The organism is Thermus neutrinimicus, assembly GCF_022760955.1.
GTDB lineage: Bacteria > Deinococcota > Deinococci > Deinococcales > Thermaceae > Thermus > Thermus neutrinimicus.
Genome location: NZ_JAKTNU010000002.1, coordinates 110,086 through 165,172, shown reverse-complemented (window position 1 = coordinate 165,172; position 55,087 = coordinate 110,086). Strand labels below are relative to the sequence as shown.

Annotated in this window: 53 protein-coding genes and 1 tRNA gene (2 of these 54 running past the window's edge); 31 read left to right on the top strand and 23 right to left on the bottom strand. The window is 66.6% G+C overall.

Features of this window, described 5'->3' with window-relative positions:
* Positions 1-2,109 carry the 5' portion of an AMP-binding protein gene (locus tag L0C59_RS02775; RefSeq protein WP_243089690.1) on the bottom strand. 423 nt of this gene lie to the left of the window's left edge, so 2,109 of the gene's 2,532 nt are visible here — the first part of the coding sequence; the start codon lies at positions 2,107-2,109; its stop codon lies off the left edge, out of view.
* 129 nt (positions 2,110-2,238) lie between these two features.
* Here L0C59_RS02775 and acs point away from each other — a divergent pair, with 129 nt between their 5' ends.
* Positions 2,239-4,185, top strand: coding sequence for an acetate--CoA ligase (gene acs, locus L0C59_RS02770; protein ID WP_243089689.1), 1,947 nt, complete (start codon positions 2,239-2,241; stop codon positions 4,183-4,185).
* A 43-nt stretch (positions 4,186-4,228) separates the two neighbouring features.
* Here the strand turns inward: acs and L0C59_RS02765 are convergent, their stop codons facing one another.
* Genes L0C59_RS02765 through L0C59_RS02755 form a run of 3 tightly spaced genes read right to left on the bottom strand, consistent with a single transcriptional unit; the run spans position 4,229 to position 6,311 of the window.
* Entirely contained in the window at positions 4,229-4,615 is a 387-nt protein-coding gene (locus tag L0C59_RS02765; RefSeq protein WP_243089688.1) for a nuclear transport factor 2 family protein, read from the bottom strand.
* A 4-nt stretch (positions 4,616-4,619) separates the two neighbouring features.
* Positions 4,620-6,164: an acyl-CoA mutase large subunit family protein gene (locus L0C59_RS02760; protein ID WP_243089687.1), complete on the bottom strand. Its 1,545-nt coding sequence runs from the start codon at positions 6,162-6,164 to the stop codon at positions 4,620-4,622.
* A gap of 9 nt (positions 6,165-6,173) precedes the next feature.
* On the bottom strand, positions 6,174-6,311 hold the full coding sequence (locus L0C59_RS02755) for a hypothetical protein (protein WP_243089686.1): 138 nt from the start codon (positions 6,309-6,311) through the stop codon (positions 6,174-6,176).
* Positions 6,312-6,418: 107 nt separating this feature from the next.
* Here L0C59_RS02755 and L0C59_RS02750 point away from each other — a divergent pair, with 107 nt between their 5' ends.
* Genes L0C59_RS02750 through L0C59_RS02705 form a run of 9 tightly spaced genes read left to right on the top strand, consistent with a single transcriptional unit; the run spans position 6,419 to position 13,081 of the window.
* The gene (locus L0C59_RS02750; protein WP_243089685.1) at positions 6,419-6,727 is read left to right on the top strand and encodes a winged helix-turn-helix transcriptional regulator; all 309 of its coding nucleotides are present in this window, start codon (positions 6,419-6,421) and stop codon (positions 6,725-6,727) included.
* The gene (minD, locus tag L0C59_RS02745; protein ID WP_243089684.1) at positions 6,724-7,527 is read left to right on the top strand and encodes a septum site-determining protein MinD; all 804 of its coding nucleotides are present in this window, start codon (positions 6,724-6,726) and stop codon (positions 7,525-7,527) included. Before L0C59_RS02750 ends, minD begins: the two co-directional genes overlap by 4 nt.
* Positions 7,527-7,748, top strand: coding sequence for a cell division topological specificity factor MinE (minE, locus tag L0C59_RS02740; RefSeq protein WP_243089683.1), 222 nt, complete (start codon positions 7,527-7,529; stop codon positions 7,746-7,748). Before minD ends, minE begins: the two co-directional genes overlap by 1 nt.
* Before the next feature lie 6 nt (positions 7,749-7,754).
* Positions 7,755-8,834, top strand: a complete 1,080-nt coding sequence (gene rodA / locus L0C59_RS02735) for a rod shape-determining protein RodA (RefSeq protein WP_243089682.1) — start codon at positions 7,755-7,757, stop codon at positions 8,832-8,834.
* 40 nt (positions 8,835-8,874) lie between these two features.
* Positions 8,875-9,945 (top strand): ABC transporter ATP-binding protein, encoded by a 1,071-nt coding sequence (locus L0C59_RS11240; RefSeq protein WP_423247917.1) that lies wholly within the window; start codon positions 8,875-8,877, stop codon positions 9,943-9,945.
* Positions 9,938-10,822, top strand: coding sequence for an ABC transporter permease (locus L0C59_RS02720; protein WP_243089681.1), 885 nt, complete (start codon positions 9,938-9,940; stop codon positions 10,820-10,822). Before L0C59_RS11240 ends, L0C59_RS02720 begins: the two co-directional genes overlap by 8 nt.
* The gene (locus L0C59_RS02715) at positions 10,819-11,598 is read left to right on the top strand and encodes an ABC transporter permease (protein ID WP_243089680.1); all 780 of its coding nucleotides are present in this window, start codon (positions 10,819-10,821) and stop codon (positions 11,596-11,598) included. The genes L0C59_RS02720 and L0C59_RS02715 overlap by 4 nt, the downstream gene beginning before the upstream one ends.
* The gene (locus L0C59_RS02710) at positions 11,595-12,653 is read left to right on the top strand and encodes a polyamine ABC transporter substrate-binding protein (protein ID WP_243089679.1); all 1,059 of its coding nucleotides are present in this window, start codon (positions 11,595-11,597) and stop codon (positions 12,651-12,653) included. Before L0C59_RS02715 ends, L0C59_RS02710 begins: the two co-directional genes overlap by 4 nt.
* Before the next feature lie 35 nt (positions 12,654-12,688).
* Entirely contained in the window at positions 12,689-13,081 is a 393-nt protein-coding gene (locus L0C59_RS02705; protein WP_243089678.1) for a c-type cytochrome, read from the top strand.
* On the opposite strand, the gene ilvD is transcribed toward L0C59_RS02705, so the two are convergent.
* Genes ilvD through leuC form a run of 6 tightly spaced genes read right to left on the bottom strand, consistent with a single transcriptional unit; the run spans position 13,078 to position 19,076 of the window.
* Entirely contained in the window at positions 13,078-14,748 is a 1,671-nt protein-coding gene (ilvD, locus tag L0C59_RS02700) for a dihydroxy-acid dehydratase (RefSeq protein WP_243089677.1), read from the bottom strand. The genes L0C59_RS02705 and ilvD overlap by 4 nt on opposite strands.
* The gene (locus L0C59_RS02695) at positions 14,745-15,479 is read right to left on the bottom strand and encodes an SDR family NAD(P)-dependent oxidoreductase (RefSeq protein WP_243089676.1); all 735 of its coding nucleotides are present in this window, start codon (positions 15,477-15,479) and stop codon (positions 14,745-14,747) included. Before L0C59_RS02695 ends, ilvD begins: the two co-directional genes overlap by 4 nt.
* A complete protein-coding gene (locus tag L0C59_RS02690; RefSeq protein ID WP_243089675.1) occupies positions 15,476-16,015 on the bottom strand; it encodes a Uma2 family endonuclease in 540 nt (179 codons plus the stop codon). Before L0C59_RS02690 ends, L0C59_RS02695 begins: the two co-directional genes overlap by 4 nt.
* A gap of 5 nt (positions 16,016-16,020) precedes the next feature.
* The gene (gene leuB, locus L0C59_RS02685) at positions 16,021-17,058 is read right to left on the bottom strand and encodes a 3-isopropylmalate dehydrogenase (RefSeq protein WP_243089674.1); all 1,038 of its coding nucleotides are present in this window, start codon (positions 17,056-17,058) and stop codon (positions 16,021-16,023) included.
* Entirely contained in the window at positions 17,055-17,660 is a 606-nt protein-coding gene (leuD, locus tag L0C59_RS02680; RefSeq protein WP_243089673.1) for a 3-isopropylmalate dehydratase small subunit, read from the bottom strand. Before leuD ends, leuB begins: the two co-directional genes overlap by 4 nt.
* 3 nt (positions 17,661-17,663) lie before the next feature.
* Positions 17,664-19,076 carry a 3-isopropylmalate dehydratase large subunit gene (leuC, locus tag L0C59_RS02675; RefSeq protein ID WP_243089672.1) on the bottom strand — a complete coding sequence of 471 codons (1,413 nt, stop codon included), beginning with the start codon at positions 19,074-19,076 and terminating at the stop codon, positions 17,664-17,666.
* A gap of 168 nt (positions 19,077-19,244) precedes the next feature.
* Between leuC and L0C59_RS02670 the strand changes: the two genes are divergently transcribed.
* The 5 genes from L0C59_RS02670 to L0C59_RS02650 all read left to right on the top strand — a co-directional run bounded on the left by L0C59_RS02670 (position 19,245) and on the right by L0C59_RS02650 (position 21,985).
* On the top strand, positions 19,245-19,649 hold the full coding sequence (locus tag L0C59_RS02670; protein WP_243089671.1) for an apolipoprotein A1/A4/E family protein: 405 nt from the start codon (positions 19,245-19,247) through the stop codon (positions 19,647-19,649).
* Between the two features lie 45 nt (positions 19,650-19,694).
* Positions 19,695-19,781 (top strand) — tRNA-Leu (locus tag L0C59_RS02665).
* A gap of 41 nt (positions 19,782-19,822) precedes the next feature.
* The gene (gene trpS / locus L0C59_RS02660) at positions 19,823-20,836 is read left to right on the top strand and encodes a tryptophan--tRNA ligase (protein WP_243089670.1); all 1,014 of its coding nucleotides are present in this window, start codon (positions 19,823-19,825) and stop codon (positions 20,834-20,836) included.
* On the top strand, positions 20,833-21,531 hold the full coding sequence (locus L0C59_RS02655; RefSeq protein ID WP_243089669.1) for a chromosome segregation protein ScpA: 699 nt from the start codon (positions 20,833-20,835) through the stop codon (positions 21,529-21,531). Before trpS ends, L0C59_RS02655 begins: the two co-directional genes overlap by 4 nt.
* A gap of 286 nt (positions 21,532-21,817) precedes the next feature.
* Positions 21,818-21,985, top strand: a complete 168-nt coding sequence (locus tag L0C59_RS02650) for a nucleotidyltransferase family protein (protein WP_243089668.1) — start codon at positions 21,818-21,820, stop codon at positions 21,983-21,985.
* 339 nt (positions 21,986-22,324) lie between these two features.
* Here L0C59_RS02650 and L0C59_RS11235 read toward each other — a convergent pair whose 3' ends face one another.
* From L0C59_RS11235 to L0C59_RS02620, 6 genes are all read right to left on the bottom strand, one after another.
* The gene (locus L0C59_RS11235; protein ID WP_279232454.1) at positions 22,325-22,687 is read right to left on the bottom strand and encodes a type II secretion system protein; all 363 of its coding nucleotides are present in this window, start codon (positions 22,685-22,687) and stop codon (positions 22,325-22,327) included.
* A 212-nt stretch (positions 22,688-22,899) separates the two neighbouring features.
* On the bottom strand, positions 22,900-24,564 hold the full coding sequence (locus L0C59_RS02640; RefSeq protein ID WP_243089667.1) for a pilus assembly PilX N-terminal domain-containing protein: 1,665 nt from the start codon (positions 24,562-24,564) through the stop codon (positions 22,900-22,902).
* Positions 24,565-24,576: 12 nt separating this feature from the next.
* The gene (locus L0C59_RS02635; protein WP_243089666.1) at positions 24,577-25,281 is read right to left on the bottom strand and encodes a PilW family protein; all 705 of its coding nucleotides are present in this window, start codon (positions 25,279-25,281) and stop codon (positions 24,577-24,579) included.
* Complete coding sequence (locus L0C59_RS02630; RefSeq protein ID WP_243089665.1) at positions 25,278-25,838, bottom strand: type IV pilus modification PilV family protein; 561 nt, start codon at positions 25,836-25,838, stop codon at positions 25,278-25,280. The genes L0C59_RS02635 and L0C59_RS02630 overlap by 4 nt, the downstream gene beginning before the upstream one ends.
* The gene (locus L0C59_RS02625) at positions 25,835-26,305 is read right to left on the bottom strand and encodes a GspH/FimT family pseudopilin (RefSeq protein WP_243089664.1); all 471 of its coding nucleotides are present in this window, start codon (positions 26,303-26,305) and stop codon (positions 25,835-25,837) included. Before L0C59_RS02625 ends, L0C59_RS02630 begins: the two co-directional genes overlap by 4 nt.
* 51 nt (positions 26,306-26,356) lie before the next feature.
* Positions 26,357-26,827, bottom strand: a complete 471-nt coding sequence (locus L0C59_RS02620) for a GspH/FimT family protein (RefSeq protein WP_243089663.1) — start codon at positions 26,825-26,827, stop codon at positions 26,357-26,359.
* A 70-nt stretch (positions 26,828-26,897) separates the two neighbouring features.
* On the opposite strand from L0C59_RS02620, the gene L0C59_RS02615 reads away from it, so the two are divergent.
* Positions 26,898-28,088, top strand: a complete 1,191-nt coding sequence (locus L0C59_RS02615; protein ID WP_243089662.1) for a thiolase family protein — start codon at positions 26,898-26,900, stop codon at positions 28,086-28,088.
* 37 nt (positions 28,089-28,125) lie between these two features.
* On the opposite strand, the gene L0C59_RS02610 is transcribed toward L0C59_RS02615, so the two are convergent.
* The 4 genes from L0C59_RS02610 to L0C59_RS02600 all read right to left on the bottom strand — a co-directional run bounded on the left by L0C59_RS02610 (position 28,126) and on the right by L0C59_RS02600 (position 31,530).
* Positions 28,126-28,434 (bottom strand): DUF503 domain-containing protein, encoded by a 309-nt coding sequence (locus L0C59_RS02610; RefSeq protein WP_243089661.1) that lies wholly within the window; start codon positions 28,432-28,434, stop codon positions 28,126-28,128.
* 150 nt (positions 28,435-28,584) lie between these two features.
* Positions 28,585-28,692 (bottom strand): HepT-like ribonuclease domain-containing protein, encoded by a 108-nt coding sequence (locus L0C59_RS11230; protein ID WP_423247918.1) that lies wholly within the window; start codon positions 28,690-28,692, stop codon positions 28,585-28,587.
* A 23-nt stretch (positions 28,693-28,715) separates the two neighbouring features.
* Positions 28,716-29,027, bottom strand: a complete 312-nt coding sequence (locus L0C59_RS02605) for a nucleotidyltransferase family protein (protein ID WP_243089660.1) — start codon at positions 29,025-29,027, stop codon at positions 28,716-28,718.
* Positions 29,028-29,064: 37 nt separating this feature from the next.
* Positions 29,065-31,530 (bottom strand): BamA/OMP85 family outer membrane protein, encoded by a 2,466-nt coding sequence (locus L0C59_RS02600; RefSeq protein ID WP_243089659.1) that lies wholly within the window; start codon positions 31,528-31,530, stop codon positions 29,065-29,067.
* Positions 31,531-31,575: 45 nt separating this feature from the next.
* Between L0C59_RS02600 and L0C59_RS02595 the strand changes: the two genes are divergently transcribed.
* The 3 genes from L0C59_RS02595 to L0C59_RS02585 are packed head-to-tail and all read left to right on the top strand — an operon-like array spanning position 31,576 to position 33,502.
* On the top strand, positions 31,576-32,403 hold the full coding sequence (locus tag L0C59_RS02595) for a purine-nucleoside phosphorylase (RefSeq protein ID WP_243089658.1): 828 nt from the start codon (positions 31,576-31,578) through the stop codon (positions 32,401-32,403).
* Positions 32,404-32,406: 3 nt separating this feature from the next.
* A complete protein-coding gene (locus L0C59_RS02590) occupies positions 32,407-33,042 on the top strand; it encodes a YggS family pyridoxal phosphate-dependent enzyme (protein WP_243089657.1) in 636 nt (211 codons plus the stop codon).
* 7 nt (positions 33,043-33,049) lie between these two features.
* A complete protein-coding gene (locus L0C59_RS02585; RefSeq protein ID WP_243089656.1) occupies positions 33,050-33,502 on the top strand; it encodes a DivIVA domain-containing protein in 453 nt (150 codons plus the stop codon).
* Here L0C59_RS02585 and L0C59_RS02580 read toward each other — a convergent pair.
* A complete protein-coding gene (locus L0C59_RS02580) occupies positions 33,444-33,980 on the bottom strand; it encodes a YdcF family protein (RefSeq protein ID WP_243089775.1) in 537 nt (178 codons plus the stop codon). The genes L0C59_RS02585 and L0C59_RS02580 overlap by 59 nt on opposite strands.
* Positions 33,981-34,068: 88 nt before the next feature.
* Here L0C59_RS02580 and hflX point away from each other — a divergent pair, with 88 nt between their 5' ends.
* Positions 34,069-35,727 carry a GTPase HflX gene (gene hflX, locus L0C59_RS02575; protein WP_243089655.1) on the top strand — a complete coding sequence of 553 codons (1,659 nt, stop codon included), beginning with the start codon at positions 34,069-34,071 and terminating at the stop codon, positions 35,725-35,727.
* Here hflX and L0C59_RS02570 read toward each other — a convergent pair.
* Positions 35,715-35,981, bottom strand: coding sequence for an acylphosphatase (locus L0C59_RS02570; protein WP_243089654.1), 267 nt, complete (start codon positions 35,979-35,981; stop codon positions 35,715-35,717). The genes hflX and L0C59_RS02570 overlap by 13 nt on opposite strands.
* 88 nt (positions 35,982-36,069) lie before the next feature.
* Here L0C59_RS02570 and L0C59_RS02565 point away from each other — a divergent pair, with 88 nt between their 5' ends.
* From L0C59_RS02565 to L0C59_RS02540, 6 genes are all read left to right on the top strand, one after another.
* Entirely contained in the window at positions 36,070-44,151 is an 8,082-nt protein-coding gene (locus L0C59_RS02565) for a translocation/assembly module TamB domain-containing protein (protein WP_243089653.1), read from the top strand.
* A 12-nt stretch (positions 44,152-44,163) separates the two neighbouring features.
* Positions 44,164-45,195, top strand: a complete 1,032-nt coding sequence (gene tdh / locus L0C59_RS02560; protein WP_243089652.1) for an L-threonine 3-dehydrogenase — start codon at positions 44,164-44,166, stop codon at positions 45,193-45,195.
* 73 nt (positions 45,196-45,268) lie between these two features.
* On the top strand, positions 45,269-46,330 hold the full coding sequence (locus L0C59_RS02555) for a PQQ-dependent sugar dehydrogenase (RefSeq protein ID WP_243089651.1): 1,062 nt from the start codon (positions 45,269-45,271) through the stop codon (positions 46,328-46,330).
* A 9-nt stretch (positions 46,331-46,339) separates the two neighbouring features.
* A complete protein-coding gene (gene mtnA, locus L0C59_RS02550; RefSeq protein ID WP_243089650.1) occupies positions 46,340-47,332 on the top strand; it encodes an S-methyl-5-thioribose-1-phosphate isomerase in 993 nt (330 codons plus the stop codon).
* A complete protein-coding gene (locus L0C59_RS02545) occupies positions 47,313-47,927 on the top strand; it encodes a ComF family protein (protein WP_243089649.1) in 615 nt (204 codons plus the stop codon). Before mtnA ends, L0C59_RS02545 begins: the two co-directional genes overlap by 20 nt.
* Before the next feature lie 56 nt (positions 47,928-47,983).
* The gene (locus L0C59_RS02540; protein ID WP_243089648.1) at positions 47,984-48,382 is read left to right on the top strand and encodes a DUF4258 domain-containing protein; all 399 of its coding nucleotides are present in this window, start codon (positions 47,984-47,986) and stop codon (positions 48,380-48,382) included.
* Here the strand turns inward: L0C59_RS02540 and L0C59_RS02535 are convergent.
* Positions 48,379-48,747 (bottom strand): zinc uptake transcriptional regulator, encoded by a 369-nt coding sequence (locus tag L0C59_RS02535; protein WP_219759893.1) that lies wholly within the window; start codon positions 48,745-48,747, stop codon positions 48,379-48,381. The genes L0C59_RS02540 and L0C59_RS02535 overlap by 4 nt on opposite strands.
* A gap of 57 nt (positions 48,748-48,804) precedes the next feature.
* Between L0C59_RS02535 and L0C59_RS02530 the strand changes: the two genes are divergently transcribed.
* The 5 genes from L0C59_RS02530 to L0C59_RS02510 all read left to right on the top strand — a co-directional run.
* On the top strand, positions 48,805-49,821 hold the full coding sequence (locus tag L0C59_RS02530) for a YibE/F family protein (protein ID WP_243089647.1): 1,017 nt from the start codon (positions 48,805-48,807) through the stop codon (positions 49,819-49,821).
* Positions 49,822-49,854: 33 nt separating this feature from the next.
* The gene (locus tag L0C59_RS02525; protein WP_243089646.1) at positions 49,855-50,979 is read left to right on the top strand and encodes a metallophosphoesterase family protein; all 1,125 of its coding nucleotides are present in this window, start codon (positions 49,855-49,857) and stop codon (positions 50,977-50,979) included.
* Positions 50,954-53,887 carry an AAA family ATPase gene (locus tag L0C59_RS02520; protein WP_243089645.1) on the top strand — a complete coding sequence of 978 codons (2,934 nt, stop codon included), beginning with the start codon at positions 50,954-50,956 and terminating at the stop codon, positions 53,885-53,887. Before L0C59_RS02525 ends, L0C59_RS02520 begins: the two co-directional genes overlap by 26 nt.
* A gap of 130 nt (positions 53,888-54,017) precedes the next feature.
* Entirely contained in the window at positions 54,018-54,395 is a 378-nt protein-coding gene (locus L0C59_RS02515) for a CBS domain-containing protein (RefSeq protein WP_243089644.1), read from the top strand.
* A 95-nt stretch (positions 54,396-54,490) separates the two neighbouring features.
* On the top strand, positions 54,491-55,087 hold the 5' portion of the coding sequence (locus tag L0C59_RS02510; protein WP_243089643.1) for a pectinacetylesterase family protein. Its footprint extends 393 nt past the window's final position; the window shows 597 of its 990 coding nt (coding positions 1-597); it begins with the start codon at positions 54,491-54,493; its stop codon lies off the right edge, out of view.

The window sequence follows — 55,087 nt, the reverse complement described above, 5'->3', positions numbered from 1 at the left end:
GTCCCCCGTCCAGTACAAGCCACACCGCCAGGGGCTTTCCCCCCCCAGGAGGTCCACCATGTGGGCTGGCCCTGCCCTCAGGAGGACCAGGTGGCCCTTGGCCCCTGGGGGTAGGACCTGCCCTTCCCCGTCCACCACCCGGGCCTCCACCCCCGGCAAGGGAATGCCCACGAAGCCCGGCTTGGCAGGGAGGGTGAGGGGGGTGGCCAGGGCCGGGGCTCCCAGCTCGGTCTGCCACCAGTTGTCCAGGGGCCAGGCTAGGTTCTCCCGGGTCCAACGCCACACCTCGGGGGCCAGGGCCTCCCCCACGCTCCCCACCAGGCGCAAGGAGGTGGGCCGGGCCTCCCCGTGGCGGCGCAGGGTGCGGAGCACCGTGGGGGAGGTGAGGAGCACGTCCACGCCAAACCGCTTCAGCCGCTCGTAGAAGGCGGCGGGGTTGGGATGGTCCGGCCGGTCCTCCACCATAAGGCTGGTGCCCCCCAGGAAGAGCGGGGCGTAAAGGCCGAAGGAGTGGCCCACCACCCAGAAGAGGTCGGCGGTGGTGTGGAAGACCTCTCCGGGTTTGAGGTCGAAGAGGTACCGGAGGGCCCAGCTGACCCCCACCATGTACCCCCCATGGCCGTGGACCACGCCCTTGGGCCTGCCCGTGGAGCCCGAGGTGTGGAGGATGAAAAGGGGGTGCTCGGCGGGGACGGGGACGGCCTCCGCGGGCTTTCCCTCCGAGGCCCTTTCCAGGAACTCCGTGGTGCCCCGGGTGTGCCAGAGCACGGGGAGATCCAGGCCCGAGAGGGCGGCTTCCACCACCGGCCTTAAGGGAATGAGCTGTCCCCGGCGGAAGTAGGCGTCGGCGGCGATCAGGAGGCGGGCTTGGCTCTGGAGAAGCCGCTCCCTTAAGGCTTCCGGGCCTAGGCCCACGGGCAGGGCCACATGGGCCACCCCGATCCGCGCCAGGGCCAGGAGGCTCAAGGCGGCCTCCAGCCCCGTGGGCAGGTAGAGGGCCACCCGGTCTCCCTGCTTCACCCCCAGGGCCTGGAAGATTCCGGCAAGGCGGCGGGAGAGGTCCAGGAGTTCCCGGTAGGTCCACTTCTCCAAGTGCCCATCCCCGTCCAGGGTGATGAGGGCCACCTGTTGGGCCTTCTCGGGCAGGTGGCGGTCCAAGGCGTTTATGGCGGCATTGGTGCGCCCTCCGCCGAACCAGGTGTGGGTGGCGGGATCGTGGACCCTTTCCCAAGGGGTTTCCCAGTGGAACTCCCGGGCGAAGCTGCCGAAAAAGCCTTCGGGATCCTCGAGGCTTGCCCGATAGGCCTCCGCGTACTCCCTGAGGTTGGCCTTTTCCCGCAAGGGGGGAGGGGGTGTTACCGCTTCCACGTGGAGGTTTGCCTCCAGGGGCGGGGGCAGGGACGGGGGGTCTGGAGGCTTGAGGTAAGGGGAAACCTGGGCCACCTCGGAAAGGGAGCGGGCCAGGCGGCTGAAGGCAAAGGGGAAGCGCCTGGCGGGAACCACCACCCCTAAGGCCCCCAAAAGCTTACCCTCGGGGCCGAAAAGGGGAGCCGCCAGGGCGGATAGGCCCAGGGCGTACTCTTCCATCTCCACCGCCAGCCCGGATTCCCGGACCCGGGTGAGCTCCGCCTCGAGGGCCAGGGGATCTGTCAGGGTGTAGGGGGTTCTGGGGACCAGGGCGGGCAAGGGCAAGGCCCCGTAGGCCAGGAGGACCTTGCCCAGGGCCAGGGCGTAGACCTCCTCCGGCAGGGTGTCCCCCAGGGGATGGGGCTGGCCCTGCCGGCCCCGGGTCTTGAGCCGGATCCCCTCGGGGGTCAAGAGGGCCAGGTAGCACCGTTCCCGGGTGCGGAGGTAGAGTTCCTCCAGGGCCTCCTCGAGGGGCGTGGTCTCCAACCGGAGGGGCTTGGCCTGGCCCAGGCGGTACCCCCGTTCGGTTTTCACCGCGAAGCCTTCCTCTGCCAGGCTGTTCAAAAGGGCGTAGGCGGTGGATAGACTCTTCCCCAAAAGGCGGGCCACCTCCTTCACCCCCACCCCTTCCGGGTGCTCGGCCAGGTAGGCCAGGATGCGCAAGGCCGCCTGGACCGTGGAAAGGCTCCTCTTCCTGGCCATTTGCGTCCATACTCCGCAGGCTAGGCCCCACCTGTCAAGAAAAGGGGGGTTTGGCAAATGGTGAAAAACCCCCTCTTTCTTGACCCCAATCCCTGGGCCAGCCTATCCTGAAAGGCCAAGGGAGGGTATATGGACCGGATCGAAGGCGTTCTCAAGGAGGAGCGGGTCTTTTACCCCAGCGAGGCCTTCCGGCAACGGGCCCACATCGGGAGCGAGGAGGAGTACCAGCGCCTCTATGAGGAAAGCTTAAAGGACCCCGAGGGCTTCTGGGGCCGGGTGGCCTCGGAGCTCCACTGGTTTGAACCCTGGCAAAAGGTCCTGGAAGGGGAGCTGCCCCACGCCAAGTGGTTCGTGGGGGGCAAGACCAACCTGTCCTACAACGCCCTGGACCGCCATGTGCACACCTGGCGGCGCAACAAGGCGGCCCTCATCTGGGAGGGGGAGCCGGGGGAGGAAAGGGTCTTAACCTACCACGACCTCTGGCGGGAGGTGCAGAAGTTTGCCAACGTCCTCAAGCGCCTGGGGGTGAGGAAGGGGGACCGGGTCACCATCTACCTGCCCATGGTTCCCGAGGCGGCCATCGCCATGCTGGCCTGTGCCCGCATCGGGGCCATCCACTCCGTGGTCTTCGGGGGCTTCTCCAGCGGGGCCTTGGCCGAGCGCATCCGGGACGCCGAGGCCAAGGTGCTCATCACCGCCGACGGGGGCTACCGCCGGGGCCAGATCGTGCCCCTGAAGCAGAACGCGGACGAGGCGCTAAAAGAGGTCTCCACCGTGGAGCACGTGGTGGTGGTGCGGCGCACCGGCGAGGAGATACCCTGGACCCCGGGCCGGGACCACTGGTGGCACGAGCTCATGGAAGCGGCCTCTGACCGGGCCGAGGCGGAGCCCATGGAGGCGGAGGAGCCCCTTTTCATCCTCTACACCTCGGGTTCCACGGGGAAGCCCAAGGGGGTCTTGCACACCCTGGGCGGGTACATGACCTACGTGTACCTCACCACCAAGCTGGTCTTTGACCTTAAGGACGAGGATGTCTACTGGTGCACCGCCGATGTGGGTTGGATCACCGGCCACTCCTACGTGGTTTACGGACCCCTTCTGAACGGGGCCACCACGGTGATGTACGAGGGGGCCCCCAACTGGCCCGAGCCCGACCGCTTCTGGCAGATCGTGGACAAGTACGGGGTAAACATCCTCTATACCGCCCCCACCGCCATCCGGGCCTTCATGAAGTGGGGGGAGGGCTGGCCCCTTAGGCACCGGCTGGATTCCCTGCGCCTTTTGGGCACCGTGGGGGAGCCCATCAATCCCGAGGCCTGGCTCTGGTACTACCAGGTGATCGGGAAGGGGCGTTGCCCCATCGTGGACACCTGGTGGCAGACGGAAACCGGGGGCATCATGATCACCACCCTCCCCGGGGCGCATCCCATGAAGCCCGGGCATGCGGGCAAACCCTTCTTCGGGGTGAAGCCGGAGATCCTGGACTCCCAGCACAAGCCGGTGGAGAGTCCCGACGAGGGTGGACACCTGTGCATTACCCGCCCCTGGCCCAGCATGCTCCGCACCGTCTGGGGGGATCCCGACCGCTTCCTGCAGCAGTACTTCAGCCAACACCCCGGCAACTACTTCACCGGGGATGGGGCTAGGCGGGATAAGGATGGGTATTACCTCATCCTGGGCCGGGTGGACGATGTCCTGAACGTGGCCGGGCACCGGCTCGGCACCATGGAGATCGAGTCCGCCCTGGTTTCCCACCCCGCGGTGGCCGAGGCGGCGGTGGTGGGCCGTCCCGACCCCTTGAAGGGCGAGGCCATCGTGGCCTTCGTGACCCTGAAGGAAGGGCATGCCCCTTCTGAGGCCTTGCGGGATGAGCTCAAGGCCCATGTGGCCAAGGTGATCGGGCCCATCGCCCGCCCGGACGAGGTACGCTTCACCGATGCCCTGCCCAAGACCCGCTCCGGCAAGATCATGCGCCGCCTCTTGAGGCAGATCGCCGCAGGGGAGCAGGAGATCAAGGGGGATACCTCCACCCTCGAGGACCGCTCGGTGGTGGAGCGCCTCAGGCAAGGGGGCTAAGGGAGGGGCCGGGGAAACCCGGCCCTTTTTTAGGGCGGGGATGCTACTGGGCCGGGCTCTTGTGCACGTGCACCACCTTCCAGCCCTGGGGAAAGCGCACCGCCACCCGGCTTTCGTTCACCGCCCGGTGCCTTAGCCCCCCCTCCTCCGCCACGGTGAGGAGCAGGGTATAGGTGAAGATGGCCACGTCCCCGTAGCGTTGCAGGCGCCTTTCCAAAAGGTCCAGGCGGTGGGGTCTTCCTGAGGTGGCCCAGTTGTGCTCGATCATGAAGCGGTGGAAGGCAAGGCCGTCCAGGCGGTGGGGGGCCACGAACCACTCGTAAAGGGAAAGGTCGGGGTGGGTGGTGGCCTCGTAGGTGGCCCAGTCCCCTTGGTAGATGCTGGCCAGGTGCCTTTCCAAGAACTCCCAAAGCTGGGCCTCATTTTCCATCGCCTCACCTCCCGGGCTGGTACTCCCCCCACTCCTCCCTTAGCACCCCGCAGACCTCCCCCAGGGTGGCCCGGCGGCGGAAGGCCTCCAGCACGTAGGGGAAAAGGTTCTCGTTACCCCTAGCGGCCCGGCGCAGATTTTCCAGGCCCAGCCGGACGCTTTCCCCATCCCTTCGGGCCTTGAAGGCGGCCAGTTCCCGCTTGCGCTTCTCGTGCAACTCGGGGTCTATGCGCTGCACGGGGGTGGGCTCGTTCAGGGGGCTGTGGGGATCCGCGAAGCGGTTCACCCCTACGATGATCCGCTTGCCCTCCTCCACCTCCTTCTGGAACTGCCAGGCAGACTCCTCTATGGCCCGGCTGAAATACCCCGCCTCCACCGCGGCCACCGCACCTCCCAGGGCGTCGATCTCGCGGATGAGCCTTTCCGCTTCCGCCTCCAGCTGGTCCGTGAGGTGCTCCACGTAGAAGCTTCCCCCCAGGGGGTCTATGGCCCGGGTGACCCCGCTCTCAAAGGCCAGGATCTGCTGGGTGCGCAGGGCGAGAAGGGCGCTTTTCTCCGTGGGCAGGCCCAGGGCCTCGTCGTAGGCGTTGGTGTGAAGGCTCTGGGTGCCGCCCAGCACCGCCGCCAGGGCCTGGTAAGCGGTGCGCACCACGTTGTTCAAGGGCTCCTTTGCGGTGAGGGTGGAGCCCCCCGTTTGGGTGTGGAAGCGCAGCATCCAGCTCCTCGGGTCCTTGGCTCCGAACTCCTCCCGCATGATGCGGGCCCAAAGCCTCCTGGCGGCCCGGAACTTGGCGGCTTCCTCAAAGATATCCCCATGGGCGGCGAAGAAGAAGGAAAGCCTGGGGGCGAACTCGTCCACCTTAAGGCCCCGTTCCAGGGCGGCCTTCACGTAGGCCTTGCCGTCCGCCAGGGTGAAGGCGATCTCCTGGGCGGCGGTGGAGCCCGCCTCCCGGATGTGGTAGCCCGAGATGGAGATGGTGTTGAAGCGGGGGACGTGCCGGGCGCAGAACTCAAAGATGTCGGTCACCAGGCGCATGGAAGGGCCCGGAGGGTAGATGTAGGTGCCCCGGGCGAAGTATTCCTTGAGGATGTCGTTCTGGACGGTTCCGGAAACCTTGTCCCAGGAAACCCCCTGCTCCTCCGCCACCAGGAGGTAGAGGGCCAGGAGCATCATGGCGGGGGCGTTGATGGTCATGCTGGTGGAAACCCGGTCCAGGGGGATGCCGTCAAAGAGCTTTTGCATGTCCTCGAGGGTGGCGATGGACACCCCCACCCGGCCCACCTCCCCCACGCTCATGGGGTGGTCGGGATCCAGGCCCAGCTGGGTGGGGAGGTCAAAGGCCACGCTTAGGCCCGTCTGGCCTTGGGAAAGGAGGTATCGGTAGCGGGCGTTGGACTCCTCCGCGGTGGAGAAGCCCGCATACTGGCGCATGGTCCAGAGCCTGTCCAGGTACATCCGGGGGTAGATGCCCCGGGTGAAGGGGTACTCCCCCGGGCGACCAAGCCGTTCCCGGTAGCCTTCGGGTAGGGACTCAAAGAGGCCTTCCATGCCTTAGTTTTACAGGAAAACCCTGACCAGGAGGAGGAAGAGGAATAGCGCCCCGAGCACCAGGAAAAGGGGCGGAAGCAGGAGGCCATAGGCCGCCAGCACCAGGGCCAAAAAGTCCTTCCAGTCGGGTTTGATCTCCCCCTTCATCTCCCCCCTTAGCCTACACCCTTCCGCGCCAAGGGCGCAGGGATTGGGGTGAGGGGCCAAGGCTTTACCTGTGGATAGCTGCTGGCCCGATTTGCTAGGATTGGGCCATGGCCCTCTCCAAGAACACCCGCAAGGTGCTCAAGGTGTTGGCGCGGCGCGGGGCGCCGGAGGTGCTCCTCGCTTTGAGCCGGGGAACCTCCCGCTTCTCCGACCTGGAGTCCTTCCTGGGCCTTTCCCCCCGCACCTTGGCGGAGCGGCTTCGCGAGCTCCACCTCTTGGGCTTCGTACAGCGGCAGGCCTACCCCGAGGTGCCCCCTCGGGTAGAATACCTCCTGACCCCGCGGGGCAAGCGGGTTTTGGAATTCTTAAGCGAATTGGATGGGATATTGGACATGGTGCAGGAGGGAAAGCGGTGAGAGCAAGAGCCATCGTGGTGACATCGGGTAAGGGCGGCGTGGGGAAGACCACCACCACCGCCAACCTGGGGGCGGCTTTGGCCAAACTGGGGGAGAAGGTGGCGGTGGTGGACGTGGACGTGGGCCTCAGGAACCTGGATGTGGTCATGGGCCTCGAGGGGAGGGTGGTCTTTGACCTGATCGACGTGTTGGAGGGACGGGCCAAGGTGCGCCAGGCCTTGATCCGGGATAAGCGCATCGAGAACCTCTTCTTGCTCCCCGCCTCCCAGACCAAGGACAAGGAGGCCCTGGACCCCGCAAGGTTCCGGGAACTGGTCCAGCACCTTCTCACGGAGGAGGGGTTTGACCGGGTGCTCATAGACTCCCCCGCCGGCATCGAAAAGGGTTTCCAGACCGCCGCCACCCCGGCGGAAGGGGCCTTGGTGGTGGTGAACCCGGAGGTGAGCAGCGTGCGGGATGCCGACCGCATCATCGGCCTCCTCGAGGCCCGGGAGGTCCGGGAAAACTTCCTCATCATCAACCGCCTGCGGCCCAAGATGGTGGCCCGGGGGGATATGCTCTCCGTGGAGGACGTGGTGGAGATCCTGGGGCTTAAGCCCATCGGGATCATCCCCGAGGACGAGCAGGTGCTCATCTCCACCAACCAGGGCGAGCCTTTAGTGCTAAAGGGTACAAGCCCCGCCGCCCTCGCCTACATGGACACCGCCCGGCGCCTTAGGGGCGAGGAGGTGCCCTTCCGCAACCTGGAGGATAGCCAGGGCTTTCTGGCGGTGATCCGTAGGCTCTTTGGAGGTCGCTGATGTGGTGGCGTAGGAAGAGCAAGGAGAAGGCCAAGGAAAGGCTCAAGCTGGTCCTGGCCTACGACCGGGCCAAGCTTTCCCCGGGCCTGGTGGAGAACCTGAAGCGGGACCTCCTGGAGGTGCTTCGCCGCTACTTCCCCGCCCAGGAGGAGGGCCTCAGCGTGGCCCTCGAGGAGCGGGGGGAGAAGATGGTCCTGGTCGCCGACATCCCCTTGCGGTAGGCTTCCATGGTCCTACGGCGCCCGAACCTTCTTGCCTATGACTGGGGTCTAATCCTCCTGGCCTTGGCCATATCCGTTCTGGGTTTGTTCAACCTCCGAAGCGCTGCCCCCGACCCAGGCCTCCTCAACCGCCAGCTAGTGGCCTTCCTCCTGGGCCTCCTCCTGGCGGTGGGGGTGCAGTTCCTCTCCCGCCGCACCGTCTTCGCCCTGGCCTACCCCCTTTACGCCCTTTCCCTGCTCCTATTGGTGGCCGTCTTGGCCTTCGGCCGGGAGATCAACGGGGCCAAGGCCTGGTTCGTCCTGGGCCCCTTGCAGTTCCAGCCCCTGGAGCTGGCCAAGCTGGGCCTGATCCTGGCCTTGGCCCGGCTTTTGGAGGCGCGGGAGGTGCGCCGGGTTTGGGATTACCTTCTTCCCGGGTTCCTCACGGCCCCTGTGGTCCTTCTCCTCCTCCTGCAGCCGGATCTGGGGGGGGGCCTGGTGGTGCTCTTTGGCGTCTTTAGCGTCTTGTTCGTGCGGGGCCTGCCCTGGAAGCACCTTGTGGTGGGCTTTCTGGCCCTAGCCCTCCTGGTGCCCACTGTGGTCTGGCCCAACCTCAAGCCCTACCAGCGGGAGCGGGTCCTCATCGTCTTGGATCCCTACCGGGACCCCCTGGGCCAGGGTTTCCAGGTGATCCAGTCCACCATCGCCATCGGCTCGGGAGGGCTTTTCGGCAAGGGGTATGGCCAGGGCACCCAGACCCAGCTGGGCTTCGTCCCCTTCCGCCACACGGACTTCGTCTTCGCCGTCTTTGCGGAGGAGTGGGGATTTGTGGGCGCCGTGGCCCTCATTGGGCTTTACGCCCTCCTTCTGGCGCGCCTTTTGGGCATGGCTTTGGAATGCCCCCGCCCCTCCGACCGCCTCTTCCTGGCCGGGGTGGGGGGGATGCTGGGCTTCCAGGTGCTGGTGAACCTGGGGGTGGCCCTGGGGGTGATGCCGGTGACCGGCTTGACCCTTCCCCTTTTTTCCTATGGGGGTTCCAGCCTCATGGCCACCCTGTTCTCCTTGGGCCTTGCCCTTTTGGTGCACCGGGACCGGGCGGCTCCCTGAGGGCTTGAGCCAAGGGGCCACTCCCCCTAAACTGGGCCCCGTGGCCGGGGAAGTGCTGGTTCGCCTCTTGGGGGTGCGCAAGGATTACGGCGGGGTGGTGGCCCTGGATGGCGTGGACCTCGAGGTCAGGCGGGGGGAGTTCTTCAGCCTTTTGGGGCCCTCGGGATGCGGCAAGACCACCCTCCTTAGGCTTCTTGCGGGGTTTGACACCCCGGATGCGGGGCGGATCGAGATCGCCGGGAGGGATATGACCGGGGTTCCCCCCTATGCCCGCCCCGTGAACACCGTTTTTCAGAACTACGCCCTCTTTCCCCACATGACCGTGGAGGGGAACGTGGCCTTTGGCCTGCGCATGAAGGGGTTGCCCGCGGGGGAGATCCGCAGGAAGGTGGCCTGGGCCTTGGAGCTGGTGGATCTCCTGGGCCTGGAAAGACGCTATCCCCGGGAGCTTTCCGGAGGGCAGAGGCAACGGGTGGCCCTGGCCCGGGCCCTGGTGTTGGAGCCCGAGGTGCTCCTCCTGGACGAGCCCCTTTCCGCCTTGGACCTGAAGCTTCGTCAGGAACTAAGGGTGGAGCTCATGCAGCTTCAGCGGAGGCTTGGCACCACCTTCATCTTCGTCACCCACGACCAGGAGGAGGCCTTGGTCATGTCCGACAGGATCGCGGTGATGCGCTCGGGGAGGATTGAGCAGGTGGGCCTTCCCGACGAGGTCTACGAGCGGCCCAAAAACCGCTTTGTGGCGGATTTCCTGGGCCGCTCCAACTTTCTGCCCGCCAGGCCCCACCCCCTGGGGGCGGAAACCCCCCTTGGCCCTCTGCGCCTAAGGGAGCCCCTTTCGCGGGAGGCCCATCTGGTGATCCGGCCGGAGAAGATCCGCCTTTACCCTGCGGGCAACGGGGTGCCCGCCCGGGAGAACCTGGTGCGGGCCAGGGTGGAGGAGATCGTCTACACGGGGGCGGAGAACCAGTACTACCTGCGCTCGGGGGAGGTGCGGCTTTTGGCCTATACCCTGAACCAGGACCTGCAGGAACCTGGGGCCGAGGAGTTTGCTTACGGGGAGGAGGTTTTCTGCTACCTTCCCCCAGAGAACCTGGTGGTGGTCCATGAATGAGGCGGCCACCCCTTGGCGGCGCGCCTTCCGGGTCCTGGTCACGGTGGGCCCCGGGGGCCTTTGGCTTTTGCTCTTCGTCCTTCTCCCCACCCTTTTGGTCCTCGTGGCCTCCTTCCTCACCCGGGGGCCTTACGGGGAGCTTACGGGCCCCCTGGGGCTTCACAACTACGCCAGGCTCCTCCATCCTGTCTACCTCGAGGCCTTCGCCCAAAGCCTCCTCGTGGGGGTCCTGGCCACCCTGCTCTCCGCCTTGCTGGGTTATCCCTTGGCCTTCTACATCGCCCGCCACCCCCGGCGGGACCTCCTCCTCTTCCTCCTCCTCCTCCCCTTTCTCACCAACTTCCTGATCCGGGTCTACGCCTGGCTGGTGCTGTTGCAACGGGAGGGTCTGGTGAACGCCCTTCTTGGGGCCTTAGGCCTGGGGCCCTTGGCCCTCTATCCCTCCTTCTTCGCCGTGCTCTTGGCCACGGTGTACACCTTCCTGCCCTTTTTCGTCCTGCCGGTGTACGCCAGCGTGGAGCGGTTGGACTGGCAACTATTGGAGGCGGCCTACGACCTGGGGGCCAGGCCCCTTCGGGCCTTCTTGCATGCGGTCTTGCCCCAGACCTACCCCGGGCTGTTTGCGGGAAGCGTCCTGGTCTTCATCCCCGCCATGGGCACCTTTGTGGTGGCGGACCTCTTGGGGGCGGGGCGGGTGGTTTTGATCGGCAACCTCATCCAGCAGCAGTTCGGCATCACCCGGGACTGGGCCTTTGGCGCTGCCCTAAGCGTCTTTCTCATGGGCTTTGTCCTCCTATCCCTCTACCTCTACGCCCGCCTGCAGGGGGAAAGGGGCCTGGGACACGGGCGGAGCCCCTATCCCGAGGACCTGTTATGAGAAGGCTTCTTGCCCTCCACGCCCTTTTGGTCTACTTCTTCCTCTACCTGCCGATCCTGGTCATCGTGGCCCTCTCCTTCAACCAAGGCCGCCGGGGGGTGCGGTTCACCGGCTTCACCCTGGACTGGTACCGGGCCCTTTTCCAAGACCCCAGGGTGCTGGAGTACTTCCTGAACACCCTGGTGGTGGCCTTCCTTTCCACCCTGGTGGCCACGGCCCTGGGAACCCTGTTGGCGGTGGGCCTGGTCCGCTACCGCTTTCCCGGCAAGGGCTTTTTGCGCTACCTCCTCTACATCCCCGTGGTGGTGCCCGACGTGGTCATGGGGGTGTCCCTGCTCCTCCTCTTCGCCTTGGCAAGGGAGGTCTTGGGTTTTCCCCGCCTTTCCCTCTTCACGGTGATCCTGGGGCACATCACCTTCCAGGTGGCCTTTGTGACCCTGGTGGTGCGCTCGAGGCTCCTCCTTCTGGACCCGGCCTTGGAGGAGGCGGCCCGGGACCTGGGGGCCCGGGGCTGGCAGACCTTCTGGCACGTGACCCTGCCCCTGGCCTGGCCGGGGGTGGCAGCGGGGGCGCTGCTTGCCCTCACCCTTTCCCTGGACGACTTCGTGGTCACCTTCTTCACCGCCGGCCCCGGGGCCACCACCCTGCCCCTTTACATCTATTCCAGTGTGAAGCTGGGGGTAAGCCCCAAGGTGCACGCCCTTTCCACCCTGATCATCGCCCTTAGCGCCTTTTTCCTGGCCTTGGGGTATGCTTTGAGCCGGAGGAGGGTATGAGGCGTTTGGGCATTCTGGTTTTGCTTCTGGCCCTGGTGGCCTTGGGGATCTTCCTTTTGCGGCCCCGGCCGGCTTCCCAGGCGGGGGGGACCCTTTACTTCCTGAACTGGGCGGATTACATCCCGGAGGACCTCCTCAGGAAGTTTGAGAGGGAGACCGGGGCCAAGGTGGTCTTGGACACCTTTGAATCCCCCGAGGCCATGCTGGCCAAGCTGAAGGCGGGGGCGGACCGGGAGTTCTCCCTGGTGGTGGCCCCCGACTACTACGTGCTCCAGATGGCCCGGGAGGGGCTCATCGCTCCCCTGGAAAAGGGCAGGCTGAAGGGCCTGGCCAACCTGGACCCCTTCTTCCTGGACCCCCCCTATGATCCGGGCCTGCAGTACTCCATCCCCTACCTCTGGGGCACCACGGGCCTGGCCTACCGGGAGGATCTGGTGCAGGGCCCCGTGGACTCCTTCGCCGTTCTCTTTGACCCTGCCAGGCAGGTGGGGCCCTTCCTTCTCCTGGACGAGATGCGGGAGACCATCGGGGCGGCCTTGAAGTACCTGGGCTACTCGGTGAACACCACGGACCCCGAGGCCCTGGAGAGGGCCAAGGGGGTTCTCCTCGAGGCCAAGGGACGCTCCGTGGGCTTCTCCGGGGGAGTGGAGGCCTTGAACCGCATCCTGGCGGGGGATGCCGCCCTCACCCTGGCCTATTCCGGGGATGTGCTCCAGGCCAAGCAGGAGGATGAGAGGCTCCGCTACGTCCTGCCCAAGGAAGGCGGCACCCTCTGGACCGATGCCGTGGTGATCCTGAAGCGGGGTCCCAGCCAGGACCTGGCCTACCGCTTCATGGACTTTTTGCTGGAACCGGAAAACGCCGCCGCCTTGGCGGAATACACCCGCTACGCCACCCCCGTGGCCAAGGCGCTTCCCCTTCTTCCCGAGGAGATGCGCCAGGACCCCACGGTCTTCCCCCCGGAGGAGGTGCGGCAGAAGCTTGAGTACCTCAAGGACCTGGGGCCGGATATCGCCCTTTACGACCGGGTCTGGACCGAGGTGAAGGCTCGCTAAAGGCCCTAGCCTCGAGGACCCCCTATACTGGTCCCATGAAGCGGCTTTGGCCCCTCCTCTTCCTTCTGGGCCTGGGGGCAGCCCTGGCCCAGGGGGCGGGGGGGCTTTGGACCCGGACCTGTGCCGTCTGCCACGGGGAGAAGGGCCAGGGGGTGCGGCCTTATCCGGGCCTTCAGGCCTCGGCTCCCCTGTTCGCCACCCCGGAGGGAAGGCGGTACCTGGTCCTGGTGGTCCTCTACGGGAAAAAGGGGGAGGCCGGGCTCATGCCTGGCTTCGCCCAGCTCAAGGACGAGGAGCTGGCCGCCCTTTTAAACCACCTTAGGGTCCTTCTCCAGGCCAAGGGGGATCCCTTCGCCCCGGAGGAGATAGCCAAGGGGCGAGGCTTAAACCTCGCCCCCGATGCGGTCAAGCGGCCGGAGAAGCCCTAGGCTTCAGGGTCCTTCAGCACCGCCCCCTGGTCTGCCTGCTCCACCAGGGCGGCGTAGCGGGCGAAGAGGCCGTGGCGGAAGGCGGGGGGCCTGGGTTGCCAGCGCGCCTGGCGCCTCCTTAGCTCCTCCTCGGGGAGGAGCACCTCCAAAAGGCGCCTCTCCACGTCAATCCGTACCCGGTCCCCCTCCTCCAAAAGGGCGATGGGCCCTCCCACGAAGGCCTCGGGGGCGATGTGGCCGATCATGAGGCCACGGGTGCCCCCAGAAAAACGGCCGTCGGTGAGGAGGGCCACCTCGGGGCCCAGGCCTTCGCCCACGATGGCGCTGGTGACGGAAAGCATCTCCGGCATCCCGGGGGCGCCCTTGGGGCCCACGTAGCGGATCACCACCACGTCCCCGGGACGGATCTCCCCCGCCAGGACCTTTTCCATGGCGGCCTCCTCGGAGTCGAAGACCCGGGCCGGGCCTTCGAAGTGGGTGCGCTCGGTGCCCGCCAGCTTCAAGACCGCTCCCCTTGGGGCCAGGTTGCCCCTAAGGACCACCAGGCCCCCTTGAGGCTTCAAGGCCTTCTCCACCGGGAAGACCACCTTCTGCCCCTCCGCCTCCCGGTAGGCCCGCTCCACCTCCTCGGCCAGGGTGTTACCGGTGAGGGTCCTTTCTTCCCCGAAAAGGAGCCCCGCCTCCAGGAGCTTTTGGAAGACCAAGGCGGTGCCCCCGGCCTCGTAAAGCTCCCAAGCGGTGTAGGTGCCCCAGGGAAGGAGGTCGGCGATCACCGGGGTTTTCCGGGAAACCTGGTCAAAGTCGTCCAGGCTCAGCTCCACCCCCACCTCCCGGGCGATGGCCAGGAGGTGCAAAACGGCGTTGGTGCTTCCCCCGGTGGCGGCCACGGCGGCGATGGCGTTTAGGAAGCTTCGGCGGGTGAGGAAATCCCGGGGTTTCCAGTTCTGCTCTATGGCCCGGGCTAGGATGCGGCCCGCCTCCCGGGTGGCCTTGGGCTTTTCCGGGTGCACGGCGGGGATGGCGTTGTAGCCCACAGGGGAGAGGCCCAGGGCCTCGAGGGCCATGGCCATGGTGTTGGCCGTGTACTGGCCACCGCAGGCCCCGGGGCCGGGAATGGCCCGGCGCTCGATCTCCAAAAGTTCCTCCTCGGTGATCCGGCCCGCAGCCCTCTGCCCCACGGCCTCAAACACGGAGACGATGGTGAGCTTCCTCCCCCGCCATTCCCCGGGGGCGATGGTTCCCCCGTAGAGGACCATCCCCGGAACCCCGCTGCGGATCACCCCCATGGCCCCGCCGGGGATGGTCTTGTCGCAGGCGGAGAGGACCACCATCCCGTCGTAAAGGTAGCCTTGGGCCACCAGCTCCACGCTGTCGGCGATCACCTCCCGGCTCACGAGGCTCGCCCGCATCCCAGGGGTACCCATGCTGATGCCGTCGGAGATGGCAGGGGCCCCGAACTCAAAGGGGAAGACCCCCGCCTCCTTAAGCCCGGCCTTGACGTCCAGGGCCAGCTGGCGGAGGTGGTAGTTGCAGGGCATCCCGTCCGTGAAGGTGTTCACTACCCCCACGAAGGGCCGGGAGAAGTCCTCATCCCCCACGCCCACCGCCCGGAGCATGGAGCGGGCGGGGGCCTGTTGCAATCCCTTTTTGATGCGGTCGGATCTCATGCGTCCCTCCAGGTTGCGATCTTTCCATGAAACTGGCGCGCCCTGGGGAGAAGGCGCACCAGGGCATAGGCGGCCTCCTTGGGGCTTAGGAGGCGGCCTTCCTCCTTGTACCCGCGGAAAACCTGATGCAATACCAGGGCGGCGCTTCCCTGGGCCTCGCGGGCCTGGCGTTGCATCTCGGTTTCCACCACCCCAGGCCGGTAGATGAAGCAGGTGACCTCGGGCACCTCGGCGGCCAGCTGCCGGGCCAGGTGCTCCTCCGCCGCCTTGGCCACCGCATAGGCCCCGATGCCGGGAAGGTTGGACTCGGCCGCCCCGGAGCCCACATAGACCACCACCCCTTCCCCCTTTTTCCGGAGGAGGGGATAGGCGAAGCGGGCCAGCTGGTAGCCGGCGATGAGGTTGGCCTCGAGGACCTCCAGGAATAGGGGCTTGGCAAGCTCATAGACCAAAGGCCCTGGGTGGAGGACCCCGGCGTTGTGGATGTAGCCGTAAAACCCCCCTAGGCCCTCGGCCTTTCTCACCAGCCTCTCGGCCACCTGGGCCTCCCCGGCGCTTCCCGCCACCGTTTCCACCCTGGCCCCCAGGGCCCGCACCTCCTCGGCCACCTCCCCCAAGGGCCCTTCTGAGCGGGCGTTCAGCACCAGGTCGTAGCCCGCCCGGGCCAGCTCCAGGGCCAGGGCCCGGCCGATCCCCCGGCTCGCCCCGGTGAGGATTAGGGTCTTCCTCATAGAATCTCCTCCACGGGGATCTCCACGCCCATATGGACCAGGGTGTCCCCGGGGTGAAGGGTACGCACCTCCCGGTAAGTCTCCCCCTGGGGCTCCCTGTGCACCAGAACCCGCCTGCCTTCCAGGTCCACCACCCAGACCTCGGGGATGCCCGCCTTGGCGTAGAGGGGGGTTTTTACGTTTAGGTCGTAGTCCAAGGAGGTCTCCGCCACCTCCACCACCAAGAAGGCATCCTGGGCCTCCGGGATCCGGTCCCGGTAGAAGTCCTCCCGGTAGGCGAGGAGGACCAGGTCGGGCTGGGGTTCGCTTTCCGGGGAGAGCCTTAGGGGGTCTTGGATTTGCAGGAGGGCTTTCCTTGCCTGTTGCAGGGGAAAGAGAAGGTGCATGAGGCGCTTCACGGCCGCCATGTGGCGTTTGCCTACCGGGCTCATGGTGACGATCTCCCCCTTCACCAGCTCCACCCGGGCGTCCTCGGGAAGGATGCCGGCCTCGGCCAGGCGGTGGAACTCCTCGGCGGTGAAGCGGTAGCGGAGCATATTCCCTATTTTAGCCGGCGGAGCACCTCCTGGGTGAAGGCCTCCGTCCCCGCCTGGCCCCCCAGGTCCGGCGGGGGCGCCTCGAGGAGGGCCTTGGCCACGGCCTCCTCCACCCTCCTGGCCAGCTCCACCAGGCCGAAGGCGTGCTCCAGCATCATGGCGGCGGAGAGGATGGCGGCGGTGGGGTTGGCGATCCCCTTGCCCGCGATGTCGGGGGCGGAGCCGTGCACCGGCTCGAAGACTGGGGTACCCCTTCCCAAGGAGGCGGAGGGCAGAAGCCCCAGGGAGCCGGGAAGCACCGAGGCCAGGTCGGAGAGGATGTCCCCGAAGATGTTTCCCGTCACCACCACGTCAAAGCGGGCGGGGTTTTTCACCAGGTGCATGGCCATGGCGTCCACGTACTGGTGCTCCAAGGAGACGTCGGGGAAGGCTTTTTGCACCTCCTCCACCGTCTTCCGCCAGAACTCCCCCACCTCCAGCACGTTGGCCTTGTCCACGCTGGTGAGGTGCTTCCTGCGCTTCCTGGCCGCCTCAAAGGCCACCCGGGCCACCCGCTCCACCTCGGGCTTGCTGTAGCGCTCCGTGTTCCAGGCCTCCGCCTCCGACATCCCCCGGGGCTCCCCGAAGTAGATCCCCCCGGTGAGCTCCCGCACGATGAGGACATCCACCCCCCGGGCCACCTCCTCCTTCAGGGGGGAAAGCCTTTCCAGCCCGGGGAAGACCTTGGCGGGGCGCAGGTTGGCGAAGAGGTCCTGGCTTTTCCTGAGGGCCAGAAGCCCCGTTTCCGGGCGGACCCTGCGGGGAAGGTTATCCCACTTGGGCCCCCCCACGCTTCCCAGGAGCACCGCCTGGGCCCCTTCCACTCCCCGGCGGGTTTCCTCGGGGAAGGGCTCGCCGAACCGGTCTATGGCCGCCCCGCCAAAGGGATAGGTTTCGTAGCTCAGCCCCAGGCCGTGGGCCTCGTCCAGGGCCTTTAGGACCTTCAGGGCGGCCTCGGTCACCTCGGGACCGATCCCATCCCCCGGTAGGACCGCCACCCTCATTCCGACCTCCTGGGGTAGGGAAGGCGGCGGTCGAACTCGTCCAGGAGCTCCCCGGCCTGCAAGAGCTCCCCAATGGGGTCCCAAAGCCCTTCCACCAGGGCCTCCCGGGCCTCCTCGGGGATGAAGAGGGGAGCGGTACGGCCGCCGAAGCGCACCTCCTTGTTCACCAGGTCCACCTCCACCTCGAGGTCCGGGTTCCCCTCCACCGCCTGGAAGAGGACCGCCAGGTCCTCCGGGGCCAGGGTCACGCAGGGAAGGCCGATGGCGGTGGCGTTCCCAAAGAAGATCTCGGCGAAGCTTTCCCCAACGATGGCCCGAAACCCCGCCCGCTTGATGGCCTGGGGGGCGTGTTCCCGGCTGCTACCGGAGCCAAAGCCCGCCTCCACCAGGAGGATGCTGGCCCCTTGGTACCTGGGGTCGTTCAAGGGGTGGGGCTTGGGCTCCCCCTTCTCGTCAAAGCGCTCGTCGTAGAAGAGGTACTTCCCCAGGCCCTCAAAGGTGAGCACCTTCATGAAACGGGCAGGGATGATGCGGTCCGTGTCGATGTCCTCGCCCCTTAAGGGCACCGCCCTGCCGCGGATGGTGGTGAACTTCTCCAGCATGGCTTACCTCCCGATCCCAAACACTTCCCGGGCGTCGGCGATCTCCCCCGCCACCGCCGCCGCCGCCACCATGAGGGGGCTCATGAGCACCGTGCGTCCCTTGGGGCTTCCCATCCTTCCCTTGTAGTTGCGGTTGGAGGAGCTGGCCGCCAGCTCGTCTCCCTGCAGGCGGTCGGGGTTCATGGCCAGGCACATGGAGCACCCCGGGTTCCGCCACTCAAACCCCGCCTCCCGGAAGACCTCGGCGATGCCCTCCTCTTCCGCCTTCTTGGCCACCCACTCCGACCCCGGCACCACCAGGGCCCGCACCCCCTTCTTCACCTGGTGGCCCTTGAGGTAGCGGGCCACCTCCCGCAGGTCGGAAAGCCGGGCGTTGGTGCAGCTGCCGATGAAGGCCACCTGGATGGGTACTCCCTTGATGGGCTGGCCGGGCTTAAGGCCCATGTAGGCCAAGGCCTCCTCGGCCACCGGGCGCTCCTCTGGGGGAAGCTCCTCCAAAAGGGGAATCCTCCCGTCTATGGGCACCGCCTGCCCGGGGTTGATGCCCCAGGTGACCGTGGGGGGGATCTCCTCCGCCCGGAAGGTGACCACGTCGTGGTAGGTGGCGTCGGGGTCAGAGGCGAAGCTTTTCCAGCGCCGCTTGGCCTCCTCCCACTCCGCTCCCTTGGGGCTATAGGGCCGGCCTTCCAGGTAGGCAAAGGTGGTCTCGTCGGGGTTAACGTAGCCGATGCGGGCCCCGCCCTCAATGGACATGTTGCACAGGGTCATGCGGCTTTCCATATCCATGGCCTCCACCGCGCTTCCCCCGTACTCGTAGGCGTACCCCAACCCTCCCTTCACCCCCAGGTGGCGGATGATGTGCAGGATCACGTCCTTGGCGTAGACCCCGGGGGAAAGCTTCCCCTCGATGTTGATGCGCCGCACCTTAAGCTTCTGGGCCGCCAGGGTCTGGGTGGCGAGGACGTCCCGCACCTGGCTGGTGCCGATGCCGAAGGCCACGGCCCCGAAGGCCCCGTGGGTGGAGGTGTGGGAGTCCCCGCAGGCGATGGTCATCCCGGGCTGGGTCAGGCCCAGCTGGGGGCCGATCACGTGCACGATGCCTTGGTTCCCGCTTCCCAGGTCGAAGAAGGTGATGCCGTGCTCCCTGGTGTTCTGGCGCAGGGCCTCCAGCATGCTCTGGGCCAAGGGGTCCTGGAAGGGCTCGGTGCGGTCGTGGGTGGGGACGATGTGGTCCACGGTAGCGAAGGTGCGGTGGGGGTAGCGTACCCTAAGGCCGAGGTCCTTAAGCATCCCGAAGGCCTGGGGGCTCGTCACCTCGTGCAGGAGGTGCAGGTCGATGAAAAGCTGGCTTTGCCCGCTTCGGAGCTTCCTTACCTCGTGCGCCTCCCATACCTTCTCGTAAAGCGTTTTTCCCATGCTCCCTCCCTTGGAAAAATCCCCCGGGTTTTGGGCCCGGGGGAAGGCAACAGGGCTTCCCTATGCCGGGCCTGCCCGGCCTAGGTCTAGCAGGAAGCCCCGCCGCATTGCCCTATAGCCTACGCTTCCTTTGCCCCGGGGTCAAGGGCTATGCTAGCCTTAAGTCAGATGACCACGGAGGAGCGGCTTTACAAGCTGGAAGGGATCGTGGAAGGGGTGATGGCCACCCTTCCGGAGCGCATAACTTCCCTGGAAAACCGCATGGACCTCCTGCGCCAAGAGCTTAAGGGCGACATAGCGGGCCTGCGCCAGGAGTTTAAGGGCGAGATGGCCTCCCTGCGCCAGGAGCTCAAGGCGGAGATGGGGGCTTTGGAGGGCCGGCTTGGGGAGCAGATGGCCTCCTTGCGGCAGGAGCTGAAGGGGGATATGGCCTCCCTGCGCCAGGAGCTAAAGGGAGATATGGCTTCCTTGCGTCAGGAGCTCAAGGGGGACATCAACACCGCCCTAAACCGGCTCATGCTCTACTTCAGCGCCCTGGCGGTAATCCTCGCCCTCCTCACCCTTTGGCGCTAGGACTTGACGGGATAAGGGCCCTTCCGTACAATAACCCTTGCGTCTGCCGGGGTGGCGGAATTGGTAGACGCGCACGATTCAGGGTCGTGTGTCCTTGCGGACGTGCGGGTTCAAGTCCCGCCCCCGGCACCAAAAGGCCCCGCTTATGCGGGGTTTTTGCTATTCTTAAGGGCATGACGCGGGTTCTTTCCGGCATCCAGCCCTCGGGGGAGATCCACATCGGCAACTACCTGGGGGCCATCAAACAGTGGGTGGAGCTGGGGGAGCGCCTGGGGCGGGAGGCCTTTTTCTGCATCGTGGACTACCACGCCCTCACCAACCCCCTGGCCTACGACCCCTCGACCTTGGCCCGGCGCACCTTTGAGGCCGCCTTGGTGAACATGGCGGCGGGCCTCAACCCGGAAAATGTCACCCTCTTCGTCCAGTCCCATGTGCCCGAGCACACGGAGCTTTCCTGGGTTTTCACCACCATAACCCCCTTGGGGGACCTCACCCGCATGACCCAGTTCAAGGACAAGGCCGCCAAGCAGGAGGCGGTGTGGAGCGGGCTCCTCATGTACCCGGTCCTGCAGGCGGCGGATATCCTCATCTACAAGGCGGATACCGTCCCCGTGGGGGAGGACCAGGTGCAGCACATCGAGCTCACCCGGGAGATCGCCCGCCGCTTCAACGCCCTTTTCGGGGAAACCTTCCCCGAGCCCGAAGCCCTTCTCAACCCCGAGGCCCCCAGGGTGCCGGGCATAGACGGCAAGGCCAAGATGAGCAAGTCCCTGGGCAACACCATCGGCCTCCTGGAGGAGGAGGGGAGCATCTGGGAGAAGATCCGCCACCTTCCCGACGACCCCCAGCGCATCCGCCTCTCCGACCCCGGGGACCCGGGGCGGACCGTGGTGTTCACCTACCTTTCCTACTTCGCCCCCAAGGAGCTGGTGGAGGTCCTGAAGGAGGAGTACCGCAAGGCGGGGATCGGGACCTTGGTGGTGAAGCGGGTCCTCTTTGAGGAGATGATGAAGGTCCTCCGCCCCATCCGGGAGCGGGCGGAGGAGCTTAGGAAGGACCCGGACTACGTGATGGATGCCCTCCTCGAGGGGGCCAGGCGGGCCCGGGCCGTGGCCCAGGCCACCATGGAGGAGGTGCGGGAGAAGGTGGGGCTTCTTCTCCCCAGCAAGCGCCCCGTGTACCGGTGATCCGCCTCGAGGTCCCCGGGTTTTCCGGCACCCCCCAGGAGTTGCGGGAGGCCTTGAGGCGGGGGCGTATCTCCCCCAGGGCTTTACCCGTGCTCGCCATCGTGGAGCAGGCCCTTTCCCAGGTCCCCGAGGACCTAAAGGAGAGAAGCGAGCTCCTCCCCATCCTGGCGGAGTTGCTGGTCCTGAGGCTTTCCCCGGAAAGGGCCCTTGCCCCCAGGGAGGAAGGGGAGGAGGCCTCCCTGGTGCGGGCGCTTTTGGACCTTTCGGAGACCGTGGCCTTTTTGGAGGAGCGGCTTAGGAGGCGCTCCCGCCTGATCCCCGTCCCCCCTCCTCCCCTTCCCAAGCCCGCCCTCCGCCTTCCACCCCGGGCCCTGGCCGAGGCGGCAAGGCCCTTTAGGAAAGCGGTCTTGGCCCTGGGCCGGGAGCGGTTTGGCCTCATGGAGGCCTGGGCTCGGATCAAGGCCTTCCTGAAGGGGCGTCTGGCCTTTCACCAGCTCCCCTTGAGGACCTGGGAGGAGAAGGCCGTGGGCTTCGCCGCCCTCTTGGAGGCCCACCGCCTGGGGAGGGTGGCGCTGGAGCAGGCGGAGAACTTTGGCCCCCTCTGGCTGGTGGCCAGGGAGAGGGAAGAGGAGGCGCCCTTTCCCCCCTCTCCCGCCCAGCTGGGCAGGGAAGGGGGCTTCCTTGGGGGCGGATAGAAGGGGTGGGAAGGGTGAGGCCGCCAAGCCCCTTCTGCGGTTAACCGCCGGGGAGTACCCGGCCCGGGAGGGGCCTAGCCCGAGCGGCACGGAGTTGCTGGAGGGGGTGTCCCACGCCACACCCGCGCGTGGGGGTGACGCCTGTGTACCGGGGCCTTCAGGCTGAGGGTGGGGAAGAAGGCTTTTGCCGTCCTGGCCTCATGCTGGCCTCTTCCGGCCCTCCCTCCTCACGCACCCTACGGGGAGGGCCAGGTGGTACCGTGGAGGTGCCCTGGGGCCCCAGGAGGTGAGGACCAGGATAGGGCCTTACCGGGAGGAGTTGAGGGAACGGTTTGGGGTGGAGGCCTTTTACCATTTTGGCTCCTCGGCTCGAGGGGAGGCGGGGGAGGAAAGCGATGTGGACTTTTTGGTCCGTTTTTCCGCCCGCCCGGTTTCCTGGGCTATATGGGCTTGAAGCTCTTTCTGCAGGAGCTTCTAGGGAGGCCCGTGGACCTGGTCATGGAGCACACCTTGCGGCCCGAACTGCGGCCCCTTATGGAGCGGGAGGCGTTAAAGGTTGCGTGATTGGCGGATATACCTGGCCGACATGCGGGGTTCGCCTCTAGGGCCCTCCGCTACCGGCAGGGCTTGGGGCGGCAGGCGGTGTTCACCGATTCCATGCGCCTGGGCGCCATCTTGCACAACCGGGAGCTCTTGGGAGAGGCGGCCAAAAAGGTTCGCTAGATTGGTCATTGATTGCTAAAAGCAAACACTGGGTAGGCGTTTCGCCCACCCAGTGTTTCCTGAAGGAAAACTACTGGCCTATAGTTTCGTTGGGATTGGTAGCGCCGCCGTATGTCACTGTAACTACCTGAGTGGTGGGGTCGTAGGTAACGTCACAGGTGGTCAGAGTTTGGGGCGCCGTGCCAGCACTGTAGGCGCCTACGCTATAGGAATTCAGACAAGTTTTTTGGACCTCGTTCTGGGCAATGTTGGGGTTCTCAGCGATCGCGGCATTAGCAACCTTGTAGACGTTCTGTGCGTAAGCCTGTTCCGCGCGGATCTGGGCTGTGCGCCGGGCCTGGAGCAGGTTGGGTACCAGGACCGCTGCCAGGATACCGATGATGGCGATGACGATCAGAAGCTCAATCAGGGTGAAGCCTTTTGCGTTACGCATACCTCTTTACCTCCTTAGGGATTCCCGCGCCTTCATGTATTGCGCGGCCATGACTGCCTGTTGCCGACTTGCCTATCCTATGGGCTTACCCTTTTTAACCCCGCTCTCACCTCCCTTCACCCCACATTCTCTTGGGTCTTTCCCCTCCTTGTCAACCCCCCTTTGGGGGTACAGCCTTAGGTTGGGGCAGGGGTGTGAAAGGGGTGTGAAAGCTAACGCCGCTCATAGGAAAGGACCTTAAAGGTTGGCACGCCACCTTTCAGGCTAGGCATAAGCACGGGACGGTTTTGTTGTGGGATGCGTATGTAAACCACCTCAGCCTTTTGGCCAGCGTTACAGTTGGTTTGGTTACCGGCGCTGGTGGTGCAGAACTGGTTGCTGATTACTGTGCCAAAGAGAACGTTGTCTTTTACCACCCGGAAAGTTCCTCCAGCATATACCGGGGCCATCACATATTGTCCTCTCTGGTAGACATCCTTTTCAGCGACAATGCCCAACACATGATTGGGGAACTTTCCGTGGGAAGCATCGGGGAGGAGGTTGCCATTTATATCCAAATTACCTCCTTGTCCGTCCTTGGCCAGCACAGCAAAAGTAGCCTTCTTCTCATCGCCGGAAAGAGCCCTGTAGGCTATTGGCCGCTCAAAGACCACATTCAGCCCCTCTAGCGTTATGTCTCCGTATACCTCCAGAACCCCTTGCCCGCTGGAATACGAGTACCTAAAGCCACCCCTGGTACCGTCCAGGCGGGTAAAGGTGCAGTCTATGTTCCCCTGATCCAGGGTGAGGGTTCCAGAAAGCATGGAGCTAAGGCATGAGGGCTGGAGGGTAACCTGAGTAGGCTGGAGTAAGTTTAGGGTGTTACCTATCCGCTCAATCCGCAAAGCCGCCTTATCCTGCAAGCACGCGCGCCACGTGGAGTAACTACTACAAGTGTCCGAGTCTAGTTTTGCGTCCAAAGTGGGAAAGGGTGGGGGATTGGAGAGGTCAAAGGGCCCCATGGCCTCGGTGCACACCCCCTTGTTGTTTTGGCACACGTTTACGTTCTGCCCGGTAATGTCCTGGGTGCCCCTTCCCACAAAAACCCCTTTGACCTTGTTGTTGGGCTCTCCAATCTGTGTGCTTCCTCCTACGGAGATTTTTCCATATTGAACGCGCACACTAGCGCACAGATCGCTCACCCGCTGGTAGGAGCTTTCCACCAGATTGGCGATGCCAGGGTAGGTGGTGAGGTCATAGCGGTTGTACAAGGTAAAGTTGCCGTTGCTCTCTATGACATATTGGTCGGGATTGCTGGGGTTGCCAACGATGTAAATACCCCCCCTTATGGTGGCCCCGCCGTTCAGCCAGCGGTTGGCCTGGCCTGTTCCAGCAAAAATTGCTTGCTCTAGATAACCGCTGTTGCTGAGACGGAAAGTGGCTTGTACGGTCGCTTTGGCTCCACTAGAGGTGCCCCGGGAAACAAGGGTAAAAAGCTCACCGTCCTGGGCATCTCGGATCAGGGTAACCGTATACTGGCCAACAGGGTTTCCGTTGGCATCCAACACGTTTTCGTTTTGGGCCAGGACGATTCGGTTGTCGGTAAAGGTAAGGAGGGTTCCGTTGCGATGAAGGTCTACACCCGTGACTAAGGAGGAGTAGCACCCAGCTCCCCCTCCGGTATTTATCTGCTGCTCGCGCCAAACGTATTGTTGGAAAAGCACGGCCTTGTACTTCTGAAGGCCGGCTTCGGCGGCATAGAAGGCTTGAACGGAGGTAGTATCGTTTCGGGTAACCCAAAGCTCAATCTGGGTCCGAAAGAAGGTGCCAAAGACCAGAAGGGTGATGAGGGCCATTAAGGCTAAGGTGGCTACTAGGGCAATGCCTTGCGTGCGCATACTTTCTCCTCCTTACTCAGGCAAGGGTTTCAGGTTGGGCAATAGCACTTCCTGCCTAAGGGCATAACAGCCGCGTCCTGCAGGACAGGCAAAACTTGCACCCGAAACCGTGGTAATCGTTTGGGGCCCGGCAACCTTCATGGGGCTTAGGGAATACCCCACCACCTCTACGATGGCGGAGCGGGGGTAGGCATCGGAGCCGCAATCGGAGGTGTTCCCGCTTTGTCCGTTGCTACACAGATAGCGGATGTCTAAAGCGGCTATGCCGTCCGCTAAAGGTTGAAAAGAAGGGTCTGGTGCCAAACAGTCCCTTCCGCTGGTGGGGGTAGCATTAACGTCGCTCCGTAGCAGGGTATCGCCCTGGAAGGCGTATTCCACGCTACGGCAAGCTTGGCTGGAATCTCGCAGGCTGGTGACGTAGGAAATCTTAATAGAATCCTTGGGCCCGCCGTCTATTCCTTCCAAGACGTGCCCGCTAGGTAGCGTGAAACCTCTATTCTCAGCACCTTGGTTCCAATAGGTTGCCCCGGCCATCTGGAGGTCTCCACTGACCACCTGCATTACCATGCGCACCCGGTCTTGAAGTTCGCTTCGGGCCTGGGTCTCCCGGGCCAGCTCCGCATTTTCGGTGAAATATCGCGTGGCTAGGCCAAGGATCACCACCAAAATGGCCAAGGCTACCAGGACTTCCACCAAGGTGAAACCCCTACGCCTCATGGCCTACCTCCTCCGGGAGGGGGGCAGGGGGCGGGCTTGTCGTTGGTGGGGGAGGGATAGACGTCATAGCAAGTTACCCGCCTTCCCATGGTCACTGTGGGCCCACGGTCATGTGTGGCCGTAACCACGATGGTCACCACTCCTTCGCCCAAGATGCCACTCTCGCCGGAGATACGCCAGTCCACCTTGACGTTCCCCTGCTGTTCTTCCCCTTCGCAGGCTACGTTCCGAAGATTGTTGGTGCTGTTTCCTCTGAGCTCAGGGGGAGGGTTTACTGAGGTGGGGCAACGATAGTAGTAATCCACAAAGTAGAAGCTCCGCCCGGTCTGGGGATCGTCTATTTTCGGGTCAGGTGAGGGAAGGATTTCGCTTTTTAGCACCTCGGCGGACTTCTGCTCCAACACCCTCACCGCTGCCGCTTTGGCATCGGTGGCGTAACGGCTTTGGGCCGAAACCCGTAGATTGGATAGCTGGCTCATGAGTAGCGCCCCAAAGGCAATGCCTAAAACAGCCAAAGCGATAAGGGTTTCCAGCAGGGTTAGCCCTTGTCTTCTCATTGGATAGCCGCCCTCCCTTGCGGCGAGATCTGCACGGTTTTGCTATAGGTTCCTTGTCGGTTGCTAAGGATTGTCTCAATCTGGATGAAGCCGGTGGGAATGCCCCGGGTATCAAAAACTAAGGAAGTCCCACCTGAAACTTGGGCGAGCTTTACCCGCCCCCAGTCCCCTTGGCCAAACGTGATGGTTTGGATCGCTTCGTTAGTATCGTAGGTTCTGTTGCCATTCCTATCTACAAAAACCAAGTACCCTCCGTTTCCAGTGGTAAAGAAGACCAAACCAGCGAAAGCGTTTTGCCGTATAGCCTCGAGCCGGGCCCGGGTTACCTGGGCGGCCAAGGACTGGGCTGCTTGGTTTACCGCTTGGCGGTCGGGGTTGAGGATACCGGCACTCAGGGCCAGCACCACCCCCAAAACCGCCAGGAGGATGACGAGTTCTATCAGGGAAAAGCCATGGCGCCATCTCACGCTTCCCAGGGTAGCCCCGGCTGAGGGTAGGCACATCCCCCAGATGGGGGGTTACTCCACCCGGGCACGGCCTTGCTGGCTGACGACCACTTTGCGGGTGGCGGTGCCGGAGGTGAGGCCTATGGTGCCGGTAATGGGCTTGGCGGGAAGGCCTCTGGGGTCGAACAGGATGGGCATATTGCCCAGGGTGCTCCGGCTGGGGTCTAGCCGCACCCGGGCCCAGTCGCCCTGGCCAAAGCGCACCAGATGGACCTCTTCGCCCGGGTCGTAAACCCGGTTCCCGTTTCGGTCCAGGAAGACGGCATACCCCCCTGCCCCCTGGGTGTAGACCATCAGGCCAGCAAAGCTGTTTTGCCGGATGGCCTCCAGCCTGGCCCGGGTCACTTGCGCCGCCAGGGAGCGGGCGGCGGCGTCCAGGGCCAGGCGGTTTGGGGAAAGGAGGGGAAGTCCCAGTCCCACGAGCACTCCCAGGATCCCCAGGATGACCAAAAGCTCAAGAAGGGTAAAGGCGCCCGTGCGCATGAGTCTAGGATCAGTCTAGCGGTATCTTGCCCCTTTCCGGGTGCGCTGGGCCAAGGAGTATGATGACCCCATGCAGGAGGTCTACATCGTTTCCGCGGTGCGCACCCCCATCGGGAAGTTTGGGGGGGCGTTTAAGGACGTAAGCCCGGTGGAGCTGGGGGCCCACGCCATGCGGGCGGCCTTGGCCCGGGCGGGGGTGGAGGGGAAGGAGCTGGACCTCTACGTGTTTGGGAACGTGCTTCGGGCCGGGCACGGGCAGCTACTTCCCCGGCAGGCGGCCCTGAAGGCGGGCATCCCCAAGGAGGTGGACGGGTACCAGGTGGACATGGTCTGCGCCTCGGGGATGATGGCGGTGATGAACGCCGTGCAGTTCCTGCGCACGGGGGAGGCAAGGCTGGCCCTGGCCGGGGGGATGGAGTCCATGAGCCAGGCGGGGTTTTACCTCTCCCATAGGGCCCGGTGGGGGTACAAGTTCCTCATGGGGGCTCCGGAAAGCCTCCAGGACATCCTCCTCAGGGATGGCCTGTCGGACCCCTTCTCGGGGGAGGCCATGGGGGAGCAGGCGGAAAGGCTGGCCCAGGACTACGGGGTGAGCCGGGAGGAGGTGGACGAGGCCGCCTACCTTTCCCACAAGCGGGCGGCGGAGGCCACGGAGAAGGGCTTTTTTGCCCAGGAGTTGGCCCCCATGGAGCTTCCCGGGAGGAAGGGGACGGTGGTGGTGGACAAGGACGAGGGCATCCGCCCCGAGACCACCCTCGAGTCCCTTTCGGCCCTGAAGCCGGCCTTCCGGAAGGAGGGCATCCTCACCGCCGGGAACGCCAGCCAGATCTCCGACGGGGCGGCAGCGCTCCTTTTGGCCTCGGAGGAGGCGGTGAGGGCCCATGGCCTGAAGCCCATCGCCCGGGTGCTGGGGGGAGCCTGGGCGGCAGGGGAGGCCTGGCGCTTCCCCGAGGCCCCCATTCCCGCGGTGAGGCGCCTTTTGGACCGGCTTGGCATGCGGGTGGAGGATTTCGGCCTCTTTGAGAACAACGAGGCCTTCGCCCTGAACAACGTGCTCTTCCACCGGCTCTTGGGGGTGCCCTACGAGCGCCTGAACGTCTTCGGGGGGGCGGTGGCCCTGGGCCACCCCATCGGGGCCAGCGGGGCCAGGATCCTGGTCACCCTGCTGAACGCCCTGAGGGTGAAGGGGGAGGAGCGGGGCCTGGCCGCCATCTGCCATGGGACGGGGGGGTCCACGGCCTTGGCGGTGGAGCTGGTCTAGCCTTAATCCAGGAGGGGTGCAGGAAGGCGGGAAGGGTCTAGACCAGGCCGTCCAGCTCGAAGGCCTCGAGGCGGAACTCCTCCAAGGCCACCCGGAAGGCCCCCTGGTAGGCCAGAAAACGGGCAGCCTCCCTAAGGGTTTCCTCCACCCACGCGGGGTCGTTGCCCAGGAGGCTCAGGCCCACCACCTCAAAGCCCCAGGCGTCCAGGCCATAAAGCCGGGCCGCGGAGACGGGGAAGCGGGCCTTGACCCGCTCCAGGGCCGGCTTGATAAGGGCGCGCTTTTCCTTGAGGCTACGGGCCGGGGTTTCCAGCCTTGCGGTGTAGAGGCCCAGATAGGCTTTCATGGCAGGGACGCCGCCGGCGTCAAGAACAGTTTGCAGGGGCCTGGGCCTCGGCGCAACTAGGATCCCCCTTCCGCCAGGATGGCCTTGGGCTGTTGGCTGAGAACAGGTATGTCCTTCTGGGCGATGGCGGCCACGATTTCCATATCCACGTCAATCATGGATAAGCCGGTTGCGCAGGTCGGCGATGCTCCGCCAGGGGACATGAGGGTACCGGCTCTGCCAAGCTGGGGAAAGACCCCTGGCTGCTTGCCCTGGGATTTCCAGAAAGGAGGCGGGTGCGGTCAGAGAGGCTGGCCTTCCTCATAAAGGGGTTTGGCCTCCTTTAGGACCTGCTCGCGGAAGTGGCGGCCCAGGCTTCTTGCCGTGTGGAGGTCTACCCGCCTGCCAAAGAGGCGGGCAAGCTCCTCTTCTAGCCGGAAAAAGTCTAGGCCGGGCACCTTTTCGGGGTAGAACTCCACCAGGAGGTCCAGGTCGCTTTGTTCGTCCGCCTCCCCCCGGGCAAAGGAACCGAATACCCAAAGGCGCCGTACGCCAAAAGGGCGGCACACCTGGCTGAGGGCCTTGGAGATGGGGCCTAAGACCTCTTGGGCCACAGGCCCATTGTAGCGCAAAAGGGCTTCCCGAAGGGCCTTAGAACATGGGCCCAATGCGGAAGTGGAGCCTCCCCGTGGGGCTTTCCGGGCTAAAGGCGTAGTCCAGGCGCAAGGAGGGGAGGAGGGCCCCAAAGAGGTCCAGGTCCAGCTGGAAGCCCAGGCCCGCCCCCCACTTTACCCCCCCGGTGTTGTCGGCAATGCCCAGGTCGGTGAAGAGGATGCCGTAGAGGTTGGTGCCCCCCTGGGGGGAGAGGCGGAAGTCGTAGCGGTACTCCACGCTTCCCGTGGCGAAGGAAAGCCCCCCGTATTTGCGGTCCTCGTAGCCCCTGAGGAGGAAGGCCTCGGCCCCACCCCCGGAGAGGAAGAAGCGCTCGCTTTCCGGGGGGAAGCCCAGGAGGGTGCCCGCGGAGAGGCGGAAGGCCAGGGCCTGGCGCCGTTCCTCGTCCAGGGGCATATAGGTCTTCCCCGTGGCCACCAGGGGCACGAAGAAGCTCCGCCCCCCCGTGTCGGGGAAGGAAAGGCCTAGGCCGGTGCTGAGGCTTGCCTCGTAGCCCTGGGTGCGGAAGCGGGGGTTGTCCACCTCGGTGTAGGTGAGGCCGGTGTCCAGCCTCAGGGTCCAGCCGGGGGTGGGGAGGAGGCTTTGGGCCAGGCTGGGGTTCTTGTAGCCGGTGCCGTCGCAGTACTTGGGGTCGTTGGGGTCGGTGGCCGCGGGGTTGCAGGGGGCATTGGGGTCATAGACCTCGAGGGCATACGCCGACCGCCGGGCGGAAAGCCCCAAGGAGAGGCGCAGGTTCTCCAGGTCCTGGGAGAAGGGGCGGGAGAGGGAGAACCCGCCCCCGGTGCGCCGTTCCGTGTACTCCCAACCGGTGTCCGTGCTTCCGTCCAGGAGCTTGTTGTTGCCGATGGGGGTGGAGAAGAGGCTGAAGGAAAGGCTGGTGCGCACCTCCTTGAGATCCCCAAAGTCCAGGTAGAGCCAGGGGATGGCGTAGCTCACCGAGAGGGAGAGGTTGTCCTTGGCGTCGTTTTGCACGAAGGCCAGGTCCACCCCCACCTGGTGGGCCAGGCCGAAGAGGTTGGTCTCCTTGAAGGAGACGCTACCCGACCAGCCCTCCAGGGAGCTCCAGCCCAAGGCGGGCTGGAAGAGGCCGGTGCGGGCCTCCTTGAGGGAAAGGACCACCACCACCTCGTCCTCCTTCTCCCCGGGGGCCAGGCGCACCCCGGGGGGCTCGGCGAGAAGCCCCGTGGCCATGAGGCGGGCGATGCCCTGGCGCAGGGCGGGGATGCTGAAGAGGCTTCCCGGCCTCGGAAGTTCCCGCAGGATCACCTCCTCCTGGGTGCGGTGGTCTCCCTGCCACTCCAGGCGGTAGCCCCCGATCTTGAGTTCCAGGACCTGCAGGCGGAAGACCCCCTCTTGGAAGCCGTAGCGCACGTCGGCCACCTCGTAGCCCTTTTCCTGGTAATAGCTGGCGATGCGCCGGGCGTCCTCCTGGGCCAGGGTGGGAGTGTAGACCTCCCCGGGCTTCAGGCGGAGGAGGGCCAGGAGGGTTTCCGTGGGGAAGGCGGTGTTGCCGCTCACCTCCACCCGCTCGATCACCCCGCCTTCCGGGCCCGGCTGGAGCTGGATCCCCACCCCCTCCCCCTCGGGGGTGAGGTTGAAGTTCACCACCCGGGAAAGCCTTTTGGAAAGGGCCTGCACCCCTTCCAGGAGGAGGTCGTAGCGCAGGTAGTCCCCGGGCTTCAGGGGAAAGCCCGTGAGGTCCAGGCCTTCTCCTTGGATGCGCACCACCTTGAGCTCCCGTACCGCCACGGTGAGGAGGCCGTCCTCGAGGCGGCTTTCCTGGGCATCGGGGCCGCTAAAGCGGTAACCGGCCCTCTCGTAGCGGGCGGCCAGGCCCCTTAGGGCCTCCTGGTACTTGGCGAAGTCAAAGGGGCCCTTTAGGGGTTCCAGGAGCTTCAGAAGTTCGGCCTCGGGGAGGAGGCTTGCCCCTTTTAGGCGGACCTCCTTCACCTCCGGGCTTTCCTCCACCCGGAAGGTGAGGGCCATCTTGCCCGCCTGCTCCTTGGCCTCCACCACCACCTTAGGGGTGAAGGGGAAGCCATTCTGCCGGTAGGCCTCGGCCAGGGCTTTGGCCGCCTCCCCGGCCCTTATGGGGTTATAGGTGGCCTCCGGGCCGATGGCGAAGTTCTGTTCCAGGAAGCGCAGGAGGGCCTCCTGGGGGAAGGCCTTGCCCTCCACCCGCACCTGGCCGATGGGGGGGTAGGGGGTGAGGGTGATCTTAAGGACATCCCCTTCCAGACGCACCTCCACCTGCTGGAAGTACCCGGTGGCCAGGAGGGCCTTCCTGGCCTCCTCGAGGTTCCCTGGCTCGTCCCCCACCCCGAAGGGCAGGGCGGCCCGGGCCAGGGCCTGAAGGACGGGGTCGCCCCCTTCCACCGCCACCTCCCGGATGGGGGCCGCCAGGGCCATTAGGCTCAAGAAGACCAGGGCAAGGGGCCGCTTCATGGCGGAAAGCTTACCAGAGGCGGGTGAAGGGGGCGTGAGAGTAGAATGCTAGGCATGGAGGTCTACGACAGGATCCAGGAGGCGGTGGCCTATATCCGCTCCAAGACCGGGTTTGTGCCCGAGGTGGGGATCGTCCTGGGCTCGGGGCTCGGCCCCTTGGCGGAGGAGGTGGCCAAGGAGGCGGAGATCCCCTACGGGGAGATCCCCCACTTCCCCCTTTCCACCGCCCCCGGGCATGCGGGGAGGCTGGTCCTGGGGGAGCTGGAGGGCAAGCGGGTTCTGGTCTACCAGGGCCGGGTCCACTACTACGAGGGCTACAGCGCTGAGGAGGTGGTCTTCCCCGTGCGGGTGGGGTATTTCCTGGGGGCCAAGACCTTCCTCCTCACCTCGGCGGCCGGGGGGTTAAACCCCAGGTTCCAGGCCGGGGGGATCATGCTCCACCTGGACTACCTCAACCTCGCCGGGGCCAATCCCCTTAGGGGGAGAAACGACGAGCGCCTAGGACCCCGCTTCCCCGTGATGTTTGAGGCCTACGATCCTGGCCTCATAGAGCTTGCCCGCAAGGTGGCCAGGAAGCAAGACCTGCACCTCTTTGAGGGGGTCTACGCCTGGTTCATGGGGCCCAGCTTCGCCAGCCGGGCCGAGCTCAGGATGCTCAGGGAGCTTGGGGCCGATGCCATCGGGATGTCCACGGTCCCCGAGGTCATCGCCCTGAGGCACCTGGGGGCCCGGGTCCTGGGCCTTTCCACCATCACGGACATGGCGGTGCCGGAGAGGGAGCACCACGCCACGGAGGAGGAGGTCCTGGCGGTGGCGGCCAAGACGGGGCCCATCTTCCGCCGCTTGGTGCGGGGGATCCTGGCTGAGCTTTAGGCCATGGGGCTTCCGGAGGTCCTCGAGGCCATGGAGGCCGCCTGCCGCCGCGCGGGGCGGGATCCCAAGGGGGTGCGCCTGGTGGCGGTGACCAAGGGGAGGAACGTGGAGGAAATCCAGGAGAAGGTCCTCCGCTACGGTTCCTTCCCCTTGGGGGAAAGCCGGGTTCAGGAGGCCTTGAAGAAGATGGAGCTTCTAGAGGCGGAGTGGCACCTCATCGGTCCCTTGCAGCGCAACAAGGCCAAGTTCGCCCCCCGGTTTGCCCTCATCCACTCCCTGGACTCCCTGCGCTTGGCGGAGGCCCTGGACCGGGTGGGGGAGAGGGAGGGGGTGAGGCTTAGGGTCCTAGTGGAGGTGAACCTGGGCCGGGAGCCCCAGAAGCACGGGTTTTTGGAGGAGGAGCTCCCCGAGGCCCTGGCCCGCATCCAGGAGCTTGGGCACCTGGAGGTCCTGGGCCTCATGACCGTGCCCCCGGTGGGCCCGGAGGCCGTGGTCCGCCCCATCTTCCGGAGGCTTTCGGAGCTGGCCGACCGCTTTGGCCTTCCCGAGCGCTCCATGGGCATGTCCGACGACTTCCCCATCGCCATCGAGGAGAGGGCCACCTTGGTGCGGGTGGGCCGGGCGCTTTTTGTAGACTGAGGGGCGCATGGACCTAACTCCCTTGGATATTCGCTACCAGGAGTTCCCCACGGGGCTTCGTGGCTACCAGAAGGAGGCGGTGAGGGGGTATCTGGCCCGGGTGGCCGAGGTCATGGAGGGCCTCATCCAGGAGAACGAGGGGCTGAAGGAGAGGCTTAGGGCCTTGGAGGAGGAGGTGGCCCGCCTGAAGGAGGCGGAAGGGGAGCTGAAGCGGGCGGTGGTGGCGGCGGAGCGCATCGCCCGGGAGCTCAAGGCCCAGGCGGAGCGGGAGGCGGAGCTGATCCGGAAGGAGGCCCTGGCGGCCAAGGACCAGGTGCTGAGGGAGGCGGCGGAGGAGCTTAAGCGCCTTAAGGGGGAGGTGGAGCGGGTAAAGGGGGAGAAATCCCTTTTTGTGGCCCAGTTCAAGGCCCTTCTCCAGGGGTACCTGGACTCCCTGAGGCACCTAGAGGAGGGCTCCTGAGGCCGTGCCCTCCGGGAAGGGGTTTCAGGCCCAGGTAGAGCCAGAGGCGGTAAAGGGCTTCCCGGACCCAGTACCTTAGGGGGTAGTCGCCGGGCACGGCATGGCCCTCCGCCCTTAGGCCCAAAAGCCGGGCCAGGAAAAGGGCCCGGGGCAGGTGGGGGGCGTCGGTGACCAGGAGGATCCGTCCGGAAAGGTGGGGCTTGAGGAAGAGGAGGTTCTCGTAGGTGGTCTGGCTTTGGGTTTCGCAGAGGAGGGCTTCCCGGGGCACGCCTTTGCTCCGCAGGTAGCGGCACCCCACCTCTCCCTCGCTGTAGGGGTCCCCGGGGAGCCTGCCCCCCGCCACCGCCACCCTGGGGGCTAGGCCCCTCCGGTAGAGGAGAAGGGCCGCCTCGAGGCGCCTTTCCAGGGCGGGGGAGGGCCGGCCCCCGTACTGGGCTGCCCCCAGGACCACGATCCAGCCGTAGCCCGGCTGGGCCATGGCCGGGGCCAGGAGGAGGGCCAGGAATAGCCCGCGCACCTCCTTCAATCTAGGGCCAAGGGCGCCCTTTTGGTATACTGGAAGTGCCTTGGAGAAGATCTTCGGCAAGACTGAGGGGCTCAAGAAGAGCGAGCTTAGGAGACTTTCCAACCTGTACCGTAGGCGGGTTCCCCCGGAGAGGGTCCTCACCGCCGAGCTGGCCCAGGCCCTGGCCGGGCTCTCCCAGGAGATGGGGAGGCCCATAAGCCTCCTCCTGGACCGGGAGGGGCGGGTGGTGCGGGTGGGGGTGGGGGATGCCAAGGACCTGCCCATCCCCGAGGGAGCCAGGGGGGAAAGGAGGCTATCGGGCTTCCGCCTCCTCCACACCCACCTGGCCAAGGGCGGGCTTTCCCGCCCCGACCTCTCGGTGCTTTTCCTAAACCGGCTGGACAGTTTGGCGGCCCTGGAGGTGGAGGACGGCAGGCCCGCCACCTTGCACCTGGCCTTCCTCTCCCCGCCCAAGGCCCAGGAGGAGGACTGGCGCATCCTGCCCCCCAGGCCCTACTTCCAGTACCTGGATTTTGACCACAAGGCGGAGGTGGAGGCCCTGGAGGAGGAGATGGCCCGCCAGGCCCGGGTGCGGGAGCTTTTGGACGGCAGCGGGGAGCGGGCCATCCTGGTGGGGGTGGACCGGGGGGAGGGCCCCGAGGCGGAGGCCTACCTATCGGAGCTCGCTGAGCTCACCCGCACCGCCGGCGGCGTGCCCGTGAAAAGGGTCCTGGTCTTTCGCCCCCACCTGGACCCCCGGTACCTGGTGGGGTGGGGCAAGCTGGAGGAGCTGAAGAGCCTGGCCTACCACGAGAACGCCTCCACCCTCATCTTCGGCCTGGAGCTCACCCCCACCCAGGCCCGGGAGATCGAACGGGCCACGGGCCTAAAGGTCCTGGACCGGACCCAGCTCATCCTGGACATCTTCGCCCTGCACGCCAAGACCCCGGAGGCCCAGACCCAGGTGGAGCTGGCCCAGCTCAGGTACCTCCTCCCCCGCCTGGTGGGGAAGGGGAAGGAGCTGAGCCGGCTAGGGGGTGGGATCGGCACCCGGGGCCCCGGGGAGACCAAGCTGGAGGTGGACCGGAGGAGGCTACAGGAGCGGATCGCCCACCTGAGCCGCAGGCTTGAGGAGTTCACCCGGCGCCGGGAGGAGGCGAGGAGGCAGAGGAAGCGCCGGGGGGTGCCCCTGGTGGCCGTGGTGGGCTACACCAACGCGGGCAAGACCACCCTCCTCCAGGCCCTGGCCCGGGGCGGGGAGCCCGGGGAGGACAAGCTCTTCGCCACCCTAAGGCCCCTCACCCGTCGGGGCTTCCTCCCTGGGGTGGGGGAGGTGCTCTTCACCGACACCGTGGGCTTCATCCGCCAGATGCCCAAGGAGCTCCTAACCGCCTTCCGGGCCACCCTCGAGGAGGTGAGGGAGGCCGACCTTCTCGTCCACGTCCTGGATGCCTCGGAGGAGGGGGCCCTGGGCCGGTACCGGGTGGTGGAGGAGCTTCTGGCGGAGCTGGGGGTGGAAGCCCCCCGGGTCCTGGCCCTCGCCAAGGCGGACCGGGCGGCCCCCTATGACCTCTACTACCTGAGGGAAAGGCTTGGGGGGATACCGGTCTCCGCCCTGAAGGGCACGGGGCTTCCTGAGCTCAAAGGGGCCCTGGCCGAGGCCCTCCTCAGGGTGGGGGTGCGGCCCCAGCCCTGGGCCCAGGCTCCTCAGTACACGTAAAACCCCTTTAGGCCGGTCTCCTCCCCCCACTGGACCTCCACCTCCTCCACCCGGCTCAAGCGGGGGCCCTGCTTGAGGTGGTGGAGGAAGGCGAGGAGGTCCTCCCTGGGGCCTTCCGCCACCACCTCCACCCGGCCGTCGGGGAGGTTTTCCGCATAGCCGGAAAGCCCAAGCTCCAGGGCCTTCTTCTGGGCGAAGGCCCGGTACCCCACCCCCTGCACCCTTCCCTTGACCAAGGCCACCAGGCGCGGCATGGGTCTATTATTCCCCACGGCCCCTGGGGATTCGTGCCGTTAAGGGGTTGCCACCAGGTTTTCATCTCCCTTCACTATGCTAAGGGGGATGCGCCTTGGGCTCCTCTTCCTGGGGATTTTCCTGTGCCTCACCCTTCTTCTAGCCTGGCCTCCCCTGCTCCGGCTGGCGGTGGAGCGGGGGATGGGCCTGGCGGGGTTGGAGGGCCAGGTGCAGGAGGTGGGGGGGCACCTGCTCTTGGGGCTCCGCCTGCAGGGGGTAGCCCTAAAGGGGGAGGGGGTGGCCCTGGAGGCGGAGGAGGTGCGCCTGGGCTATGACCTTTTGGGGCTTCTTCGCAAGGAGCTTCCCCTCTCCCTGGCCCTAAGGGGTGCGAGGATCAAGCCCACCTGGGAGGCCCTCTTCCCGGAAAAACCCGGACCGCCCCCTGCCCTCCGGGTGGTCTTCCGGCAACTTCGCCTGGAGGACGCCCAGGTGGAGCTTCCCCAGGGGAAGAGGCTTTTCCTGCCCCCCTTGCGCCTTACCCTCCTTGGGGAAAACCCCTATGCCTTCGTGGCCCGGCTTCCCGGGGGGAGCTTCCAGGGGGAGGCGCGGGCCTTGGCCCAGGACCTGTCCGCCTGGGAGGTGCGCTATCGGGGCGAGGTGCCGGGGCTTTCCTTTTTCTACGAGGGGCTTAAGGGGGGGAGGCTTTCCGGGGTTTTCCGCCTTGGCCCTTCGGGCATGGAGGGGCTGGCCCAGGTGGAAGGGGGGGTGGTGGAGCTGGTGGGCTTCCGCCTCACCGGGGTGGAGGGGCCCATCCGCCTCCGGGACGACCGGGTGGAGGCGGAGCTGAGGGGGGTGGGCCTCGAGGGGCCCCTTTCCGCCAAGGCCGAGGTGGACTTGAAGGGGGAACGCTACCGCTTCTCCCTCCGGGGCCGGCCCCGCCTTCTTGCCCTGGCCCAGCACTACCGCCTTTCCCTACCGGTGGAGGGGGATGGGGAGCTTCGCCTCGAGGGGGAGGGGTGGGACCGGGTCCAGGTGAAGGGTTGGTTTGCGGGGGAGGGGCGGCTTCTCTCCGAGCCCTTTCGCCACCGGGGAAGCCTCTCCTTTGACCAGGTCTTCCGGCTGGAGGCGGAGGCGGAGGGGAGGTTCTTTGACCGCACCTACCGGCTGGGCTTTGGCCTGGTGGGCCAGGGCTACCGGGCGAGCCTGGAGGACTCCTTGGGAAGCAGGGTGGTCCTGCAGGGCCAGGGGGACCGCGTGGAGGCCCGGGGCCAGGTGGCCTGGCCTAGGCCCCTGGAGGGCCTTGCCCAGGTGGCCTTTGAGGCCCGGGGAAGCCGCTGGCAGGCCCGGGTGCAAAGCCCCGGGGTAGGCCTTCCCCTCTTCCGGCCCCTGGATCTTTCGGGGGAGGTGAGGGGGGAAGGGGAGCGGGTTTCGGGGCGGCTTGGCCCCTTGGCCCTTCGGGGTAGCTGGAGCTCCCTTGGGCTTCAGCTTGCGCCCACGCCCCTGCAGGTGGGAAGCCTCGAGGGGGAGGGAAGGCTGGTCTTGGGGAGGCTCGAGGCCTCCTTGCGCTACAGTTCCCCCTACGCCGCCTTCCCCTTGCGGGTGTGGCAGGAGGATGGGGCCTTCCGCTTCCTGAGCCCCCACGGGGAAGGGGAGTACCGGGGTGGGGCCCTGGCCCTCCGCTTGCGGGACCTGCCCATCCACGCCCTGGACGAGCTCCGCCTTTCCGGGCAGGCCCTTTACCGGGATGGCGGGCTTTCGGGAAGGTTCGCCCTGAGGGGCCGCCACCTGGAGGCGGAGGGGAGTTTGCGCCGCCTGGGGGCAGAGATCAAGGGAAGGCTTTTGACCCCCCTGGGGGAGCTTCCCTTCGCCGGGGCCTACGATCCCGAACCCGGCCTCACCCTGAGGGCCCAGGACCTCCTCCTGCGCTATCAGGGGGGCTTGAGCCTGAAGGGGAGGGCCCAGCTGGGACCCCTGGCCCTTTGGGCGGACCTGGCCTGGGACGGAGGCTTCCGGGGCCAGGCCCGGGTGGAAACCCCTTGGGTGGCGGGGGTGGTGAAGGGAGAGGGGGGGAGGCTTCTCCTCGAGGGCCTCGAGGGGTATGCCGAGGGCCAGGGTGAGGTCTACCCCGGGCTTGAGGTGAGGGGCCGGCTGAACCCCCCTTGGCCCGAGGGCCTCGAGGTGCCTCCCTTGCCCTTCCACCTGGACCGGAAGGGGCTGGAGGTGCCTGGGGTGGGGAGGCTGGAGTTCACCGGGCGGTACCCCTTCCACCTGGCCCTCCCTTGGAGCTACAGGGGGGTATCCGGCCACCTCCAGGCGCAGGGCACCCTGGAAGGAGGCCAGCTTACCCTCTCCTCTCCCTATGGCCTGGTGGAGGCCCAGGGAGGGTGGCGGGACCTACGGGTAAAGGGGCAGGGGGAGGTTCCCCTTTTGGGACCGGTGGGGATAGGGGGAAGGCTGGACCTCCTGGGGCTTTCCTACCAGGCCCAGGCCCACCTGGAGAGGCTGGGCCTAAGGCTCAGCCTGGCGGGGCGGGGGGCGGGCGTGCGCTTTCAGGGTCAGGCTCCGGGCCTTCGCCTCTTTGGGGGGTACGAGGGGGGTCTGAGCCTCCTGCTGCAGGCGGAGGCCTTTGACCTTTCCCCTTGGAGGCTTCCCGCCCGGGCCAGCGGCACCTGGGGCACCCGGGGGGGAAGCCTCCGGCTGGAAAGCCCCTACGGGAAGGCCCTCTTGACCGGGGAGGAGCTGCTTTCCGCCCGGGCAAGGCTGGAGGGGCCCTACTTCCGGGGAGAGGGGCGGGTTTCCCCGGAAGGGCTTTCCTTGGCGGTGCGGGGAGCTTACCAGCAGAACGGCCTAGGGGTGCGCCTCGAGGCGGAGGGTGGGGGGTCCTGGCGGGCCTTCAGCCTGGGGCTTTCCGGTGAGGCCCGGCTTCCCTACCTGGGCGTCCTGCCCCTTTCGGGAAGGGTGTGGACCGAGGAGGGAAGCCTTCGCTACCGGTTGCAAGGCCCCGTGTCCCTCGAGGGGGAGGGGCTTAGCTATAGGGGTAGCCTGGCCTTGCCCTTCTCCGTCCTGGGAAGGGAGGGAAGGATCGCGGGGAGCTTCCGGGGCCAGGGGCTTCGGGTGGCGGGGGAGGGGGAGGGGAGGTTTGCCGGCCTGCCCTTCGCCTATCGGTGGGGATACGAGGGTGAGCCCTTCCTGGCCCTGCGGTGGGAGGGGGGTGAGGCGGAGCTAAAGGGGGAGGAGGTGGGGTTTTCCCTGGAGGAGGTTTCCCCCTTGGCCCAGGCCCTGGGCCTTCCCCTTGCGGGAAAGGCGGAGGGCAGGCTGACCCTTTCCGGGGAGGGGGAGGCCTGGGCGCGGGTGCGCTACGGGGCCGAGCCCTTGGCCCTGGACTACCAGGGGGGAGTCCTCCGCCTATTCCTTGCCGGGCGGGATGCGGGCCTAGCCTGGGCCCCCAGGGAGGGGAGGCTTTGGGGGCTTGGGGGCTTGGCCGGGGAGGGCAGGCTCCGCCTGGGGCCCGGGCTCCAAGGGGAGGTGGAGGGGAGTTTCCGCTACGGTTCCCTGGGGCTTGGGCTTAAGGGTCCCTTGGAGGGCCTGGCCCTGGAGGCCCGGTACCAGGGGGAGGGGCTGGGGTGGACGGAGCTTTCGGGCTGGGTGAACCTCCTGGCCCTCCGGGGGCAGGGTACCCTGCGCCATGCCTCCCCTTACGGGGAAGGGGAGTTGGCCTGGGCCTTGGAGGGAGGCCGCTACCGGGGGAAGGGAAGGTTTAGGAGCCTCCGCTACCTGAAGCAGGAGGGCCCCTTGCGCCTGGAGGGGGAGGGAGGCCGGGTGGAGCTTTCCTGGGGGGCACCCCTGGTCGTGGTGGCCCGGTACCAGGGGGCCTGGCATCTTTCGGCGCGGGGGGAAGGGGAGGTGGAGGGGGTGGCCTTGCGGGTGGACCTCGCCTGGGGCCCGGAGGGGTACCGGGGAAGGCTTTTTGCGGAGGGGCATGGGCTTGCCCTAAGGGGAGAGGGGGAGGGGCCCTTGCGCCTCCAGCTGGAGGGCAAGGACCTTCCCGGGGAGGTGGCGGCAGAGGCTATCCTGGAGGGCTTCCTCCTATCGGGTAAGGCGAGGTACCGCCTGGGGCTGGGCCAGGCCCGGCTGGAGGCCCAGGGGAGCTTCCAGGCGGGGTGGCCTGAGGCCCTCCGGGGCCAGCCCTTGGGCCACCTGGAGGGCCAAGGAAGCCTCTTGGGGAAGGGGGAGGCCTTGCCCTTCCGCTTTGCCTACCGCTACCGGGGTGGGCCTTTGGGGCTGGAAGCCCTTTCCCTGGCAGGGGAGGCGGAGGGTTTCCGCTTGGGATTTGCGGAGGGGCATCTGGTCCTGGACTTGGACCGGGACCTTGCCCCCTTTGGCCTTCCCGGGCGGCTGAAGGCCCAGGCGGATGGGCCCTGGCAGGAGGCCCTCGAGGTCCGCCTGGAGCGCCCAGAGGGGTGGTTTTCCGGGAAGGCGTGGCTGTGGCCCCTCCGGGCGGAGCTTGCGGGGGAGGTGCTTGGGGAAAGGGTAAGGCTCCGGTACGGGGATGGGGAGGTGTTGGGGGATTTCCAGGGGCCAAGGCTTCGGGGGGAGGCCCGCTACCGGAAGGGGCTTTCCGGCCTCCTTACCCTTCGCTACCCCTTGCCCCAAGGGGGGCTCATTGGCAGGGTGGACCTGGGGGCGGGCCTTTTCCAGCTCCAGGGAGAGGGGGCCTGGAGGGGAGGCCTGGAAGGGAGGTTCTGCCTGCCGGCTCCCCTGGGTGGGTGCCCGGGCCTCGAGGGTGAGGTGCGGGGAGGCCTGGCCTACGGGGAGTATGCCTTTTCCGGAAGCTACGCCTACCGGGCGAAGGAGGGTTACCTGGGAGAGGTGGCCGGGGAGGGTAGGCTTTCCAGCCCTTACGGGGTGGTCCTGGCCCGGGGAGGGGGGCTGGGCCTGGACCTGGTGGGGGAGGGGCTTCCCCTGTCCGGGCGGCTGGACCTTCTTCCCTTTCGCCTGGCCTACCGCTACGCCGGGGACCTGCCCAGGGGCCTAGGGGAGCTTTGGGCCCAGGGGGTTTACCCTGGGGAGTGGCTTAGGGGCCGGTTCCGCCATGGGGAGGTGGAGCTTGCCCTCGTGGGCCTTCCTGGATTCCAGGTGGAGGTTTCCGGACAGGGGGTGTCGGGGAGGCTGGGTCCTGAGGGCGTGGATCTGGCCCTTCAGGGGTTTGCCTATGGTCCCTTGAGCCTTTCGGGTAAGGTGGCAGGCCCCTGGCGGGAGGTGGGGCTGGACCTTTCCCTAAAGGCCTTTGGCCGCCAGGCCCAGGCCCGGGGGCGTTACGGGGAGGAAGGGCTTTCCCTGGCCTTCCGCGGGGACCTCGAGGGGGAGGTGGCCTGGAGGGAAACCTGGCGGGGGAGGGTGGCCTTTGGGGAGGGAAGCCTGGAGCTTTCCGGACGGGGCCTTCCCCAGGTTTCCGGGGAGGTTCTTGGGGAGAGGGTGCGCCTGGCCTGGCCCCTTTTACAGCTGGGGGGGGTGCGCCTGGACCTTGCCTCCCGCTTGGCCGAAGGGGAGGGGAGGATTCTCGCGCGCCTCCTGCCCGGGGGTATCGCCCTCAGGGGGGAAGGGGAAAGGCTTTTGCTGGACTACCGGCTACCAGGGCTTGGGCTTCCCCTGGAGGGGATCCTGGACCTAAAGGAGGCCTCCTTGGTCCTGGCGAGCTCCGAGGGGGAAGGGGCCTTGCGCTACGCCGGGGAGAGGGTGGAGGGGACCCTGGCCCTGGACCTCTTTGGGGTAAGGGTGCGCTTCCAGGGTGAGGGGGATCGGGTGCACCTGTCGGGGGCGCATCCCGCCTTCCCCTGGTGGGTGGCGGGGGCGGGTAGCCTGGAGGGGGAGGTGGACCTCCTGGGGGCCTACCGGCTTTCCTACCGGGCGGGGGAGCAGGGGGTGGAGCTTTCCGGAAAGCTTCTCCAGGCCTACCTGGAGGCCCAGGGCCCCTACCTTTCCGGTAGCCTCTCCTATCCCCCCGCCGGGGAACTCCGGGTGGACCTTCCCCTTCCCCCCTTGGAGGGCCGTTTCCGGGGCCGGGTCTTTGGGGAAGGGTACCAGGTGGAGGGGGTGCTGGAGGCGGCGGCGGGCCGGATCGCCGCCAGGGGAAGCCTTCTTCCCCTTAGCGGGAAGCTCCGCCTGGAGGGGGCTCCTTTGGAAGACCTTGCCGGCCGCTATGCTCCCTACCTGAAGGGGGTGGTTTCCGGGGAGCTTTCCCTGGAGGGTACCCGGGCCCGGGGGCGGTTGGAGGGGGAGGCGGAGGTGGCGGGAAGCCGCCTGCCCCTCCTCTTCACGGGTACCCTGGGGCCAGGGTTGGTGCAGGGGGAGGGACGGCTGGGGCAAAGCCCCTTCCGGGTGGCCCTCGAGGGGGAACATCTGGACCTTACCGCCAACTTGCGGGGCTTCCCCCTCCACCTCCTCCTCATGGCGGTGGCGGGACCTTTGGAAGGGGAGGCCTACTGGACGGGGTCGGTGCGGCTCCGCCTTCCCCTTTCCCATCCCCTGCGGGGCGAGGGGGTCCTGGTGGGGGAGGCCTTGCGCTTCGTGGGGGCCGGGGATGAGCTTAAGGGCCAGGCGGTCTTCCGCCTGGAAGGCGGCCGGGTCCTGGTGGACCGGCTCCGCCTTTCAGGCCGGGGAAGCTGGGAGGGCGGGGGATACTGGAGCCCCGAGGGGAGCGACCTTTACCTGAGCCTAAAGGACACGGTCTTCACCCCCGTGCTCCGGGTGGTGCCTCCCTTAAAGCCCTACCGGCCCGAGGGTTCGGGAAGCCTTCTCCTAAGGCTTAAGGGGGAGGGCTTCCAGGTGGAGTTCCAGGACTTCCGCTTCCGCCTGGGACCGGTGGCGGGGTATCTGCCCCAGGGCCTGCTCTCCCTGAACGGGGGGGCGCGGGCGGCGGGGGAGCTTACCCTCTCCGCTCCCTTCCCCGGGAGGGCCAGGCTGGGTCTGGAGGGGGATGGGGATAGGTTCCAGGTGAGCGCCAAGGGTGTGGTTACCCTGCCCGGGCTGAAGGAGGAAACCCCGGCGGAGGTGGCCTTCCGTTACCCCGGCTACGGGGTGGAGATCCGCCTGGGGGAGGCCCAGGCCCAAGGGACCCTCTTCCCCTTGCGCCTTGCCGGCTACGGCCGGCTTCCCCTTTACTACCCCCAGTACTACCTGCAAGAGGGTCTTCTGGACGTGAAGAGCTTCTTCCTCTACGAGGAGAAGGGCACCTACCACCTCACGGGCAACGCCGAGGTGCTGAAGGCAAGGCTGGCCCTGCCGGAGGCCCAGGCCCGGCAGCTTTCCCAGGAGGGGGTGGCCTTGCAGGCCCCAGGGGAGAAGCCCGCCCCGGTGCCCCTGGTCTTCGAGGGGGTGCGGGTGTATGCGGAAAGGGGGGTCTTGGTGCAGGAAAGCCTGGCCCAGGGGGAGCTCAGGGGGGAGGTGTTTTTGGGGGGAAGCTACGCCGACCCCTACCTCTCCGGGCAGGTGGAGGCCCTATGGGGTAACTTCCGCCTCTGGGATTCCCTCTTTACCCTGGATCCCGCGGGGAGCCTCCTACGTTTCTTTCCGGACCGGGGCATCCTGCCCGAGTTTCGCCTCGAGGCCCAGGCGGAAACCCGGGGCTACAGGGTCTTCCTGGAGGCCAAAGGGGAGTTTTTGCGAGAAAATGGCCGGGTGAAGGTGCGCCTTGAGCCCCACTTCACCTCGGATCCCGCCCTCACCGAACCCGAGATCTATGCCCTCCTCGCCCTGGGGACCCCCGACGTCACCCGCCTGGCGGAAACCCTGCCCCAGGTGGCCCTGGGAGCGGCTTTGGAGAACCTGGTGCTGGGCCAGCTGGAAAGGGAGCTGGCCCGTTCCCTGGGCCTGGACCGGTTCCAGGTGCAGCTTCCCGTGTTCCAGGGAGGGGACCTGCAGGAAACCCGTTTTTCCGTGGGCAAGTACCTGAGCCCCGAGCTCTTCTTGGGCTACGAGCTGGACCTCAGGGGGGTGCAGACCTTAAGCGCCCAGTACCGCCGGGATGGCCTCACCTTTTCCCTGGGCTCCACCTTTTTGCCGGGGGATGGCAGGCTTGCCCGCTTCACCTTCACCCTGGGCTACGACCTCACCCCGGCTCTGGGCTTGAGCTTTAGCCTCGAGGCCGCGGACGCCACCCGCTTCAGCGTGGGTGCCCTTTACCGGTGGTAGCATGGCCCAGGTATGCGCGCTTTGGCCAAGCTGGCCCCGGAGGAGGGCCTAACCCTGGTGGAACGGCCCGTGCCCGAGCCGGGCCCGGGGGAGATCCTGGTGCGGGTGGAGGCCGCCAGCATCTGCGGCACCGACCTCCATATCTGGCGGTGGGACCATTGGGCCAGGGGCAGGATCAAGCCTCCCCTCATCACCGGGCACGAGTTCAGCGGGGTGGTGGAACAGGTGGGCCCCGGGGTCAAAAGGCCCCAGGTGGGGGACCACGTGAGCCTGGAAAGCCACATCGTCTGCCACACCTGCCCCGCCTGTCGCACGGGCAACTACCACGTCTGCCTCAACACCCAGATCCTGGGGGTGGACCGGGACGGCGGGTTTGCGGAGTACGTGGTGGTGCCCGCGGAAAACGCCTGGGTAAACCCGAGGGAGTTGCCCTTTGAGGTGGGGGCCATCCTGGAGCCCTTCGGAAACGCGGTGCACACGGTGTACGCGGGAAGCGGGGTGTCCGGCAAAAGCGTCCTCATCACCGGGGCGGGGCCCATTGGCCTCATGGCGGCCATGGTGGCCCGGGCCAGCGGGGCCGGGCCCATCTTGGTATCCGATCCCAACCCCTACCGCCTGGACTTCGCCAGGCCCTACGCCGACCGCCTCGTTAACCCCTTGGAGGAGGACCTCCTTTCCGTGGTGCGGGAGGTGACGGGAAGCGGGGTGGAGGTCCTCTTGGAGTTTTCCGGGAATGAAACGGCCATCCACCAGGGACTAAAGGCCTTGATCCCGGGGGGGGAGGCCAGGATCCTGGGGATCCCCTCGGACCCCATCCGCTTTGACCTGGCGGGGGAGCTGGTCATGCGGGGGATCACCGCCTACGGCATCGCGGGAAGGAGGCTCTGGCAGACCTGGATGCAGGGCACCGCCTTGGTCTACTCGGGCCGGGTGGACCTTAGCCCTCTCATCACCCACCGCCTGCCCTTAAGCCGGTACCGGGAGGCCTTTGGCCTCTTGGCCTCGGGGCAAGCGGTAAAGGTGATCCTGGACCCCAAGGCGTAGGCCTTGGGGTGTGAGGGGGTCCACCCTTGGGGGGCGGACCCCCGTGCTAGCCTTAGCGGCAAGGGGGGTGGGTATGGTTTCCCGCAGGCGGGTGCTCGTAGGCCTTTTGGGGCTTTCCCTGGCACGGGGGCAGGGGCTTCGGGTGGAGGAGGTGGTGGGGGGCCTCGAGGTGCCCTGGGCCCTGGCCTTTTTGCCCGACGGGAGCTTTCTGGTTTCCGAGCGGCTGGGACGGATCCAGTGGGTGCGGGGAGGAAGGGCCTCCCTTTACGCAAAGCTTCCCGTTTACCACCGGGGGGAGTCGGGGCTTTTGGGCCTCGCCCTCCATCCCCAGTTTCCCCAGGAGCCCTACCTCTTTGCCTACCGCACGGTGGAGGAAGGGGGCCTCAGAAACCAGGTGGTGCGCCTGAGGCACCAAGGGGAAAGGGGCGTGCTGGACAGGGTGATCCTGGACGGGATTCCCGCCCGCGCCCACGGCCTACACTCCGGGGGGCGGCTCGCCTTCGGCCCCGATGGGATGCTCTACGTGACCACGGGGGAGGCCTACGAGCGGGAGCTGGCCCAGGACCTCTCCTCCTTAGGGGGCAAGATCCTAAGGATCACGCCGGAGGGCAGGCCGGCCCCGGGGAACCCCTTCTTGGACCGCCCCGGGGCCAGGCCCGAGATCTACAGCTATGGCCACCGCAACCCCCAGGGTCTGGCCTGGCACCCCAGGACCGGGGAGCTTTTCGCCAGCGAGCACGGCCCCAGCGGGGAGCTGGGCTTTGGCCACGACGAGGTGAACGTGATCCTGGCGGGCGGCAACTACGGCTGGCCCCGGGTGGTGGGGGAGGGGAAGGATCCCCGCTACCGCAACCCCCTCCACTTCTGGCCCGAGGGGTTCCCTCCCGGGAACCTGGCCTTCTGGAGGGAAGCCCTGTACGTGGCGGGCCTCAGGGGGCAGGCCCTTTTGCGGCTCGTCCTGGCAGGGGGAAGGGGCAGCTGGCGGGTGGTGCGGGTGGAAACGGCCCTTTCGGGCTTTGGCCGCCTAAGGGAGGTGCAGGTGGGTCCCGATGGAGCCCTCTACGTCACCACCTCCAACCGCGATGGCAGGGGCCAGGCGCGTCCCCAAGACGATAGGGTGCTGAGGCTGGGTTAGGCTTTAGGGGTGGAAAGGATTTTGCCCTTTCGCTTTGATGAGGGGGAAGGGGTCTTCTGGCTTCTGGACCAGAGGAGGCTTCCCCTCGAGGAGGCCTTTGTCCCCGTGCGTACCGCCCGGGAGATGGCTGAGGCCATACGGGCCATGGTGGTGCGGGGGGCCCCGGCCATCGGGGTTTCCGCCGCCTATGGCATGGTTCTAGCCCACCTCAGGGGGGAGGACCCAGAGGAGGCGGACCGCCTACTACGGCAGAGCCGGCCCACGGCGGTCAACCTCTTCTACGCCTTGGATCGCATGCGCCCCCACTGGGGGAACCTGGCGGAAAGCCTTAAGGAGGCCCGGGCCATCTGGCGGGAGGTGGAGGAGACGGAAAGGGCCATCAGCCTGCACGGGGCCAAGGTGCTAAGGGGCCAGGTCCTAACCCACTGCAACACCGGTCCCCTGGCCACAGGGGGGTACGGCACCGCCCTAGGGGCCATTGTGGAGGCATACCGCCAAGGGCGGGTTTCCCACGTTTGGGTGGACGAAACCCGGCCCTACCTGCAAGGGGCCAGGCTTACCGCTTATGAGCTGCAAAGGGCAGGGGTTCCCGCCACCTTGATCGCGGACAACATGGCGGGCTTCCTCATGGCCCAGGGCCGGGTGGATGCGGTCATCGTGGGGGTGGACCGCATGGCCCTGAACGGGGACTTCGCCAACAAGATCGGCACCTATACCCTGGCGGTTCTTACCCACCATCACGGGATTCCCTTCTATGCCGCCCTGCCCCTCTCCTCCGTGGACCCAAGCCTGGAAAGCGGAGAGGGGATCCCCATAGAGGAGCGTTCCCCCGAGGAGGTCTTGGAGCTAAGGGGGGTGCGCCTCGCCCCCTTGGGGGTAGCCGCCTACCATCCCGCCTTTGACATCACCCCTCACCGCTACCTGACGGGGATCATCACGGAGAAGGGGATTCTCTACCCACCCTTTGACGAGGCCTTGCGGCATGCTCTGGGGATTTCTTGAGAGCCTCTTGGGCCATGCCTGCCCGGGGTGCGGGGGGAGGTTGGACGCACCCCTCCTCTGCACCGCCTGCCGCCGGGACCTCAGGGCTTTTGCCGCCGGGGAGATGGTTTACCTGGGCCTTTACGGACGGGTGGGGGGATTGGTGCGGGCCTTGAAGTACGGCAGGCGGTTCGGTCTCGCTCCCATCCTGGCCGAGCCCTTGGCGGAGGCGGTCTTGGCCCAGGGCTGGAGGCTTTCCGGGGTCACCGCCGTTCCCACCTTGTTCCCCAGGCTGGTGCTACGGGGCTACAACCCCCCTGAGCTCCTGGGCCGCATCCTGGCCGCCCGCCTGGGCCTTCCCTACCTGCGGGTCTTGCGGCGGAGGCGCTACACCCCAAGCCAGCCCACCCGGGGCCGGGCCCGGCGGCACCTGCCTCAGGACCTCTTTGTTCCCACCCTGCGGGTGGAGGGAGACTGGCTTCTCGTGGACGACGTCCTCACCAGCGGGGCCACCTTCCTTAGGGCCAGGGAAGCCCTCCTTAGGGCAGGGGCAGGCCGGGTCTACGGGGCCTTCTTGGCGGTGCGGGACCCTGGGGCCCTGGGCCCTTACCGCTAAAGCCCACACTTCTCCCTGCCCTTGGCCCTAGACTGGGACAAAGGGGGTGGGTATGCGTGAGGAAGTTGCGTAGGTTGTCGGACCTTCTCCCCCACCTCCGGGAAGGCCGCTACCGCTTGGGACCCCATGTGGCCAAGCACATGCTTCAGGAGGGTTTCACCGAGCCTGACGTGCTCAGAGCTTTGGAATGGGGCAGGGAGCTGGCCATCTACCCTGAGGACCAGCGGATGTTGGTCTTGGGCTACATGGTCTTTCCTCCCCGGCTGAAGCTCCCCCTGCACGTGGTGCTGGAGTACGCCACCCCGCGGCACGTGGACATCGTGACCGCCTTCATCCCCAAGGAGCCCTACCGGGTGTACTCCCGGGCCCGGCTTGCGGCCATCCTGCGCTTTGACGGGGCTTTGGAGGAGGTGCGCTGGAACCGGCCCAAGGAGGCCTACCCCGCGTGGGACTAGGCGCACTCCGGGCAACGGCCGTAGACCATGACCTCGTGCCCCTCGGCCAGGAAGCCCGGGGGCAGGTGGCCTTCCAGGGCCAGATCGCAACCCAGAAGCTCATACACCCTTCCGCAAAGGCGGCAGAGAAAGTGGTGGTGGTGCTCCCTTCCCGCGGGTTCGTAGCGGGAGGGTTCGCCGGGGAGGGCCACCGGGGTGAGGAATCCCTCCTCCACCAGACCCTTCAGGGTGCGGTACACGGTGGCAAGGCCTAGGGAGGGCACCTTCTTTCTGGCCAGCTCCAGGACCTCCTGCGGGGAAAGGGGACGGCCCGCCTCCAAAAAAGCCTCCCGGATGGCCCGCCGTTGCCGGGTGGAGCGCTCCATGGCTTTAGGATAGCAAGTTGAGAAGAAGTTTTCATCCGGAATGTGTAGAGTAGCCCTATGCGCCTTTGGGTACTGTTCGGTCTCCTTTTCCTCCCCGCCCTGGCCCAGGGGGATGGAGGCTACCTGGTGGGGAGGATCCTGGCCCTCGAGGCCAACCGGGGCGTGGTCCTGGTGGAGGTGGGGGAGAGAAGGCTGGAGGCCCTTCTTCCCGTGGACGGGGGCCACTACCGCGTGGGCCAGCGGGTGGTCCTCTACCAGGAGGGCGGCAGGACCTACGTCACCGAGCCCGACCGTGTCCCCTGGCTCCTGGGCCTTCTGGGCCTTTTCGTCCTTTTGGCCGCCCTCCTGGGCCGGGGAAAGGGGGTTAGGGGGCTTCTTGGCACCTTCCTGAGCCTTCTGGTGGTGGTCTACTTCGTGGTTCCTCGGGTGGCGGCGGGAGGGAATCCCCTCTTTTACGCCTTTTTGGGAAGCGTAGGGGTGCTTCTTCTCACCGTCTACCTGGTCCACGGGGTAAACCGGAAGACCACCGCCGCCCTCTTGGGCACCTTGGCCTCGGTGGCCTTTGTCCTGCTCCTTTCCCTCTTCTTCGCCGGGGCCATGGGGTTCACCGGTCTGGCCTCGGAGGAGGCCCTCCTCCTCCGGCAATGGGGAGGTGTGGACCTCCTCTCCCTCTTCCTGGCGGGGGTGGTGGTGGGCGCCCTGGGGGCCTTGACCGATGTGAGCGTGACCCAGGCGGCGGTGGTCCAGGCCCTAGCCCACGCCAACCCCCGCTTTGGCCTGGGGGAGCTCTACCGCAGGGGGATGGAGGTGGGGTACGACCACATGGGTAGCTTGGTGAACACCTTGGTGCTGGCCTACGCCGCGGGCTCCTTGCCCCTGTTTCTCCTCCTCACCAAGGACCCGACCCCCCTGCGCTTCCTGTTGAACACCGAGCCCTTCGCCGCTGAGATCGCCTCCATGGTGCTGGGTTCCTTGGGTCTCCTTCTGGCGGTACCCCTCACCACCCTGGTGGCGGCCTGGTTCTTCCAGGGGGGAAGGGGTGGGCCCCCCGAGGGCCATGGCCACACCCATTAGGGGGGAAGGTTGCCGGCTGGCATAATGGGAGCCGTGCGCCTATTGCACACCGCGGACTGGCATCTGGGCAAGGTATTAAAGGGCGTGGACCGCACCCCCGAGATCGGGGAGGCGTTGAAGACCCTTCTGGAGATGGTGGCCAAGGAGGGGGTGGACCTGGTGGTGGTTTCCGGGGACCTCTTTGACCGCCCCCAGGTCTCCGCCGAGGCCGAGGCCCTGGCGGTGGAGTTTTTCCTGCGCCTTAGGGAGCTTGGGGTTCCCGCCTTGGTCATCGCTGGCAACCACGATCCCAAGGAGCGCCTCGAGGCCCTCGCCCCCCTTTTTGCCCTGGCGGGGGCGGCGGTGCGGGGAAGGCCCCTTTTCCGGGAGGAAGGGGGGGTGGTGGAGGTGGGGGGGCTTAGGGCGGCCCTTCTGCCCTTCGTGTCCGAGCGCATCCTGGTGAAGAAGGTCCTGCAGGAGGCCGAGGAGCGCCACCGCCGCTACGCGGAGGCCCTAAGGCGGATCCTCCTGAACCTGGAAAGCCCCCTTATGCTGGGGCATTTTGCCCTGGAAGGGGTTCGCCCGGGGGCAGGGGAGTTCGTCTTCCACCTCACGGGGAGCTATGCCGTTCCCCCCAGCGCCCTGCCCCTGGGGGCCCGTTACGTGGCCTTGGGCCACATCCACCGTCAGCAGCAGGTGGCCGAAGCCCCCATGGCCTGGTACGCGGGAAGCCTCATCCAGCTGGACTTCGGCGAAGGGGAGGAGGCGGAGCGGGGGGTTTTGCTGGTGGAGGTGCCCGAGAGGGGGCCGGTCCGGGTGCACCCGGTGAGGGAGCGCTGGGGGAGGCCCCTTAAGACCCTGCGCCTGAAGCCCGAGGAGCTGGACGGCAGGCTTGCCGAGCTGGAGCGCTTTCCCGGCTACCTCCGGGTGGTGGTGGAGGGCAGGCTTTCCCCGGCGGTGAAGGAGAGGCTTTTCCAGGGGCTTCCCCATCTCCTGGCGGTGGAGACCGCCGGGGCCCTCGAGGATGGGGAAAACGGACCCTCGGCCCCGGAGCTGGGCTTGGTGGAGGCCTACCAACGCTACCTGGGGGAACGGGGGCGGGAGGAGGAAGGGCTTCTGGAGCGGTTCCATCAGGTGCTCAAGGAGGTGGAGCTTGAGGCCCTTGCGCCTGGAGCTTGAGGGGTTTGGCCCATACCGGGAGCGGCAGGGGGTGGACTTCTCCGATGTGGAGCTTTTCGCCATCACCGGGCCCACGGGAAGCGGGAAGAGCACCCTCCTGGACGCCATGGCCTTTGCCCTTTACGGGGTGGTGCCCCGGGTGGGGCGGAACGTGGGAAGCCTGGTCCACCCCGCCGCCAGCGAGGCCCGGGTCCGCCTAACCTTCCAGGTGGGGGGAAGGGTCTATAGGGTGGAGCGGGTGCGGGGGAAGAGGAGCGAAGGGCGGCTCTTTGAGCTGGGGTCCTCGGGGGAGCGGCTTTTGCCCCTGGAGACCCTGGAGGCCCTGAACCGGGCCTTGGAGGAGCTTTTGGGCCTCAGCTACGAGGCCTTTACCCGGGCCCTCCTGCTGCCCCAGGGGGAGTTTGACCGTTTTCTCAAGGGAGAGGCCAGGGAAAGGCGGAGGATTCTCCTGGACCTCTTTGAGCTTTCCCGGTTGGAGAGGGCTAGGGAAAAGGCGGCCTCCCGCAGGGCAGCCCTCTTGGAGGAGAAGGGCCGGCTGGAGGGGGAGCTTGCGGGGCTTCTTGGGGTGAGCCTCGAGGCCAAGGAGGACCTGGAAAGGGCCCTGGCGGACCTATCCCGGGAGATCGCCCGCCTTCAGGGCGAGAAAAGGCGCCTGGAGGAGGGGGTGGCGGAGCTAAGGGACCTTCAGGTGCTTCTTCTCCGCAAAGGGGAGCTGGAAGGCCGCCTGGGCCGCCTGCGGGCCGAGGCTTCCCGCATGGCGGAGGTGGAGGAAAGGCTCTCCAAGGCTTCGGAGGCGGAGGTGGCCCTCCCCTTGTGGCAGGACTTGCGGAGGAAGGAGGAAGCCCTGGCGGCCACGGAGAGGGAGCTGCAAAGGGTGCGCGCCCGGCTTGCCCAGCTGGAAGAGGACCGCCGGGCCCTGGCCTTTGACCCCGAGGCCCTGAGGGAGGCTCGAAGGGCTCTTTTGCAGGCGGAGGGGCTGAGGGCCCTCGAGGCCCTATGGCGGCGGGTGGGGGTTAAGGAGCACCCGGCCCCCAAGCGGGGCCTGGCTCCCGAGGCCTACGCGGAGGCCCTGGAATCCCTCCTCCAGGAGGAGGCCCTTTTGGCGGAAAGGGAGCGGCAGCTATCCCAGCTGGTGGAGGTGGGAGGGCGGCTAAGGGCCAAGGAGGAGGCCTTGGGCCAGGTCAAGGCGGCCTTGGAGGCCTTGGTGGTGGAGGGAAGTCGGGCCCGGGCCCAGGTGGAGGCCCTGGAGAAGGCCCTCAAGGGGGCGGAGGCCCACCGGCTTCGCCAGGAGCTGGAGGAGCTGGGGAGGAGGCGGGGGGTTTTGGAGGAGGAACGGAGGCGCCTCGAGGGGGAGCTTGCCCAGCTGGAAGAGGAGGAAAGGCGCCTCGGGCTTCTCGCCTACCGCGACCTTTTGCGGCCAGGGGAGCCCTGCCCCTTGTGCGGGGGTGTGGTGCACACCCTGCCCCATCCCCAAGGGGAGCAGGGGATTTCGGACCTGAGGAGGAGGCGGGAGGAGAGGGAGAAGGCCCTTAAGGGGGTCCTGACGGGGCTCGGGGCCCTGGAGGGGGAGGAGAGGGCCAAGCGCGAGGCCTTGGAGGCCCTGGGGGCTGAGCCCATTCCCAAGGACCCCAAGGCCCTGGAAAGGGAGCTTCTTGAGGCGCAAAAGGAGCTTCAGGAGCTCAGGGAATGGTACAGGGAAAAACAGGGGGAGGCCCGGGCCCTGGAGGAGGAGGTAGGGCGGCTTGCCCAGGAGATGGAGCGGTTATCCCAAGGGTTTTCCGGCCCTAAGGGAGAGGCGGAAAGGGCCTGGGAAAGGGCCCGGGAGGCCCTGGCCTCCTTGCGCCAGGAGAAGGAGGCCCTGGCGGCTGGGCTTTACCAGCTGTTACGGGAGAGGACGGGGGGCACCCCGGTGGCGGAGCACGTGGGGAGGCTTTCCCGAAGGTTGGAGGAGCTGGAGGAAAAGGAAAAGGCGGACCGCCACCTGGCCCAGGACTGGGAGGAAGCCTCCAGGACCCTGGCGGGGCTTCTGGCCCAGGAGGAGGAGCAGCGAAAGGCCCTGGAGGAGGCCAAGGGCCGGGTGGCAGGCCTGATGCCCGAGGAGGAGGCTAAGGCCCTTTACCTTCCCCCCAGGGAACGGGAGGCCCTGGCGGAGAGGATCCGGGCCCACCGGGAGGAGCTTGCCCAGGTGGAGGCCCTCCTGGAGGAGGTGGAACGGGAGGCCAGGGCGCGCTTTCCCGGTTCCCTTCCCCCCTTGGCGGAGGTGGAGGCCCGCCTAAGGCGGGAGGAGGAGGAGCTTTCCCTGGTGCAGGGGAGCCTCGAGGCCAGGATGGGGGAAAAGGCCGTTTTGGAGGAGCGGCTTAGGGAGATGGGGGAAAGGCTAAAGCGCCGCCAGGAGCTTATGGCCCGCCTGGCGGAGGTGGTGCGGGAGGTGGATCTCTGGGAGAAGCTGGCCTTTGACCTCCAGCAGAACAACTTTCCCGCCTACCTCCTGGGCCTCAGGCAGAAAAACCTGGTGGAGCGGGCGGATGAGCTCATGGCCACCCTTTCCGCGGGGCGCTACCGCCTGCGCTCCAAGGAGGACGAGTACCAGGTCCTGGACCTCTGGACGGAGGCGGTGCGCCCGGTTAAGACCCTTTCCGGGGGGGAGAGCTTCCTGGCAAGCCTCTCCTTAGCCCTAGCCCTCTCCGAGGAGCTTTCCCGGGGGCGGCTTGGGGCTTTGTTCCTGGACGAGGGCTTCGGTACCCTGGACCCGGAAACCCTCGAGGTGGTGGCAGGGGTGCTGGAGGCCCTTCCCACCCGAGGGCGGCTGGTGGGCATCGTCACCCACGTGGAGGCCCTGGCGGAAAGGCTTCCCGCCAGGCTTTTGGTGCGCAAGCATCCCTCGGGAAGCCGGGTGGAGTGGGCCTAGGGATTACGGGTGGAGTGTAGGAGATAAGGGTAAAGGGACTTTCGCCTCTAGCCAAGGGGATACCCTGGGGGTATTGTGCAAAGTGCCCGGATCCCTTAAAGCCCCGTCCCACCGGGCGCGGAGGTGTGCCATGAAAAAGGCCAAGGACATCATGTCCACCGAGGTGGTGAAGATCCAGGGGTCGGCCACGGTGAAGGAGGCCATCAACCTCATGAAGGAAACCGGCCTCCGGGCCCTCATCGTGGACCGTAGGAACGAGGACGACGCCTACGGCATCCTCACGGAAACCGACATCGTCTACAAGGTGATCGCTTACGGAAAGGATCCCGCCACGGTGCAGGTGCATGAGATCATGACCAAGCCGGTGATCACGGTAAACCCGGACCTGGGCGTGGAGTACGTGGCCCGCCTCTTCGCCAACACCGGCATCCGCCGGGCTCCCGTGATCCAGGGTGAGGTGATCGGCATCGTCTCCGTGACGGATATCCTGCGCAAGGCAGTGTTCTAGGGCTCTAGCAGAGGGAAAGGAAGGCCCCCTCGAGGGGGCTTCTTTTTCTTGACTTGGTCTAAGGGGGCAGGTAGACTCCTGGCGGAGGTGAAAGCGTGCGGCGGCTTTTAGCCCTGATCTTGCTCCTGGGTTTGGCCCTGGCCCAGGGCCTCGAGGCCATCTGGAAGGCGGTGGAGGTGCCAGGAGGCGTGTGCTCCGATGGTTCCCCCTATCGGTTCTACGTGAGCCCAGGGGATCCCAAAAAGGTGGTTATCGACTTCCAGGGGGGCGGGGCCTGCTGGGACGTCGCCACCTGTGGCCCGCAAAGCCAGACCTACCGCAGGCGGGTGGATGTCCAGGAGCTTCTTCTGGCCCAGGGCATCTACAACCGCCTGAGCGTGGCCAACCCCTTTTACGGCTGGACCCACGTCTTCGTGCCCTATTGCACGGGGGATCTCCACGTGGGCCGGGCCACGGTGGACTACGGGGGCTTCAAGGTCCACCACCAGGGGGCCAGGAACGCCCTGGCGGCCTTGGAGTACGTGTTCCGCAACCACACGGACCCCGAAAGGGTCTTCGTCACCGGCTGCTCCGCCGGGGCCTACGGGGCAGTGTTCTGGGCGGATAAGGTGCTTTCCACCTATAAAAACGCTCGGATTGCGGTCTGTGGGGACGCGGGGGTGGGGGTGCGTACCCCGGATTTCCCGGGGTTT

Coding starts and splice junctions, on each gene's coding strand:
- L0C59_RS02670 (WP_243089671.1), top strand. CDS start 19,245: ATGACCACGGAGGAGCGGCTTTACAAGCTGGAAGGGATCGTGGAAGGG.
- L0C59_RS02610 (WP_243089661.1), bottom strand. CDS start 28,434: ATGAAAGCCTATCTGGGCCTCTACACCGCAAGGCTGGAAACCCCGGCC.
- L0C59_RS02590 (WP_243089657.1), top strand. CDS start 32,407: ATGGGGCTTCCGGAGGTCCTCGAGGCCATGGAGGCCGCCTGCCGCCGC.
- L0C59_RS02750 (WP_243089685.1), top strand. CDS start 6,419: ATGGCCCTCTCCAAGAACACCCGCAAGGTGCTCAAGGTGTTGGCGCGG.
- L0C59_RS11235 (WP_279232454.1), bottom strand. CDS start 22,687: ATGCGTAACGCAAAAGGCTTCACCCTGATTGAGCTTCTGATCGTCATC.
- L0C59_RS02580 (WP_243089775.1), bottom strand. CDS start 33,980: ATGGCCCAGCCGGGCTACGGCTGGATCGTGGTCCTGGGGGCAGCCCAG.
- L0C59_RS02765 (WP_243089688.1), bottom strand. CDS start 4,615: ATGGAAAATGAGGCCCAGCTTTGGGAGTTCTTGGAAAGGCACCTGGCC.
- L0C59_RS02640 (WP_243089667.1), bottom strand. CDS start 24,564: ATGCGCACGCAAGGCATTGCCCTAGTAGCCACCTTAGCCTTAATGGCC.
- L0C59_RS02535 (WP_219759893.1), bottom strand. CDS start 48,747: ATGGAGCGCTCCACCCGGCAACGGCGGGCCATCCGGGAGGCTTTTTTG.
- tdh (WP_243089652.1), top strand. CDS start 44,164: ATGCGCGCTTTGGCCAAGCTGGCCCCGGAGGAGGGCCTAACCCTGGTG.
- L0C59_RS02755 (WP_243089686.1), bottom strand. CDS start 6,311: ATGAAGGGGGAGATCAAACCCGACTGGAAGGACTTTTTGGCCCTGGTG.
- L0C59_RS02720 (WP_243089681.1), top strand. CDS start 9,938: ATGAATGAGGCGGCCACCCCTTGGCGGCGCGCCTTCCGGGTCCTGGTC.
- acs (WP_243089689.1), top strand. CDS start 2,239: ATGGACCGGATCGAAGGCGTTCTCAAGGAGGAGCGGGTCTTTTACCCC.
- leuC (WP_243089672.1), bottom strand. CDS start 19,076: ATGGGAAAAACGCTTTACGAGAAGGTATGGGAGGCGCACGAGGTAAGG.
- L0C59_RS02760 (WP_243089687.1), bottom strand. CDS start 6,164: ATGGAAGGCCTCTTTGAGTCCCTACCCGAAGGCTACCGGGAACGGCTT.
- L0C59_RS02620 (WP_243089663.1), bottom strand. CDS start 26,827: ATGCGCACGGGCGCCTTTACCCTTCTTGAGCTTTTGGTCATCCTGGGG.
- L0C59_RS02630 (WP_243089665.1), bottom strand. CDS start 25,838: ATGAGAAGACAAGGGCTAACCCTGCTGGAAACCCTTATCGCTTTGGCT.
- L0C59_RS02565 (WP_243089653.1), top strand. CDS start 36,070: ATGCGCCTTGGGCTCCTCTTCCTGGGGATTTTCCTGTGCCTCACCCTT.
- L0C59_RS02595 (WP_243089658.1), top strand. CDS start 31,576: ATGCTAGGCATGGAGGTCTACGACAGGATCCAGGAGGCGGTGGCCTAT.
- leuD (WP_243089673.1), bottom strand. CDS start 17,660: ATGCTGGAGAAGTTCACCACCATCCGCGGCAGGGCGGTGCCCTTAAGG.
- trpS (WP_243089670.1), top strand. CDS start 19,823: ATGACGCGGGTTCTTTCCGGCATCCAGCCCTCGGGGGAGATCCACATC.
- L0C59_RS02585 (WP_243089656.1), top strand. CDS start 33,050: ATGGACCTAACTCCCTTGGATATTCGCTACCAGGAGTTCCCCACGGGG.
- rodA (WP_243089682.1), top strand. CDS start 7,755: ATGGTCCTACGGCGCCCGAACCTTCTTGCCTATGACTGGGGTCTAATC.
- L0C59_RS02710 (WP_243089679.1), top strand. CDS start 11,595: ATGAGGCGTTTGGGCATTCTGGTTTTGCTTCTGGCCCTGGTGGCCTTG.
- L0C59_RS02570 (WP_243089654.1), bottom strand. CDS start 35,981: ATGCCGCGCCTGGTGGCCTTGGTCAAGGGAAGGGTGCAGGGGGTGGGG.
- L0C59_RS02600 (WP_243089659.1), bottom strand. CDS start 31,530: ATGAAGCGGCCCCTTGCCCTGGTCTTCTTGAGCCTAATGGCCCTGGCG.
- L0C59_RS02715 (WP_243089680.1), top strand. CDS start 10,819: ATGAGAAGGCTTCTTGCCCTCCACGCCCTTTTGGTCTACTTCTTCCTC.
- leuB (WP_243089674.1), bottom strand. CDS start 17,058: ATGAGGGTGGCGGTCCTACCGGGGGATGGGATCGGTCCCGAGGTGACC.
- L0C59_RS02515 (WP_243089644.1), top strand. CDS start 54,018: ATGAAAAAGGCCAAGGACATCATGTCCACCGAGGTGGTGAAGATCCAG.
- L0C59_RS02615 (WP_243089662.1), top strand. CDS start 26,898: ATGCAGGAGGTCTACATCGTTTCCGCGGTGCGCACCCCCATCGGGAAG.
- L0C59_RS02705 (WP_243089678.1), top strand. CDS start 12,689: ATGAAGCGGCTTTGGCCCCTCCTCTTCCTTCTGGGCCTGGGGGCAGCC.
- L0C59_RS02545 (WP_243089649.1), top strand. CDS start 47,313: ATGCTCTGGGGATTTCTTGAGAGCCTCTTGGGCCATGCCTGCCCGGGG.
- L0C59_RS02695 (WP_243089676.1), bottom strand. CDS start 15,479: ATGAGGAAGACCCTAATCCTCACCGGGGCGAGCCGGGGGATCGGCCGG.
- L0C59_RS02530 (WP_243089647.1), top strand. CDS start 48,805: ATGCGCCTTTGGGTACTGTTCGGTCTCCTTTTCCTCCCCGCCCTGGCC.
- L0C59_RS02555 (WP_243089651.1), top strand. CDS start 45,269: ATGGTTTCCCGCAGGCGGGTGCTCGTAGGCCTTTTGGGGCTTTCCCTG.
- ilvD (WP_243089677.1), bottom strand. CDS start 14,748: ATGAGATCCGACCGCATCAAAAAGGGATTGCAACAGGCCCCCGCCCGC.
- minE (WP_243089683.1), top strand. CDS start 7,527: ATGTGGTGGCGTAGGAAGAGCAAGGAGAAGGCCAAGGAAAGGCTCAAG.
- L0C59_RS02635 (WP_243089666.1), bottom strand. CDS start 25,281: ATGAGGCGTAGGGGTTTCACCTTGGTGGAAGTCCTGGTAGCCTTGGCC.
- L0C59_RS02690 (WP_243089675.1), bottom strand. CDS start 16,015: ATGCTCCGCTACCGCTTCACCGCCGAGGAGTTCCACCGCCTGGCCGAG.